49 protein-coding genes and 1 pseudogene (2 of these 50 cut by a window edge) are annotated in these 56788 nt (G+C 73.1%); 30 read left to right on the top strand and 20 right to left on the bottom strand.

The window, feature by feature from the left end; translation table 11 throughout:
* Nucleotides 1-47, bottom strand: the 5' end (the start) of a protein-coding gene (locus FXF51_RS45885) for a hypothetical protein (RefSeq protein ID WP_148441101.1). The gene continues 331 nt to the left of window position 1, outside the view; the window shows 47 of its 378 coding nt (coding positions 1-47); its start codon is at nt 45-47; the stop codon falls past the left edge of the window.
* A 94-nt stretch (nt 48-141) separates the two neighbouring features.
* Here FXF51_RS45885 and FXF51_RS45880 point away from each other — a divergent pair, with 94 nt between their 5' ends.
* Complete coding sequence (locus FXF51_RS45880) at nt 142-1068, top strand: LysR family transcriptional regulator (protein WP_262380277.1); 927 nt, start codon at nt 142-144, stop codon at nt 1066-1068.
* A gap of 377 nt (nt 1069-1445) precedes the next feature.
* Here FXF51_RS45880 and FXF51_RS45875 read toward each other — a convergent pair whose 3' ends face one another.
* Complete coding sequence (locus tag FXF51_RS45875; RefSeq protein ID WP_148441100.1) at nt 1446-2024, bottom strand: TetR/AcrR family transcriptional regulator; 579 nt, start codon at nt 2022-2024, stop codon at nt 1446-1448.
* Between the two features lie 96 nt (nt 2025-2120).
* On the opposite strand from FXF51_RS45875, the gene FXF51_RS45870 reads away from it, so the two are divergent.
* Nucleotides 2121-3011, top strand: a complete 891-nt coding sequence (locus tag FXF51_RS45870) for a TIGR03620 family F420-dependent LLM class oxidoreductase (protein ID WP_148441099.1) — start codon at nt 2121-2123, stop codon at nt 3009-3011.
* A gap of 13 nt (nt 3012-3024) precedes the next feature.
* Here the strand turns inward: FXF51_RS45870 and FXF51_RS45865 are convergent, their stop codons facing one another.
* Complete coding sequence (locus tag FXF51_RS45865; protein ID WP_148441098.1) at nt 3025-4449, bottom strand: pyridoxal phosphate-dependent decarboxylase family protein; 1425 nt, start codon at nt 4447-4449, stop codon at nt 3025-3027.
* A gap of 151 nt (nt 4450-4600) precedes the next feature.
* Between FXF51_RS45865 and FXF51_RS45860 the strand changes: the two genes are divergently transcribed.
* Nucleotides 4601-4984, top strand: coding sequence for a hypothetical protein (locus FXF51_RS45860; RefSeq protein ID WP_148441097.1), 384 nt, complete (start codon nt 4601-4603; stop codon nt 4982-4984).
* A 110-nt stretch (nt 4985-5094) separates the two neighbouring features.
* On the opposite strand, the gene sigJ is transcribed toward FXF51_RS45860, so the two are convergent.
* Both sigJ and FXF51_RS45850 read right to left on the bottom strand, forming a co-directional pair.
* On the bottom strand, nt 5095-6021 hold the full coding sequence (gene sigJ / locus FXF51_RS45855; RefSeq protein WP_148441096.1) for an RNA polymerase sigma factor SigJ: 927 nt from the start codon (nt 6019-6021) through the stop codon (nt 5095-5097).
* A 35-nt stretch (nt 6022-6056) separates the two neighbouring features.
* The gene (locus tag FXF51_RS45850) at nt 6057-6791 is read right to left on the bottom strand and encodes an SDR family NAD(P)-dependent oxidoreductase (protein WP_148441095.1); all 735 of its coding nucleotides are present in this window, start codon (nt 6789-6791) and stop codon (nt 6057-6059) included.
* Between the two features lie 270 nt (nt 6792-7061).
* Between FXF51_RS45850 and FXF51_RS45845 the strand changes: the two genes are divergently transcribed.
* Genes FXF51_RS45845 through FXF51_RS45835 form a run of 3 tightly spaced genes read left to right on the top strand, consistent with a single transcriptional unit; the run spans nt 7062 to nt 10593 of the window.
* The gene (locus tag FXF51_RS45845; RefSeq protein WP_148441094.1) at nt 7062-8042 is read left to right on the top strand and encodes an ABC transporter permease; all 981 of its coding nucleotides are present in this window, start codon (nt 7062-7064) and stop codon (nt 8040-8042) included.
* Entirely contained in the window at nt 8039-8926 is an 888-nt protein-coding gene (locus FXF51_RS45840) for a carbohydrate ABC transporter permease (protein WP_148441093.1), read from the top strand. Before FXF51_RS45845 ends, FXF51_RS45840 begins: the two co-directional genes overlap by 4 nt.
* Before the next feature lie 29 nt (nt 8927-8955).
* Entirely contained in the window at nt 8956-10593 is a 1638-nt protein-coding gene (locus FXF51_RS45835) for an extracellular solute-binding protein (protein ID WP_148441092.1), read from the top strand.
* Nucleotides 10594-10702: 109 nt separating this feature from the next.
* On the opposite strand, the pseudogene FXF51_RS45830 reads toward FXF51_RS45835, so the two are convergent.
* The 6 genes and pseudogenes from FXF51_RS45830 to FXF51_RS45805 form a co-directional block, all read right to left on the bottom strand.
* Nucleotides 10703-11107, bottom strand: a pseudogene (locus FXF51_RS45830) (ABC transporter ATP-binding protein); the annotation flags it as partial.
* A gap of 38 nt (nt 11108-11145) precedes the next feature.
* A complete protein-coding gene (locus FXF51_RS45825) occupies nt 11146-11343 on the bottom strand; it encodes a hypothetical protein (protein ID WP_148441091.1) in 198 nt (65 codons plus the stop codon).
* Between the two features lie 45 nt (nt 11344-11388).
* Nucleotides 11389-12615: an MFS transporter gene (locus FXF51_RS45820; RefSeq protein ID WP_148441090.1), complete on the bottom strand. Its 1227-nt coding sequence runs from the start codon at nt 12613-12615 to the stop codon at nt 11389-11391.
* Nucleotides 12612-13592, bottom strand: a complete 981-nt coding sequence (locus FXF51_RS45815) for an ABC transporter substrate-binding protein (RefSeq protein ID WP_262380276.1) — start codon at nt 13590-13592, stop codon at nt 12612-12614. The genes FXF51_RS45820 and FXF51_RS45815 overlap by 4 nt, the downstream gene beginning before the upstream one ends.
* Nucleotides 13589-14389: an ABC transporter ATP-binding protein gene (locus FXF51_RS45810; protein WP_148441088.1), complete on the bottom strand. Its 801-nt coding sequence runs from the start codon at nt 14387-14389 to the stop codon at nt 13589-13591. The genes FXF51_RS45815 and FXF51_RS45810 overlap by 4 nt, the downstream gene beginning before the upstream one ends.
* On the bottom strand, nt 14389-15411 hold the full coding sequence (locus tag FXF51_RS45805) for a FecCD family ABC transporter permease (RefSeq protein ID WP_148441120.1): 1023 nt from the start codon (nt 15409-15411) through the stop codon (nt 14389-14391). Before FXF51_RS45805 ends, FXF51_RS45810 begins: the two co-directional genes overlap by 1 nt.
* 191 nt (nt 15412-15602) lie before the next feature.
* Here FXF51_RS45805 and FXF51_RS61320 point away from each other — a divergent pair, with 191 nt between their 5' ends.
* On the top strand, nt 15603-15758 hold the full coding sequence (locus tag FXF51_RS61320) for a hypothetical protein (RefSeq protein WP_187414942.1): 156 nt from the start codon (nt 15603-15605) through the stop codon (nt 15756-15758).
* A 9-nt stretch (nt 15759-15767) separates the two neighbouring features.
* Here FXF51_RS61320 and FXF51_RS45800 read toward each other — a convergent pair whose 3' ends face one another.
* Nucleotides 15768-16391 (bottom strand): TetR/AcrR family transcriptional regulator, encoded by a 624-nt coding sequence (locus FXF51_RS45800; RefSeq protein WP_148441087.1) that lies wholly within the window; start codon nt 16389-16391, stop codon nt 15768-15770.
* 107 nt (nt 16392-16498) lie between these two features.
* Between FXF51_RS45800 and FXF51_RS45795 the strand changes: the two genes are divergently transcribed.
* The 5 genes from FXF51_RS45795 to FXF51_RS45775 all read left to right on the top strand — a co-directional run bounded on the left by FXF51_RS45795 (nt 16499) and on the right by FXF51_RS45775 (nt 24652).
* Nucleotides 16499-17239 (top strand): SDR family NAD(P)-dependent oxidoreductase, encoded by a 741-nt coding sequence (locus tag FXF51_RS45795; protein WP_148441086.1) that lies wholly within the window; start codon nt 16499-16501, stop codon nt 17237-17239.
* 73 nt (nt 17240-17312) lie between these two features.
* Entirely contained in the window at nt 17313-18980 is a 1668-nt protein-coding gene (locus tag FXF51_RS45790) for a serine/threonine-protein kinase (RefSeq protein WP_148441085.1), read from the top strand.
* 187 nt (nt 18981-19167) lie between these two features.
* Nucleotides 19168-20472 (top strand): FAD-binding oxidoreductase, encoded by a 1305-nt coding sequence (locus FXF51_RS45785; protein WP_148441084.1) that lies wholly within the window; start codon nt 19168-19170, stop codon nt 20470-20472.
* A gap of 27 nt (nt 20473-20499) precedes the next feature.
* A complete protein-coding gene (locus FXF51_RS45780; protein WP_148441083.1) occupies nt 20500-23385 on the top strand; it encodes a BTAD domain-containing putative transcriptional regulator in 2886 nt (961 codons plus the stop codon).
* A 70-nt stretch (nt 23386-23455) separates the two neighbouring features.
* Nucleotides 23456-24652 carry an FAD-dependent monooxygenase gene (locus tag FXF51_RS45775; RefSeq protein WP_148441082.1) on the top strand — a complete coding sequence of 399 codons (1197 nt, stop codon included), beginning with the start codon at nt 23456-23458 and terminating at the stop codon, nt 24650-24652.
* A gap of 10 nt (nt 24653-24662) precedes the next feature.
* On the opposite strand, the gene FXF51_RS45770 is transcribed toward FXF51_RS45775, so the two are convergent.
* Nucleotides 24663-25304 (bottom strand): class I SAM-dependent DNA methyltransferase, encoded by a 642-nt coding sequence (locus FXF51_RS45770; RefSeq protein ID WP_148441081.1) that lies wholly within the window; start codon nt 25302-25304, stop codon nt 24663-24665.
* A 142-nt stretch (nt 25305-25446) separates the two neighbouring features.
* Between FXF51_RS45770 and FXF51_RS45765 the strand changes: the two genes are divergently transcribed.
* Nucleotides 25447-26433 carry a patatin family protein gene (locus FXF51_RS45765; RefSeq protein ID WP_222871769.1) on the top strand — a complete coding sequence of 329 codons (987 nt, stop codon included), beginning with the start codon at nt 25447-25449 and terminating at the stop codon, nt 26431-26433.
* A 126-nt stretch (nt 26434-26559) separates the two neighbouring features.
* The gene (locus FXF51_RS45760) at nt 26560-26817 is read left to right on the top strand and encodes a hypothetical protein (protein WP_148441080.1); all 258 of its coding nucleotides are present in this window, start codon (nt 26560-26562) and stop codon (nt 26815-26817) included.
* Nucleotides 26818-26913: 96 nt separating this feature from the next.
* Here the strand turns inward: FXF51_RS45760 and FXF51_RS45755 are convergent, their stop codons facing one another.
* Nucleotides 26914-28800, bottom strand: a complete 1887-nt coding sequence (locus FXF51_RS45755) for an MFS transporter (protein ID WP_262380274.1) — start codon at nt 28798-28800, stop codon at nt 26914-26916.
* Between the two features lie 250 nt (nt 28801-29050).
* On the opposite strand from FXF51_RS45755, the gene rsgA reads away from it, so the two are divergent.
* The gene (rsgA, locus tag FXF51_RS45750) at nt 29051-30157 is read left to right on the top strand and encodes a ribosome small subunit-dependent GTPase A (protein WP_148441079.1); all 1107 of its coding nucleotides are present in this window, start codon (nt 29051-29053) and stop codon (nt 30155-30157) included.
* Nucleotides 30154-30690: a GNAT family N-acetyltransferase gene (locus FXF51_RS45745; protein ID WP_148441078.1), complete on the top strand. Its 537-nt coding sequence runs from the start codon at nt 30154-30156 to the stop codon at nt 30688-30690. The genes rsgA and FXF51_RS45745 overlap by 4 nt, the downstream gene beginning before the upstream one ends.
* Before the next feature lie 37 nt (nt 30691-30727).
* On the opposite strand, the gene FXF51_RS45740 is transcribed toward FXF51_RS45745, so the two are convergent.
* From FXF51_RS45740 to FXF51_RS45730, 3 genes are read right to left on the bottom strand one after another with little or no spacing between them, the layout of a single operon-like run.
* Nucleotides 30728-33226 carry an NACHT domain-containing protein gene (locus tag FXF51_RS45740; protein WP_148441077.1) on the bottom strand — a complete coding sequence of 833 codons (2499 nt, stop codon included), beginning with the start codon at nt 33224-33226 and terminating at the stop codon, nt 30728-30730.
* Nucleotides 33199-33888, bottom strand: coding sequence for a hypothetical protein (locus tag FXF51_RS45735; protein WP_148441076.1), 690 nt, complete (start codon nt 33886-33888; stop codon nt 33199-33201). Before FXF51_RS45735 ends, FXF51_RS45740 begins: the two co-directional genes overlap by 28 nt.
* A complete protein-coding gene (locus tag FXF51_RS45730) occupies nt 33879-37334 on the bottom strand; it encodes a WD40 repeat domain-containing protein (RefSeq protein ID WP_148441075.1) in 3456 nt (1151 codons plus the stop codon). Before FXF51_RS45730 ends, FXF51_RS45735 begins: the two co-directional genes overlap by 10 nt.
* A 110-nt stretch (nt 37335-37444) precedes the next feature.
* Here FXF51_RS45730 and FXF51_RS45725 point away from each other — a divergent pair, with 110 nt between their 5' ends.
* On the top strand, nt 37445-38896 hold the full coding sequence (locus FXF51_RS45725; RefSeq protein ID WP_148441074.1) for an ATP-binding protein: 1452 nt from the start codon (nt 37445-37447) through the stop codon (nt 38894-38896).
* 45 nt (nt 38897-38941) lie between these two features.
* Here FXF51_RS45725 and FXF51_RS45720 read toward each other — a convergent pair whose 3' ends face one another.
* Entirely contained in the window at nt 38942-39799 is an 858-nt protein-coding gene (locus tag FXF51_RS45720) for a siderophore-interacting protein (RefSeq protein ID WP_148441073.1), read from the bottom strand.
* Nucleotides 39800-40062: 263 nt separating this feature from the next.
* Here FXF51_RS45720 and FXF51_RS45715 point away from each other — a divergent pair, with 263 nt between their 5' ends.
* The 7 genes from FXF51_RS45715 (at nt 40063) to FXF51_RS45685 (ending at nt 49255) form a co-directional block, all read left to right on the top strand.
* Entirely contained in the window at nt 40063-43536 is a 3474-nt protein-coding gene (locus FXF51_RS45715; RefSeq protein ID WP_148441072.1) for a WD40 repeat domain-containing serine/threonine protein kinase, read from the top strand.
* A gap of 147 nt (nt 43537-43683) precedes the next feature.
* A complete protein-coding gene (locus FXF51_RS45710) occupies nt 43684-45006 on the top strand; it encodes a cellulase family glycosylhydrolase (RefSeq protein ID WP_148441071.1) in 1323 nt (440 codons plus the stop codon).
* Between the two features lie 22 nt (nt 45007-45028).
* The gene (locus FXF51_RS45705; protein ID WP_148441070.1) at nt 45029-45601 is read left to right on the top strand and encodes a dienelactone hydrolase family protein; all 573 of its coding nucleotides are present in this window, start codon (nt 45029-45031) and stop codon (nt 45599-45601) included.
* Nucleotides 45602-45694: 93 nt separating this feature from the next.
* Nucleotides 45695-46864 (top strand): NYN domain-containing protein, encoded by a 1170-nt coding sequence (locus FXF51_RS45700; protein ID WP_148441069.1) that lies wholly within the window; start codon nt 45695-45697, stop codon nt 46862-46864.
* Nucleotides 46865-46924: 60 nt separating this feature from the next.
* Nucleotides 46925-47872: a sensor histidine kinase gene (locus tag FXF51_RS45695; protein WP_148441068.1), complete on the top strand. Its 948-nt coding sequence runs from the start codon at nt 46925-46927 to the stop codon at nt 47870-47872.
* Nucleotides 47869-48498 carry a response regulator gene (locus tag FXF51_RS45690; RefSeq protein WP_148441067.1) on the top strand — a complete coding sequence of 210 codons (630 nt, stop codon included), beginning with the start codon at nt 47869-47871 and terminating at the stop codon, nt 48496-48498. The genes FXF51_RS45695 and FXF51_RS45690 overlap by 4 nt, the downstream gene beginning before the upstream one ends.
* 19 nt (nt 48499-48517) lie before the next feature.
* Nucleotides 48518-49255 carry an enoyl-CoA hydratase/isomerase family protein gene (locus FXF51_RS45685; RefSeq protein ID WP_148441066.1) on the top strand — a complete coding sequence of 246 codons (738 nt, stop codon included), beginning with the start codon at nt 48518-48520 and terminating at the stop codon, nt 49253-49255.
* 5 nt (nt 49256-49260) lie between these two features.
* Here FXF51_RS45685 and FXF51_RS45680 read toward each other — a convergent pair whose 3' ends face one another.
* Nucleotides 49261-50262: a hypothetical protein gene (locus FXF51_RS45680; RefSeq protein WP_148441065.1), complete on the bottom strand. Its 1002-nt coding sequence runs from the start codon at nt 50260-50262 to the stop codon at nt 49261-49263.
* A 33-nt stretch (nt 50263-50295) separates the two neighbouring features.
* On the bottom strand, nt 50296-51471 hold the full coding sequence (locus tag FXF51_RS45675; protein WP_222871768.1) for a lactonase family protein: 1176 nt from the start codon (nt 51469-51471) through the stop codon (nt 50296-50298).
* Between the two features lie 358 nt (nt 51472-51829).
* On the opposite strand from FXF51_RS45675, the gene FXF51_RS45670 reads away from it, so the two are divergent.
* Nucleotides 51830-52636: an ABC transporter ATP-binding protein gene (locus tag FXF51_RS45670; protein ID WP_148441064.1), complete on the top strand. Its 807-nt coding sequence runs from the start codon at nt 51830-51832 to the stop codon at nt 52634-52636.
* Between the two features lie 16 nt (nt 52637-52652).
* The gene (locus FXF51_RS45665; protein ID WP_148441063.1) at nt 52653-53294 is read left to right on the top strand and encodes a CoxG family protein; all 642 of its coding nucleotides are present in this window, start codon (nt 52653-52655) and stop codon (nt 53292-53294) included.
* Nucleotides 53278-54135: an HpcH/HpaI aldolase family protein gene (locus FXF51_RS45660; protein WP_148441062.1), complete on the top strand. Its 858-nt coding sequence runs from the start codon at nt 53278-53280 to the stop codon at nt 54133-54135. The genes FXF51_RS45665 and FXF51_RS45660 overlap by 17 nt, the downstream gene beginning before the upstream one ends.
* A complete protein-coding gene (locus FXF51_RS45655; RefSeq protein WP_148441061.1) occupies nt 54132-55148 on the top strand; it encodes an amidohydrolase family protein in 1017 nt (338 codons plus the stop codon). The genes FXF51_RS45660 and FXF51_RS45655 overlap by 4 nt, the downstream gene beginning before the upstream one ends.
* A complete protein-coding gene (locus FXF51_RS45650) occupies nt 55145-56788 on the top strand; it encodes a thiamine pyrophosphate-binding protein (protein WP_148441060.1) in 1644 nt (547 codons plus the stop codon). The genes FXF51_RS45655 and FXF51_RS45650 overlap by 4 nt, the downstream gene beginning before the upstream one ends.
* Nucleotide 56788: a 1-nt sliver of a hypothetical protein gene (locus tag FXF51_RS45645; RefSeq protein WP_148441059.1), read on the top strand. 890 nt of this gene lie beyond the right edge of the window; a 1-nt sliver of its 891-nt coding sequence is all that appears in the window; its start codon straddles the right edge of the window (only 1 of its three bases is visible, at nt 56788); the stop codon falls past the right edge of the window. Before FXF51_RS45650 ends, FXF51_RS45645 begins: the two co-directional genes overlap by 1 nt.

The following is a 56788-nucleotide window of genomic DNA, read 5'->3' as shown; positions in this document are numbered from 1 at the left end:
ACGACGTGCGCGCTGACAACAGCGCGCAACGCCCACCCCAGTCCCATGCCGACCTCCTCATTCACGAGCAGCACCGACGATATGTCTGGGGAGTTATCCTGTCTAAGATCAATATCGCTATGCCGTTATGTCCGGGGAGTCATGATGGACCTGAACACGCTCAGGCAGTTCGTGGTGGTGGCCCGCCTGGAGCACCTCAGCCGGGCGGCCGACGAGCTCCGCGTCGCCCAGCCGTCGCTGAGCCGCACCATCAACCGGCTGGAGAGCGAGCTGGGCGCCCCGCTGTTCGACCGCGCCGACCGGCTGCGGCTCAACGACACGGGCAGGCTGTTCCGCGAGTACGCCGAACGCGCACTCGGCGAGCTGGACGCGGGGCGGCGGGCGGTCGCCGAGGCCGTCAGCCAGGGCGTGGGCGGCGTGCGGCTGGCGTCGGAGACGTTCCTCACCCTGACGGGGCCGCTGGCGGCGTTCAAGCAGGCCCATCCCGCCGTCGAGGTCGGGCTGCACTGGACGCCCGCCGAGGAGATGGCCCGCCGCCTGCGGGCGCAGGACGTCGACCTGTGCGTCGCCTCGCAGCCGATCCACGCCGAAGGGCTGGCCTCGGCGCGACTGTTCGACGAGGCTGTCGGGGTGGGCACGCCGCCCGGCCATCCGCTGGCGGAGCGGGCCGCTGTCAGCATCGACGAGCTCGCCGGTCAGCCGATCATCACCGCCCGGCCCGGGCACTGGATCCGCCGGCTGCTCGACCGCCTCTTCGCCGCCCGCGGCCACACCCCGAGGATCATCTGTGAGAGCGACGAGCCCACCGCCATCGCGGCGCTGATCAGCGCGGGGCTCGGGATCGGGCTCGTCCCCGCCTTCGCCCGCCGCAGCCCAACGCGCGTGCCGGGCGCCTGGATCCCGGTCGACGACCCCGGCTGCCGTCGCACGGTCACCCTGTACTGGGGCGCCGACAGCCACCTGTCGCCGGCGGCCCGGCTGATGCGCGGCACGATCACCGGCTGGGACTGGACCGGCGGCGCCCTCCCGCCGTCGTCCGGCGACCTCGGCGGGCCGCTGACCTTGTAGCCGCCCGCGCTGCTCCCCATCCCCGCGTATGAGTCCCGGCATCCGCCACAGGATCGCCGTAACCCCCTCCCGAGATGGGATAGATCATGCGCAAATCAGCCCTGTTACCCCTCTTACTGGCCCTCACCTGCCTGTCAGCACCGGCCCCAGGCGCGCGCGGACGTCCCGCGCCATCGCCTACACCTTCGACAGCGGCGACGCGGGCAACGTCAACGTGGACGCCATCACGGTGGCGGCGCGCCCGGTGCTGGAGGCGGAAAGCGCCACCCTGCGCGGCGGCGCGGTGGCCGGCGCGGAACATCAGGGCCACACCGGTACGGGTTACGTCGGCGGCTACACGGCCGAGGGCGGGCCGCCCGCTCCGCACGGCGGGTGGCCTACCGCACGCTCAGCCCGTCGAACAGCAGGCCGAGCAGCCGGTCGAGGCCGGTGGTCCCCCGTCCCTGGTTCTGCTCATGCGCCCACGCCACCCCGAACACCAGCGTGGTCAGCTCCGCCACGGTCACGTCGGCGCGGATCTCGCCGCCACGCTGGGCCTCGGCCAGCAGCGCCTCCCCCGCCTCCCGCATGGCCGCGCACGAGGCGTGCAGGGCCGAGGACTCGTCCTGGAGCGTGGCCGACAGGGCGGTCGTCAGGCCACGGAAGGTGGTGCCCGCCTCGGCGAACCCGCGCGCCCAGGTTAGCAGGGCACCGCGGGGCGAGGGGTGGCCGAGCAGGTCGCGGGCCCCGGCGGCGAGCGCGTCGAACCGTTCCCTCAGCACCGCCTCCAGCAGCGCCTCACGGGTGGGGAAGTGCCGGTAGAGCGTGCCGATGCCGACGCCGGCGCGTGCGGCGACGTCCTCCAGCGAGGCGGCCACGCCTGCCCGGTCGAACGCGGCGCGGGCCTCGGCGATGAGCCGGTCGCGGTTGCGCCGGGCGTCGGCGCGCAGCGGGCGCGCGGTCGTCGCGCGGTCCATGGTGTTTCTCCTTCACCGTTGCCAACCGGAGCCTGCCTCCGTATCGTATCCCGCAGACAAGCGGAGGCAGCCTCCGAAACGCGAAGGAGAACGGCGATGGACCTCGGGGAGACCAGGGACAGGCTCGGCCGGTACGGCGTGTGGATCGCGCCCCAGACGCTGCTCGGCACGCCGGTGCCCGTGCAGCGCGAGCAGTTCGCGCGGATCGAGCGGCTGGGATACCGGTCGTTGTGGACGGGCGAGCCGCCCGCCGCCGCGCCGGCCGGTGGGCGGGAGATCTTCACGCAGCTCGCGGTCATGCTGGCCGCAACCGAGCGGCTGGTCGCGGGCTCAGGCATCGCCAACGTGGGCATCCGCCCTCCGTCGGTCACGCACACGGCGGCGGCCACGCTGGCCGAGGCCCACCCGGGACGGCTCGTGCTCGGGCTCGGCGGACATCCGGGCGAGCGCCCCATCAGCGGCCTGCGCGACTACCTCGACGCCATGGACGAGGCCGCCACCCGCCTGCTGCCCGGCATCGCCTACCCCCGCGTGCTGGCCGCGCTCGGCCCCAGGGCGCACCGGCTGGCCGCCGACCGGACGGACGGCGTGCACCCGTTCCTGCAACCGGTCGAGCACACCGAGGCCGCCCGCAAGGCGCTCGGGCCCGGCCCGCTGCTCATCCCGCACCAGGCGCTGGTCATCGAGTCCGACCCCGGCGCGGCCAGGGAGCGGATCCGCGCCGTCCTGCGGGTGGGGCAGCGCAACGTCGAGACCCCGTACACGGCGAACTACCGCAGGCTCGGCTACGGTGACGAGGATCTGGCGGACGACCGCAGCGACCGGCTCGTGGACGCCACCCTGGCCTGGGGCGACGAGGAGGCGGTCGCCCGCCGGCTGCGTGCGCACCTGGACGCGGGGGCCGACCACGTGCTGCTGCATCCGCTGGCCGCGGACCTGCCCTCCGCCGTCGACACCCTCGACCGGCTCGCGCCCCGCCTTCGATGACGGGGCGGCCCGGCTAGTAGCCGAGTTCCGCCCGCAGCTCCGCGCAGGTCTCAGAGACGATGTCCAGGACCTCCTCGACCCGGTCCCGGTGGGTGCGGTGGCTGACGACGCAGATCCGGATCATGTACCGGCCGCCGATCCGCGTGCTGGACAGCAGGGCGCGGCGGCGGGCCGTCACCCGGCTCAGCAGCTCGGCGTTGAACGCGTCGGCGTCGCCGTGCCCGGGCGCCCAGCGGAAGGCCACGGCGGTCAGGCTGGGCCGCCACGGCACCTCGAAGCCCTGCTCCAGCAGCCTCTCGCAGGCCAGCTCCGCCAGGTCCAGCTTCTCGTCCAGAGCCTCGCGGAAGGCGCCCAGCCCGTACAGTTTGATCGGCAGCCACAACCGCAGGCCGCGGAACTCGCGGGTCAGCTCCGGCGAGTACTCGGTGAAGTTGGGGATGTCCTCCTCCTCGCCGAGATCCTGCAAGTACTCGGCGCCCACGTGGTGGGCCTGGCGCAGCCGCGAGCCGTCGCGCACCAGCAGCGCCCCGGTCCCGTACGGCAGGAACATGGCCTTGTGCGGGTCGATCGTGATCGAGTCGGCCAGCTCGATGCCGCGCAGCCGCGACCGGCCGCGCTCGGTGAGCTGGAACGGGCCGCCGTAGGCGGCGTCCACGTGGAACCACGCCCCCGCGCCGCGGGCGGCGGCGGCCAGTTCGGGGAGCGGGTCGACGGCTCCGGTGTTCGTCGTGCCCGCGCTGCCGATCACGAGGAAGGGCCGCAGCCCGGCCCGCCGGTCGTCCTCGATCATCCCGGCCAGGGCCTGCGGGTCCATCGTCAGCTCCGGCCCGGCCGGCACGACGCGGACGTGCGCGCGCGGGATGCCGGCCAGCAGGGCGGCCTTGGCGCAGGAGGCGTGGGTCTGGGCGGTGACGTAGGCGGTGCCGCCGAGGAAGTCCTCGCCGAGCAGGGTGGTGCGGGCGGTGACGACGGCCGAGAAGTTGGCCATCGAGCCGCCGGAGGTGAGGATGCCGCGCGCCTGCCCGGGGTAGCCGAACAGGTCGCAGAGCCAGCGGATGGCGGTGGCCTCGATCTGGGCGCAGGCGGGGGCGAGCTGCCAGACGGTGACGTACTTGTTGAGGGCGGCGATGAGGAAGTCGGCGAGCGCGGACGCGTACAGGCCGCCGCCCGGCACGTAGGCGAGGTAGCCGGGCCCCGCGCTGATGGCACCGCTGCGGGCCGCCGCGTGCACGGTCTCCAGCAGATCCGGTAACGCGCCGCCGTGTTCGGGCGCGGGCTCGCGCAGCGCGGCGGCCAGCCCGGCGGCGCCGTCGAGGTCGAAGGCGGGCAGCTCGGGCAGCTCGTCCAGGAAGCGCTGGACCAGGGCCAGCACGGCCTCCCCCATCTCGCGCGTCTGCGCCGGGCCGGGTTCGAAGGGGTACTGCTTGGCATCGGACATGCTGCGTATCTTCGCAGCGCGCCGCCGCGAGGTGTGACTACTGTAGGTGTACGGGTGCGTACGCGTAGATATTGGACATGCCTTTACTCTGCTTTGAGACTGTCGATAAGGTGGCCTGTCAAGATCTGTTGGACTCTCCCGAGGTTGAGGTATGAACCCCAAGAAGCTCGCATCCGTCCTGCTCGGCTCCGCTGCCATCGCGGCGCTGTCTCTCACCCCGGCGACGGCCGCCTCCGCACAGACCGGCGCGGCCACGGCGGCGGTCGAGCGTGACAGCGTCCGGTGCTCCAAGCCCAGCGGCCAGTGGGCCAACTTCTCCTGGGGGCAGGGCAACACCAGCGCGACCATCTACTTCAACAACCACTGCAGCCACCGGCTCAGCGTCAGGATCACGTTCGTGCGCAAGGGCTCGGTCGGCGACAAGGCCGCCAAGTACCGGTGCATGACGGTCAACGCGAAGACCAAGGGCAAGAAGAAGTTCTACGCCGCCGTCTACGAGCCGGCCTCGGTGACCCGGGTGTCGAGCTGCGGCTGACGCGCCGCCCTGACCGTGCCCGGCTCGCCGTCCGAGCAGGCCGTGCGCCTGCTGCCGGTGATCGGGACGCGGCGCATGGACGTCCCGGCCTGAGCCGGCAGGGGGCAGGTTCACCTCTCGGGCAGGAGCCCCACGTCGGACACCGGCCCGAGATGGCCGAGCTTGTCGGGGTTGGCCACCGAGTGGATCGCCTGGATCACGCCGTCGGCGATCTCGAGCCCGACCACGCTGGCCACGCGCCCCTCCGCGTCGTACATGACGGCGCCCGGCCGGCCGTTGACCCAGGCCGGCCGGTAGGAGACGCCGAGCTTGGCGACCCGGCGCAGCCCGGCGACGAGCAGCCGCGCGACGCGCTGCGGGTCGGTCGCGGGGCGTCCGAGCGCCTGCGCCTTGCCGCCGCCGTCGCCGTGGAAGACCACGTCGGGCGAGAGCATGCCGAGCAGCGCGTCCATGTCACCGCCGGCGGCGGCGTCGAAGAAGCGGCGGGCGAGCTTCTCGCCGCGCGCCCGCCGCGCCGGCGCCGGGGTGCTGTCGTGCGCCTGCCCGCCGGCGGCGACGCGCTGCCTGGCGCGGGCGAAGATCTGCCGGCAGTTGACCTCGGTCTTGCCGGTGATCCTGGCCACGTCCTGGTAGTCGTAGCCGAACACCTCGCGCAGCATGAACACGGCCCGCTCCACCGGCGACAGCGACTCCAGCAGCACGAGGAACGCCATCGACAGCGAGTCGGCCAGCTCGGCGTGCTCGGCCGGCCCCGGCTCGCCCGCCGGCGCGACGACGGGTTCGGGCAGCCAGTCCCCCACGTACGTCTCCCTCCGCACCCGCGCCGACCTCAGATGGTCGATGCCCAGCCGCGTCACCGCCGTGGCCAGGTACGCCTTCTGGTCGGCGATCTCGGTGCCCGCCTGGCGGGCCTTGGTCAGGCCGAGGAACGCGTCCTGCACGAGGTCCTCGGCGTCGCCCACGGTTCCCGTCATCCCGTACGCGATGGAGAACAACAGCGGCCGGTACGTGCTCGCCGCCATCTCGTCCGCAGGCATCGGCGTCTCTCCCGTCAACGTGGCTTGTCAGCAGGTCACCAGGCTATGGGGCCGAGCCGGTCGACGAAGATGCCGGTCGGCCCGTCGGCGCCGAGGGTCGCGAGCCCGACGATCGAGTCGGTGCCCTCGGTGACGGTCAGCTCGCCGGTGTGGCCGTTCATGTCCGTGGCGGCGAACTTGCGGTTGGCGACCTCGCCGGGGGTGGCGAGGTTGAACTTGATGTGCGGCAGCGCCTGCGCGTACCTGACGGTGATCATGTTGAGGGCGGTCTTGGACGAGCTGTAGGCGAGCTCGTGGAACTTCGAGGCGGCCTGCCCCGGGTCGGTGACGACCGAGAAGGCGCCGACGGCGCTGGAGACCATCACCACGCGCGGGTTGCCGGCCGCCTCCAGCAGGGGCAGGAAGGCGTGGGTGACCCTGATGGGCCCGTACACGTTGGTGTCGTAGACGGCGTGGATCTCCTCGACCGTCGCCTCGGCGGGCGTGACGCCCCTGCCGGGCGCGCCCGCGTTGTTGATCAGCACGTCCAGGCTGCCGGTGTGCTCGCGGACGAGCCTCGCCGCGGCTTCGACCGACTCGTCCGAGGTCACGTCGAGCGGGACCATGATCACCCGCACGCCCTCGCCGGCCAGCTTGTCCGCCGCCGCCTGGCCGCGGCCTTCGTCGCGCGAGCCGAGGAAGACCGTCCAGCCGAGTTGCCCGAGCCGCCGCGCCGCCTCGAGACCGAGCCCCTTGTTGCCTCCGGTGATCAGCACCGTTGTGTTCGTCATGCCCTCTCAAGACGGGGTACCCGCCACTCCCGTGACACGGTGTGAGGGACGTCACAGCCTCGGAGGGGTGCATGACCGTGAAGACGTTCGCCTGGCGACCTGTGGAAACGCTTCCGTAGGACAACCTTCTCACTGGCATTATCATGCCTGCTCTTCTTCGAGAAGGCCAGGAAAGTCCGCAGCCTCACTCTTGACCGTGTCATGTAACCGTTTTATCTTCATGACCATTCTGTTTCGGCTCCGCACCGCAGAGAGGCGTAACACGTGAGCATGACGCGGGTCCGTGGCGGCACCGGGGCGACGACCGGTCCGCCGATCGAGAAGGCGCAGGCCCCGTCCCATCGCGGGAGCCCGCTGCGGCGCATCAGAGCCGATCGCGTGCTGCTCCTGATCGCGGTGCCCGGCCTGGTGTACTTCCTGGTCTTCCACTACGGCGCGCTGTTCGGCAACGCGCTGGCGTTCATGAACTACGTCCCGTTCCTCGGGATCCCGGGCAGCGAGTGGGTGGGGCTGGCGCACTTCGAGCGCATGCTCACCGACCCCGAGTTCTGGAACGCGGTGCGCAACACCCTGACGATCGCCGTCCTGCAACTCGTCTTCTTCTTCCCGGCCCCGCTGGCGCTGGCGCTGCTGCTGCACAGCATCGTCGGCGACACCGTCCGCAAGTTCGTGCAGAGCGTGGTCTACCTGCCGCACTTCCTGTCCTGGGTGATCGTGCTGGCGCTGTTCCAGCAGATGCTCGGCGGCGCGGGCGTGGTCAACGGCTGGCTGTCCGACCTGGGCGCGGGCTCGATCTCGATCATCGGCAATCCGGACGCGTACGGGCCGCTGGTCGTCGCCCAGCTCGTCTGGAAGGAGTGCGGCTGGGCCACGATCATCTTCCTGGCCGCGCTGTCGCAGGTGGACGAGCAGCAGTACGAGGCCGCCGCCATCGACGGGGCGAGCTGGGGACGGCGGCTGTGGCACGTCACCCTGCCCGCCATCCGCCCGGTCATCGTGCTGCTGCTGGTGCTGCGGCTCGGCGAGTTCCTGTCGATCGGCTTCGAGCAGTTCTTCCTGCAGCGCCAGTCCGTCGGCCCGGAGACCGGCGAGGTGCTGGAGACGTTCGTCTACGTCACCGCCTTCGCCGGCGGCGACTTCGGCTACGCCGCGGCGGTCGGCCTGTTCAAGGGCGTGATCGGCATCGTGCTCATCTACACCGCCAACAAGGTCGCGCACCGGCTCGGCGAGCAGGGGGTCTACAAGGCATGAGCACCACCCGAGCGCCCGCCTGGATGGGCCGCCCCAGCCTCGCCGTCCGCATGCTCAAAGCGGTCGCGCTGAGCGTCGTCGTGCTGCTGGTCGTCTTCCCGCTGTGGACGGTGCTGGCCACCAGCCTGGCCAGCCCGCAGAACGTCATCGACAACGGCGGCTGGGTCGTCTGGCCGACCCAGTTCTCCTTCGACGCCTACGCCGACATCCTGGCCGGCGGCATCATCACCCGCGCCCTGCTCATCAGCGCCGGCGTCACCCTGGTCGGCACCGCGCTCAGCCTGGCCTGCACGATCGCGCTGGCGTACACGCTGAGCAGGCCCAAGGTCTACGGCGGCAAGCCGATGCTGCTGCTGGTGCTGTTCACGTTCCTGTTCCCGCCGGGGATGGTGCCGCTGTTCCTGGTCGTGCAGAGCGCGGGGCTGGTCGACAGCTACGCGGCGCTGGTCCTGCCGTTCCTGGTCAACGTGTTCAACCTGGTCGTGATGCGCGGTTTCTTCCAGTCGATCCCGCAGGAGCTGATCGACGCCGCCCGCATGGACGGGGCCGGGGAGCTGGCGATCCTGCGCAAGGTCGTGCTGCCGCTGTCGAAGGCGGTCATCGCGGTGATCGGCCTGTTCTACGCGGTCTCGTACTGGAACCGGTTCTTCGAGGCGATCATCTACCTCAACGACCAGAGCATGTGGCCGATCGGCACCGTGCTGCGCCAGTACGTCACCGGCGGCGCGGCCCTGTCGGAGACGTCCGGCGAGCTGGCCATGAGCTCGCCGCAGTCGGTGCAGATGGCCGTGGTCATCCTGGCCACGCTGCCGATCGTGTGCGTCTACCCCTTCCTGCAGCGCTACTTCGCCAAGGGCGTGCTCACCGGCGCGCTCAAGGCCTGAACCACCCCCCACCAGAAGGAATCCTCGTCATGGACAACACCCTGGATCGCCGTGCCCTGTTCAGGGGCGCTCTCGGCGTGGCCGCCGCGTCGCTGCTGACCGCCTGTGGCGGCGGCGGGAGCCCGTCGGGCGGCGGCGTCTCCAACGCGGGCAAGCAGCTCGTGCCCTGGCCGGCGTACGTGCCGTTCGCCGGTCCGAAGCCGGACGCCCCCGGTGACGCCACCGGCGTCCAGCCCCTTTACCTGAAATATCCGGAAACGCTGGTGCAGTCGGTGAACGACACGGTCGGCGACGGCTCGAAGGTCACCGCGCTGGTCGTCACCTACGGCCCGCCGCCCACGCCCGTCACGCAGAACCGCTACTGGCAGGCCATCAACAAGGCGCTCAACGTCGACCTCCAGGTCACGGTCGTGCCCGACCCCGAGTACGGCCAGAAGATGACCACCCTGATGGCCTCGGGCAGCGACCTGCCGGACATCATCATGTTCACCAACCTCGCCCTGCCGCACTCCCTGGAGTTCATCCAGGCCAGGTGCGCCGACCTGTCGGAGTTCATCGGCGGCGACGCCGTCAAGGCCTACCCGAACCTGGCCAACATCCCCGCCTACGCCTGGAAGGGCATGGGCCGCATCAACGGCAAGCTCTACGGCGTCCCGCTGGAACGCCCCACCCCGGCCAACAGCCTGTTCGTCAACCGCACCGCCATGAACGAGGCGGGCATCCCCAAAACCTGGACCACCGAGCAGTACCTGGACGCGATGAAGGAGCTGAGCGGCGACCGCAAGTGGGGGCTCGGCTGGTACAAGACGCTCTTCGGCGGGCTCGGCGGCATCACCTACCACGCAGGCTCGCTCGGCGCGCCCAACACCTGGTCGCTGGCGGGCGGCCAGTTCACCTCCACGCTGGCCACCCCGCAGTTCGAGCAGGCCCTGGACGTGATGCGCAAGCTGGCCGAGGCCAAGTCGGTGCACCCGGACAGCCTCACCGTCAGCTCCACCGACATGCAGACCTACTTCCACAACGGCACCGTCGCCTCCGTCCAGGACGGCTTCGGCTCCATGTCGCCCACCACGTTGACCAAGATCAACAACCGGTTCGAGCTGGACCTCGGCTACCCCTACGGGCCGGACGCCACCCCTTGGCAGGGCCCCGGCATGTTCGGCTACGTCACGTTCAAGAAGGCCGCGCCCGAGCGGATCAAGATGCTGCTGCGCATCAGCGACTACCTCAGCGCCCCGTTCGGCACCAAGGAGTACGAGCTGGCCAACTACGGCGTCGAGGGCGTGCACTTCACCAAGGACGGCGACGGCATCAAGACCCTCGACCTGTTCCAGACCGAGAACAACAACACGCTGCCGTTCCGCTACATCGGCGCGGCGCCGTCCGTGCTCCACCTGCCCGGGCACCCGCGGACGGCGCAGGCCACCTACGACTGGCAGAAGGCGACGCTGCCCAGGAGCGTCGCCAACCCGGCCAACGGGCTGCGCTCGGCCACCTCGGTGAGCAAGGGGGCGGCGATGAGCCAGATCATGGGTGACGGCATCGCCGCGGTCGTCTTCGGGCGCAAGCCGCTGTCGGCGTGGAAGGACATCGTCACCCAGTGGCGGAACGCGGGCGGGGACCAGGTGGCGCGGGAGTTGGCCGAGGAGCACGCGGCCACGCAGTGAGGAGGGCGGTGTAACCGCTTCAACGGGCGTCGTGCTGGACGCGCTCGAGCTTGGTCCAGCCCGTCCAGCCTCGCTCCTCCAGCAGCTCGATGAGCCGGCGGGCCGGGGCGCGGCGGCTGCGCGGGTCGAGGCCGGTGGTCGGCTCGTCGAGGAAGATCAGCCGAGGGCGCGTCACCAGCGTCATCGCCAGGTCGAGCCGCCGCTTCATCCCGCCGGAGTACGTCCCGGCCCGCCGCCCGGCCGCCTCCGCCAGGCCGAACCTGTCCAGCAGCCCCTCCACCACCGCCTTCGCGCCGCGCCGGTCGAGGTGGCCGAGATCGGCCATCAGCCGCAGGTTCTCGCGGCCGGTCAGCAGCTCGTCCACGGCGGAGAACTGCCCGGTCACCCCGATCGCCGCCCGCACCCGGCCGGCCTCCCGGCGCACGTCGTGACCGGCGACCCTGGCGGTGCCGGCGTCGGCGGGGAGGAGGGTGGACAGGATCCTGACCGTGGTGGTCTTGCCTGCTCCGTCGGGTCATGGGGCCATGGTGCGGGGTTGACCCAGCGTCAGGGTCAACCGCTCCCCGGCCCTCCGCCGTCGTTCTTCTTCCGCGCGCTGTAGGCGGCGCCGAAGGCCACCCCCAGGGCCAGGCCCAGCGAGATCCCGATGGCGAGGTTGTCCAAGGCGAGCCCGAAGACGACGCCGAAGATCGTGCCGAGGCTGATCCCGAAGCCGAGCCCGGCGCCCGAAGAACTGTTCCTGTCCGTCATCGCATCTCTCCCAGAGGGACGTGAGCTGATGCCACTCACCGAACCTTACGCTGCCGGCGTGGCCGTGCGGCGGGAGAAGCCGCGGGTGCCCGGAACCAGGGCCGCGGCGGCGGGGGCGACGAAACACACCAGCGCGCACCCGGCCAGGACCGGCTTCCAGCCGAACGCGTCGATGGCCGGGGCGAGGAAGGCCAGGCCGACGGGGGCCAGGCCGTAGGAGATGAGGAAGTCGAGCGAGGAGACGCGGGCGAGCAGACGGGGCTCCACCTCGCGCTGGGTGGCGGTGAACCAGGGCACGTTGAACAGCTCGATGCCCAGCCCGGCCACCGCGTACGCGGCGAACACGGCGGCGGGGTGCACGGGCAGGAGGAGACTGAGGGGGGCGAAACCGTACAGGGCCAGGCCTGCCAGGGCGGTCCAGCCCTGGGCTCTGGGTTTCCAGCGGGCCACGAGCACCGCTCCGGCCAGGGCGCCGAGGGTGTAGGCGGTGAGGGCCGCCGCCAGTACGGCTTCTGTGCCGTAGCGGTCGCGGCTGACCAGCGGGAGGGCTACGCCGGTGGCTGAGTAGCCGGTGAAGATGACGGCGGCCAGTGCTGCCAGGCCGGCCAGGAACCAGGGGTGGCGGCGGGCCTCCCGCAAGCCTTCGCCGAACTCCGCCAGCAACCGCACCCGCCCAGAAGCAGGAGCGGGCGCAGGAGCGGGCGCAGGAGCGGGGAGGCCGGTGGGAGGGAGCAGGGCGGCGAGCAGCCACAGCAGGCCGGTGCCGATGAGCAGCGCCCAGGTGTCCAGGACGACCGCCAGCAGCGCGGTGCCGGCAGGCGCGACCAGGGTGGTGACGCGTACGGCGAACGTGATGGCCGCGTTGGCCTGCCGCCGCCGCCCGTCCTCCACCACCTCGGCCGTGAGCGCCTGGAACGCGGGCCGGCACGCCCCCTGCCCCGCCCCGACGACCACCGCCGCCACCGCCATGACCAGGACGGAACCGCCGAGGCCCAGCGCGATCCCCGGGGTGGCCACGGCGGCGGCCAGCCCCGCCCACAGCACCACGCCCCGCCGCGAGTACCGATCGGCCAGAACCCCGCTGACCGGCACCGCGGCGAGGAATCCGACGGTGCGGGCGGCCAGCACGACGCCCAGCTCGCCCGCCGTGAGCGTGCGGTCCAGGACGGCGAGCCCGAGCACGAACGGCAGCGCCCAGGTGGCCAGCCCCGAAGCGGTGGTGCCGCACCACAGCCGGACGAACCGCCGGTCACGCAGAACCGGCACGCTCACGCGTCCAGCTCGCGCAGGTACGCCGCGAACCCTTCCAGCCCGTCGACGTTGCGCGGCCCGCTGATCCCCTCGTTGTAGTCGAGCACATAGAACCGATCGTTGACCACGGCCGGCAACTTGGCAGTGGTGGGGAACTCCTTGAGGAACTTGATCTTCTCCTCGGCAGGCTTGTCACCGTAGTCCAGGATGATGATCACCTCGGGCTTGGCCTGAACGACGGCCTCCCAGGTCACCTCGCTCCACCGCGCGTCCAGCTCCCCGAAGATGTTGCGCCCGCCCGCGAACCGGATGATGTCGTTCGGCGGCACCTGACGGCCCGCGGTGAACGGCTTGTCGGTCCCCGAGTCGTACAGGAACACCGGCACCGGATCCCCCTGAGGAGCCTGAGCCCGCACGGCCTCGACGCGCTTGCGGTACCCCTCGACGAGAGTCCGCGCCCGCTCCTCCACGCCGAAGATCTGGCCGAGCCGTTCCAGGTCGGTGTAGAGGGCGTCGAAGGGCGTGACGCGTTCGGGATGACCGGGATAGTTGAAGCACGACTCGGTGTGCATGAAGCTCTGGATCTTCAGCCCGTCCAGGATGGCCGGGGTGATGCCGCGCTGGTCGCTGAAGCCGGAGCGCCAGCCGGCGACGACGAGGTCGGCCTTGGCGTCCACGACCAGCTCCCGGTTGAGCAGGTCGTCGCTGAGGAACTTGACCTTGGCGTACTCGCTCGCCCACGGCGACTCCGTGACGGGCGGGTTGGCGGGCGGCATGACGTAGCCGTGGACGTGCTCGGTGAGCCCGAGGGCGAACAGCTTGTCGGCGCTGCCGCCCTCGTAGGCGACGGCGCGCCGCGGGGTGGTGTACTCGACGTCCTGTCCGCACCGTTTGACGGTCACCGTGCGTGCGGCGGTGCCGCCGTCCTCCACCTGCGCGCCGCAGCCGGCGATCAGGAGCAGTCCCGCCAGGAGCGCGGCGGAGGTAGGTGTGTTCACGCGGATCTTCCTTCCGTGGTGGTGGCGGTGCCGAGGTCGTAGAGCACCTGCGGGACGCCGGTGAGGGGATGCGGGACGACGCTGGCCTCGACGCCGAACGCCTCACGCAGGAGCTGTTCGGTGAGGACGTCGGCGGGCGGCCCGGAGGCGACGAGCGTCCCGTGGGAGAGGACGGCGAGCCGGTCGCAGGCGGAGGCGGCGAGGTTGAGGTCGTGCAGGGTGACGAGCACGGCCGGCCCCGACTGCCTGAGCATGGACAGCAGCCGGATCTGGTGGTGCAGGTCGAGGTGGTTGGTGGGCTCGTCGAGCACCAGCAGCCGCGGCTCCTGGACGAGCGCCCTGGCCACCAGGACGCGCTGGCGTTCCCCGCCGGACAGCGACAGCACGCCGCGCCCCGCCAGGTGCAGCACCTCCATCCGGGCCATGGCCTGGTGGCACAGGTCGCGTTCGCGGGCGCTGAGCGCCTGGTTGCCGCGCAGGTGGGGGGCGCGGCCGAGGGCGACGACCTCCTCGACGGTGAAGTCGAGGTCGGCCCGTCCCTCCTGGGTGAGTGCGGCGATGACGCGGGCGCTGTCGCGCAGCGGCATCCGCGACAACTCCTGACCGTCGATCCAGACGGCGCCGCCCGAGGGCCGCAACGCCCGGTACACGCACCGCAGGGCCGTCGTCTTGCCCGAGCCGTTGGGCCCGATCAGACCGACGACCTGCCGTTCTGCCACGTCCAGTGCGAGATCACGGACGATGGCGGCGCCGTCGATGGTCACCGACAGCTCGTCCAGCACGAGCAGGCCGCCCATCAGCGTCCGCCGAACAGGTAGCCGCGGCGGCGCAGCAGCACGACGAAGACCGGCACGCCCACCAGCGCGGTGATCACGCCCAGCGGCAGCTCGCGCGGCGCCACCAGGGTCCTGGCCACCAGGTCGGCCCACACCATGAAGATGGCCCCGGCCAGCGGCGCGATGGTGAGCACGCGGACGTGCGCGGCGCCCGTCCACAACCGCACCAGGTGCGGCATGACCAGCCCGACGAACCCGATCGCGCCGCTGACCGCGACCATCGCGCCGGTCGCCAGCGACGTCAGGACGAACAGGCCGCGCCGCAGCCTGACCGTGTCCACGCCGAGGCTCACCGAGGTCTCGTCGCCGAGGGCGAGCACGTCCAGGCTGCGCGCGTGGCGGCGCAGCAGCACGACGGTGGCGGCGGTGACGGCCGCGACGACGGGCAGCGCGCCCCAGGTCGCCGCGCCGAAGCCGCCCATCGACCAGAACAGCACCGTGCTCGTCGACTCGCCGTCCGGGACGAAGTAGACGATGAGGCTCATCACGGCCTGGAAGCCGAACGCCATGGCCACCCCGGTGAGCACCAGCCGCAGCGGCGTCAGGCCGCCGGCGCCGCGCGAGGCCAGGTAAACCAGGGCGGACACGAGCAGCGCCCCCAGGAACGCGCCGGCCGAGACCGCGTAGACGCCCAGCGCGGTGAGTGTGCCCGTGACGCCGACCAGCACCGCCCCGGCCGACGCGCCCGACGACACGCCCAACACGTACGGGTCGGCCAGCGCGTTGCGCACCATGGCCTGGATCGCCACCCCGACCACGCTCAGCCCGGCCCCCACCAGGACAGCCAGGAGCACGCGCGGCGTGCGCACCTGCCAGATGATCTGGTACGCCGTGACCTCGTCGGCCGTGATGGAGCCGCCGGTCACGGCCGCCCAGAGGAAGCGCAGCGTCTCCCCCGGCGGCACGGCGGCGGCGCCCAGCCCGATCGCCAGCAGCACCGACACCGCGAGGACGCCGGTCAGCAGGGCGACGGTCACCGGCATGGCGAACGTCGCGGCGGGTGGGGATTTGGACTGCGATCTCAAGGACACTCCAGAAAACGAGAATCATTTTCGGAGCAAGACCGTACCACCACAAATCGCCACGATCTCCCTAGGGCGGCATGATGACCGTTATCGTTTGCATACCGGGTCCGGACGTCGGCGGGAGAGAACACTCGCGAAGACGAGCCGCGATGATCGTGCTGGCGGCCCTGTCCGGATGCGGCGGCCAGGATCCCGGCGGGCGGGAAGGCGTGACCCGGCTCGGCGACGTCCGCGCCGAGGGCGGCAAGGTGGTGCTCGAGCTGAAGGAGGGGGTGGCGCTCGCGGCGGACTCCCCGCGTACGTGAGGCCGTCTCTCAAGCCAGGGGCAGGCCGTCCGGCGGCGGGTGCGGCAGCTCGCGCCCGGTGTCGGCGGTGATCCCGTCGATGGCCAGCTCCAGGTAGCGCCGCCACGCCTGCGGTTCGGCGGCGAGCAGCGGCTCGGCCGTGTGCTGGACGCCACTCACCAGCAGCACCACGTCGATGCCGGTGATCCCGGGCCGGACCGCGCCCTGCGCGCGGGCCCGGGCGGTGAGCGCCTCCGCGACGCCGCACAGCCGATGGATCGCCTCACGCACCTCCGCGTGCTGCAAGGACGGCCGCCCCACGGTCTCGCAGAACGCGCGGTCACCGACGAAGGTCTCCACGCAGGTGGTCATGAACCGGCGCAGCGCCGGACCGGCGTCCTCGGCTTCGAGCAACGCGTTCCCGGCCTCGCTCAGCTCGCCGAGGATCCCCAGCATGATCGCCGCGAGCAGGTCGTCCTTGGACGGGAAGTGCCGGAAGACCGTGCCCTTCCCCACCCCGGCCCGCTGCGCGATCTCACCGATGGACACCTCCACGCCGCGCTCGGCGAACATCTCCGCCGCCGTGTCGAGCAGCAGCCGCCGGTTGCGCACCGCGTCCTTGCGCGGCGAGGCGGCGGACGTCGTCCCAGCCATGCGCCTCCTTTCCGCTCACCACCCTAGCGCAAGGTGACCCATCGGTCCGTTTCATCCGTTACAGTAAAAGTGACCGACCGGTCCGCTTAAGGAATTGGAGTGAACACATGAACACCACGCTGCACGGCAAGGTCGCCCTCGTCACCGGAGCGTCCTCGGGCATCGGCGAGGCCACCGCGCTGGCACTCTCCGCGGCCGGGGCGCGCGTCGCGGTCGGCGCGCGGCGCGCCGACAGGCTGAAGGCCCTGGCGGGCCAGGCGCCCGGCGAGACGCTGCCCCTCGACCTCGACGTGACCGACCAGGAGTCGGTACGGGCGGCGGTCGCCGCCACCATTGAGCGGTTCGGCGGCCTGGACATCCTGGTGAACAACGCCGGGGTGATGCTCAGCGGCCCCATCGCGGGCGCGGACACCCGGCAGTGGACGCGCATGGTCGAGACCAACCTGCTCGGCTCGATGTTCACGGTCCACGCGGCCCTGCCGCACCTGCTGGCGCGCAAGGGCGTCGTCGTGCAGGTCTCCTCCACCTCGGGCCGCACCGCGTCGGCCTTCAGCGCCGTCTACGCCGCCACCAAGTTCGGGGTCACGGCCTTCTCCGAGGCGCTGCGGCAGGAGGTCACCGAGCAGGACGTGCGCGTGGTGGTCGTGGAGCCCGGCTTCGTCGCCACCGAGCTGGCCGGCCACATCACCGACCCCGCGATCAGGGCCGCCGCCCAGGAGATGGCCGGCTCCATGCGCACCCTGCGGCCGGAGGACATCGCCGCCGCCGTCCTGTACGCGGTGACGCAGCCGGAGCACGTCGCGGTCAACGAGCTCCTCATCCGCCCGACGGACCAGGCCAGGGCGTGAGCTGGTGATCTTCCTGGCGGCTCACCGACCTGACTATTGTTGATCTCCACACGGCGGAGGGGGATCATCACCGATGGTGCGGGGCGGGGCCGAGTCCCTGGGCAGCGGGTACGTGCTGCTGGACGAGATCGGCGGCGGCGCGATGGGCACGGTCTGGCGGGCACGGCAGCGGGACACCGGGGAGCTTGTGGCGGTCAAGCTGCTGCGTGACGGCCTGGCCGGCGACAGTGACCTCGTCCTGCGGTTCGTGCAGGAACGCAACGTGATGCGCGCCCTGCGCCATCCCCACATCGTCGCCGTCCGCGACTTCGTCATCGAGGGCGACCGCCTCGCCCTGATCATGGACCTGGTGGAGGGCGGCGATCTGCGCGGGCTGCTCCGGCAGCGCGGCACCCTGCCTCCGGCGGAGGCGGCCCGGCTGATGGCCCAGGTCGCCGACGCGCTGGCGGTCGCGCACGCCGTCGGCGTCGTGCACCGGGACGTCAAACCGGGCAACGTCCTGATCGACGCGGCCACCGGGCAGGTGCGGCTGACGGACTTCGGGGTGGCCCGCATCGTGCACGGCCCCGGCCTCACCCAGACCAGCGCGGTCATCGGCACGCCCGCCTACCTGGCTCCTGAGGTGGCCGACGGCGCCGCTCCCAGCGCGGCCGTGGACGTCTACGCCCTCGGCCTCATCCTGTACGAGCTGCTCGCCGGGCGTCCCCCGTTCGTGGGCGACCATCCGATGGCGCTGCTCCGCCAGCACGCCACGGCCGCGCCGCGCAGGCTGCCCGGCATGCCCGGCCCGCTGTGGGCGCTCGTCCAGGCCTGCGTCCTGAAGGACCCGGCCGGGCGTCCCAGCGCTCTGGCGGTGGCGGCGGCGCTGAAGGAGGCGGGGCCGTCGCTGACCGGGCTGCCCGCCCTGCCGCCGGTGCCCAGGGACGAGGCCGTCTCCACGACGTCCGAGCCCCTCCCGGCCGCTCCAGCGCCGCCGCCCGGCCGGACACCGCCGGTTCCTGGAGAGAACACGGTGACGTCGGAAGGGCGCGGCCGGCCCCGTCAGCGCCTGGTGATCGCCGCGTCCGCCGCAGCGGCGCTGGTCCTGGCCGGCGCGGCGGTGGCCGTCGCCGCCCCGTGGCGGGCACCGAAGGCGAGCGCGGCTCCCTCGACTTCCCCGACCGGCGAGGCGGCGAACCCATCGGTCGTGACACCCAGCCCGGAAGTCCCCACGCCGTCGCCGAAGAACCTCAAAAAGCGCAGGGAGCCTGAGGACGAGCCGAAGCAGGAAACCGTCTCGGCCCCCACGACCCCGCCGCCCTCGACGAAACCGCCCACGCGCCGCGTCCGCACGCCGAAGCCCGCACAGACGTCCCCCGAGGTGGAGCCGGAGGAGCAGCCGCCGTCACAACCCCCCGCGCCGGTGTGGAAGTGCCGTTCGTGGCTGGCCGTCGGCAGCGGCGCGGAGATGTCGCCCTGCATGGCCGTCGTCGGCGACACCATCCACCTGAAGGGCCAGATCAGAGGCTCCGCACGCTCCGACGTCCACGTGCAGCTCTACGACACCGACGCCGACGCGAACCTCTCCCAGCCGTTCATCTGCGTCGGCCTCACCCCGCCGGACGGCGGCGTCGCGGCGTGCGGCCCGTTCACTCTGCGGGCCCCGCGCACCGGCGCCAAGGTGGACGTGCGCCAGCGGTGGCGGGCGGCGGGCACCACGACCTGGGGCGGTGGCGCGGAGAGCCCCTGGGCCCGCTGGTGATCCGCGCAGCGTGACAGGACGCGGCAGAGCGCGTCGCGCGGCGCGCGGGTGAGCACGGCGCGGCGGCTACCGGGGCCGGCCAGCTCCAGGTGCAGGTCACTGCCGAGCCGCTCCGCCAGATTGACCCACGAATCTGCCACGAGAATGCACCATATATCGGGTCTTTTCCGGCCGTAGCGTTGGGTGCATGAACACGATGAACGCCTTGCGCACCGTCGTCCGCGGCCCGGTCCTGCTGCCGGGAGACCCCGGCTTCGACGCCGCGCACCGCCCCTGGAACCTGGCCGTCGGACAACCGGTGGCGGCCGTGGTCGAGGCGGCCGACGCCGACGACGTCGCCGCGCTCGTCCGTCACGCCCGGTCGGCCGGGCTGAGCGTCGCCGTCCAGCCGAACGGGCACGGCGCGTCCGGCAGCGCCGCGGGCACGATCCTGCTGCGCACCGGCCGGTTGGACACCTTGGAGATCGACCCGGTGGCCCGCCGTGCCCGGATCGGTGCGGGCGTGGCGTCCGGCCGCCTCCAGGCCGCCGCCGCCCGGTACGGCCTGACGGGGCTGCCGGGCAGCTCCCCCGTCGTCAGCGTGGCGGGCGTGGCGCTCGGCGGGGGGCTGAGCTGGTTCGGCCGCGCGCACGGGTGGGTCGCGGACGCGGTCACCGCCTTGGACGTGGTGGACGCGGAAGGCCGGGCCCGGCGCGTCACCGCGGACTCCGACCCCGACCTGTTCTGGGCGTTGCGCGGCGGAGGCGGGGACTTCGCCGTCGTCACCGCGCTGGAGCTGGCCCTGCACCCGGCGCCGCACCTGTTCGGCGGGCGGGTCCTGTGGGCGGGCTCCCACGCGGAGGAGGTACTGGACGCCTACCGGCGGATCACCGCCGGCGCGCCGGACGAGCTGACGGTCTGGCTGGACCTGCTGCACTTCCCCGGCTCCGCGCCCATGGTCGCCGTGGACGCCACGTACCTCGGCCGGCCGGACGCCGCCCGTGACCTGCTGGCGCCGCTCGACCGCCTGGCCCGGCCGCTGTCCGACACCCGCGGGGTCATGCCGGTGTCCGAGCTCGGCGGCATCACCGCCGAACCCACCGACCCCGGGCCCGGTCTCTCCCGCGCGGAACTGCTCACCGTCCTGGACGACGCGGCGGCCAAGTCGCTGCTCGCCGACCCGATCGCGCCGCTGCTCAGCGTCCAGGTCCGGCACCTGGGCGGCGCGTTCACCCGCCCGTCCGACACGCCGCAGGGGGCGCTGACCGAGCCGTACGCGCTCTACATGTTCGGCATCCCCGCTGACGCGGAGACGGCCGCGGCCGTCGCCGCCCGGCAGCGCGACCTCGCCTCGGCGCTGCCCGTCAGCGGGCGCAAGCCGTACACCTTCCTCGGGCCTGACGAGAGCGCCGCCGACGCCTTCTCCCCCGGCGCCCTGGCCCGGCTCCGCCGGATCAAGCGGCACCACGACCCGCACGGCGTCTTGCGCGCCAACTTCCCCGTCGGACGCTGATCCGGCGCACCGGGGATAATCACCGGCATGCGGTTCGGGATCCTCGGTGACACCAGGGCGTGGCGCGACGACGGGGCCGAGGTGCCGCTGGGCGGGCCCGCCCGCCGGGCCCTCCTGGCGCTGCTGCTGGTGCGGCCGGGGGCGGTCGTGCCCGCCGAACGGCTCGCGGCCGAACTCGGGCCTGCCGGGGTGCCGTCGGCGCATGCGCTGCATTCACAGGTGTCCCGGCTGCGGGCCTGCTTGGGGGCGGAGGCTCCGATCGAGCGGGCCGGCGCCGGGTACCGGCTGCTGGCCGCCGACGAGGACGTGGACGCCTGCCGGTTCGAACGGCTCGCCGCCGAGGGGCGGGCCGCGCTGGGCTCTGGTGAGGTCCGGCGGGCTGTGACGGCGCTGACGGCGGCGCTGGCGTTGTGGCGGGGGGCCGCGCTGGCCGGGCTGCCGGACAGTGAGCGGGCGCGGGCCGCGGCTGTGCGGCTGGAGGAGTCGCGGATCGGCGCGCTGGAGGACCGGATCGAGGCGGAACTGCTCCTCGGCGAGCACCGCGCGGTCGTGCCTGAGCTGCGGGAGCTGGTCGAACGGCATCCGCTGCGGGAACGCCCGGCGGGGCTGCTCATGCGGGCGCTGTCGGCGGGCGGCGAGCGGGCCGAGGCTCTGGTGGTCTTCGAGGAGACCAGGCGGCGGCTGGCCGGGGAACTGGGCGCCGACCCATCGGCCGAACTGGCGGAGCTGCACCTGGAACTGCTGAGCGCCGGCCCGTCACCGGCGCCCACCCCGCCTCCCGCCCAGCTCACCTCGTTCGTGGGCCGCGACGACGAAATGGCGGAGATCACCGAACTCCTGCGGGTGACCCGGCTGGTCACGCTGACCGGGCCGGGCGGCGTCGGCAAGACCCGCCTGTCCGTCGAGCTCGCCGCCACGGCGGACGGCGAGGTGTGCTTCGCGGAGCTGGCGCCCCTGCGTGACGGCACCGGCCTCGCACAGACACTTCTGAACGCGCTCGGCCTCCGCCAGAACGGGCTGCAACTCGCCGACGGCCCCCGGACACCGGTCGAACGCCTCGTCTCAGCGTTGTCGGACCGGCCGCTCCTCCTCGTCCTCGACAACTGCGAGCACCTCGTGGACGACGTCGCCGCCCTGGTGGCCCGCCTGCTGGCGACCGGCCCACGACTGCGTGTCCTGGCCACCAGCCGCGAACCGCTCGGCATCATCGGCGAGAACATCCGGCAGGTCCGCCCGCTGAACGGCGAGGCAGCGGCCCGGCTGTTCACCGACCGGGCCCGCGCCGCCCGGCGCGGCTTCGTGCCCGACCCCACGCTCGTCCGGCGGATCTGCGCGGCCCTCGACGACCTCCCGCTGGCCGTCGAACTGGCGGCGGCCAGACTGCGCACCCTCGACCTCGACGACCTGGCCGGCCGTCTGGACGACCTGCTCGGCGTCGCCGCCCGCGGCAACCGCACCCCCGACCAGCGGCACCGGACGCTGCGGTCGGTGGTGGCCTGGAGCTGGGCGCTGCTGTCGGCCGGGGAGCAACGGGCCGCCCGCCGCTTCACGGTCTTCGCGGGCGGCGCCACGGCCGGTGCGGCGGTGGCGGTGTGCGGCACCGATGAGGAGACGTTGGAGTCGCTGGTGGACAAGTCGCTGCTGGAGGCGGTGGGTGGCGGGCGGCTGCGCATGCTGGAGACGATCCGCGCGTACGGCGCCGAACGACTGAACGCGGCAGGCGAGCGTGAGGCCGCCCGGCGTGCCCATGCCCGGTACTACCTCGACCTGGCGCGGACCGCCGACCCGTGGCTGCGGCGGGCCGAGCAACTCGACTGGCTGCCGGCCCTCGCCGCCGAGCACGACAACCTGATGGCGGCGCTGCGCCGGTCAGTGGCGGCGCGGGACGTTGAGACGGCGCTGCGCCTGATCGGGGCGATCTCGACGTACCTGTGGATCCGCGGCGTGTCAGCCTCGGCGGCGCCGCACGCCATCACGCTGCTCGGCACGATCGGCGACACGCCCCCGCCCGGCCTGGGCGAGGAGTACGCGACGTGCGTGCTCGTCGCCGCCTCCACCACCGCCGGACGCCCGGCCTGGCGGCGGCACCGCGCGGCGGCGGGCGAGGCGCTGGCCGCCGCATGGCCCGGCGATCGGTCCGGCAGGCATCCGGCCGCGCTGCTGCTGTGGATCATGCACAACGCGAGCGAGGCGGAGCCGCACGACGCGTACGAGCTGGTCGCCGCCCAGCGCGACAACCCGGACCCGTGGGCGCGCGCGACCTCCCTGTACGTGACAGGCTTCGGCCACCTCGGCGGCAAGGAGCCAGACCCGGCCGAACACGCCTTCCACCTGGCCGCCGACGGGTACCGCGCGCTCGGCGACCGCTGGGGGACCGCGCTGGCCCTCGACGTCCTGGCGGGCCTGGCGGCCGGGCGCGGCGACCGTGCGCGGGCCGTCGAGCTGACCGACGAGGCCCTCGCGCTCACCGACGAGCTCGGCGCCCTGGAGGACAGCGCCGACCTGCTGGTCAACCGGGGCGATCACCTCGCCGCCGAGGATCCTGAGGCCGCGGGCGCCGACTACGCCAGGGCGGCCGGTCTGGCCCGTCGTGCCGGGAGCCCTGCCGGGCTGTCCGCCGCTCTGCGCGGGCTCGGTGACCTCGCTCTCGCGCGGGGCGAGCTGGGGGAGGCCGAGCGGTTGTACACCGACGCGCTGGAACGCATCGACCCGCACTGGGTCAAGAGCGTCGGCAACCGGGTTCGTACGCTGGCCGGGCTGGGCCGGGTCGCCGAGGCGCGGGGGGATCAGGTCACGGCCCGCGACCGGTACCGGCAGAGCGCCGCGTCCGCGTCCGCGATCGGCGCTTCCGTCCCCGACGCGCTGCGCCTGCTCGGCCTGCCGGAACCGCTCGTGGCGGCAGTCCTCTCGTAGAGGCCGTGGACGCAAGGGCGGTGAGCGCGCGGTGAGGCCGCGGTGAGCGCCCCCCGCCAAGCTCCGTCCCATGACGACCCGCACCATCCTGATCTCCGGCGCCTCCGTGGCCGGCCCCGCCCTCGCCTACTGGCTGCACCGCTACGGCTTCCGCCCCACGATCGTCGAACGCGCCCCCGCCCTCCGCGACGGCGGTTACGCCGTCGACTTCCGCGGCCAGGCGCACCTGACGGTGCTGCGCCGCATGGGCATCCTGTCCGCCGTGGAGCGCGCCCGCACCGGCACCGGCTCGACCTGGTACGTCAACAGCGCGGGCAAGCCCCAGGCCGAACTCCCGGCCGACCTGTTCGCCGGGGACGTCGAGATCCTCCGCGGCGACCTGTCCCGCATCCTCTACGACGCCACCAGGCAAGACACCGAGTACGTGTTCGGCGACTCCATCACCTCACTCGCCGAGGACGCCGACGGCGTGCACGTCACCTTCGAACGCTCCGCGCCCCGCCGCTTCGACCTGGTCATCGGCGCCGACGGGCTGCACTCCAACACCCGCCGCCTGGCGTTCGGCCCCGAGGACCGGTACGTCAGGCACCTCGGCGTCTACTGCGCGATCTTCACCACCGCGAACCATCTCGGCCTCGACCGCACCGGCCACGCCTACCGCACCGGCGGCAAGCTCGTCGCGATGTACAGCGCCCGCGGCAACACCGAGGCCAGGGCCGCCTTCTACTTCGGCTCGCCGCTGCTGGACCTGGATCGCCGCGACGCGGCCCGCCAGCAGGACATCCTCGCCGAGCAGTTCACCGGCAACGGCTGGGAGAGCGACCGGCTGCTGCGCGAGATGCGGCACGCGCCCGACTTCTACTTCGACTCGGTCGGCCAGGTCGCCATGGACTCCTGGACGCGTGGCCGGGTCGCGCTGCTCGGCGACGCCGCGTACTGTCCCTCGTCGCTGTCGGGGATGGGGACGGGGCTGGCGGTGGTGGGCGCGTACGTGCTGGCGGGCGAGCTGGCCGCGGCCGGCGGCGACCACCGCGCCGCCTTCGCCCGCTACGAGGAGGAGATGCGGGAGTACGCGGCGGGCTGCCGGAAGATGGGCGACGGGGTGGCCAAGCTGATGATCCCGCAGAGCCGGTTCGTGGCGGGGTTCCTCAACCGGTACTACCGGCTGCTGCCGTACCTGCCGGGCAAGAACCTGGCGGCGAACATGGCGCGCAGGACCGCCGAGAACATCACGCTGCGCGACTATCGGCAGCTCACCGGCAGGTGACGCGGCCCGGTCAGGTCTTCCGCGCGAAGAGGACGGCGCCGGGGGCGCGCTCGTCGAGGCCGAGCAGCCACTGCGCCTCCACCGTGAACCCGGCCTCGCCCAGCCACGCCGCCACCTGTTCGGGCCGGCGACGGTGGACGTGCACCCGCATGGGGTGGCCGCCGTACCCCTGCGTCTTCAGGACGGACTCGTCGCCGGTGTGGAAGCCGACCAGCAGCGGCCCGCCCGGCCGCAGCACCCTGTGGAAGTGGCCGAGGACGGCGGGGATCGCGTCGTCGGGGACGTGGATCAGCGACCAGAACGCCAGCAGGGCGGCGGCGGAGGCGTCCGGGAGGTCGAGGTCGGTCATCGAGCCCACCTGGAAGCGCAGGTGGGGGTGGTCGCGGCGGGCCACGTCGATCATCGCGGGGGACAGGTCGACGCCGAAGGCGTCCAGGCCCAGGTCGTGCAGGTGGGCCGTGACGTGGCCCGGCCCGCATCCCACGTCCGCGACCGGTCCTTCGCCGGTGGCGCGGACCAGGTCGGCGAACAGGGTCAGGGCCGCCCGGAGGTAGGGGCGTGCGCCCAGCGCTTCGCGTAGCTGGTCGGCGTAGCTGACGGCGACTGTGTCGTAGGAGGTCCGGGTGTCCTCCAGCCAGGTGTCCGCGTTCATGGGCCGACACCCTAGTGCCGATGCGAGCCTCGCGGCAGGTCACGTGGTCGCTCCCGGGTGCGCCGCACCCCCGCGCGAGCGCGGACCGGCCGCGGCGTAATCTGTCGTGGTCCCGTTGATCCCATGCCTTGAGGAGACCGTTGTGGAGGACGTCACGAGCCGGCACCGGATACTGGCCGTGCTCGCGCGCCGGGCCGCCGGGGCGAGCCGTCCGGGAGACAGGAACGACGGCCACCGGGTGGCGCTGGCCATCGAGGGCGGCGGGATGCGCGGCACCGTGTCGGCGGGCATGGCGCTGGCGATCCAGCAGCTCGGCCTGCTGCCGCTGTTCGACGCCGTCTACGGCGCCTCGGCCGGGGCGATCTCGGGTGCGTGGCTGCTGAGCACCCGCCCTGAGGGGCTGCGGGGCTGGACGGATCCGGTGTTCGCCAGGGCGTTGATCCGCCGCGGCAACGTGTTGCGCGCCCGTCCCGTGGTGGACGTGCGGGGCCTGATCGAGACGGTCTACGTCCGTGAGTTCCCGCTGGACTTCGCCTCGGTGCTGGCCGCCCCGATCGAGTTCCACCCGCTGGCCACCGACGTGCTGACGGGCGAGTCGGTGGATCTGCACGCGGCGCTGACCGACGAGCGCGCCCTCCGGCTCGCGCTGCGGGCGAGCGCCGCGTTGCCGCTGCTGGCCGGCCCGCCGGTGGCGATCGGCGACCGGTTGCTGTACGACGCGGGTGTGGCCGAGTCGATCCCGTTCCGGCAGGCGCTGCGGGACGGCGCCACACATGTGCTCGTGCTGCGTTCCCGCCGATCGATCGACAGGGCTGCCGTGCGTACGTCGCCGTCGCTGGGGGCGCGTCTCCTCACGGGCGTCGGCCTGCGCCGTCACACCCCGGCGTTGCGGACGGCGTTCCTGTCGCGGGACGCCCGGCTGGCGGCCGACGACCGGCTCCTGGCCGAGCACGACCTGGACGGGCCGTCGCTGAGCGGCGGTCCGGCGGTCCTGTCGATCCGGCCGCCGGACGCCTCGCCGGCGATCAGCCGCCTGGAGAGCGACGCGGCGCTGCTGCACACCGCCTTCGAGGTGGGTCACGCCGCCGCGGCGGCGGTGCTGAAGAACGTTCCCGCCCGTCGCGACTGAAGAAATTCTTCAGCGACATGCTCTGCCATGAGCGCGAATAATTGTCGCCGAGCCGGTAATTCTACATAGAGCGGAATTTACGACCTTCCTATGGTGAGTAGCAATCTCACGAGAAAGGAAGGAATCATGCGGAAGCTTCTCGCAGGCGGCGTACTGGCCGCCTCGTTGGCCCTTAGCGGTCTCGCCACCGCGGCTCCTGCCCAGGCCAGCGTGGCCACCGACACCACGACGGCCAGCGCGTCCGTCAAGTGCCCGAGCGGCTACTACTGGCACAAGCACTGGTACAAGAAGTACTACAAGCCGGGCCACTGGTGGAAGGGGCACTACCACAAGAAGGGCCACTACCACTACTCCTACAAGTGGCACTGCCACAAGAAGAAGTGATCAATGAAAAGGCCCGCCGGCATTCCCGTCGGCGGGCCTTTTCGCGTTCATGAAAAACCAGGGATCGTGGGAGGCGGGCGGCCGGGCCGGGCCGCCTCACGGCGTGCGGTCGTCGGCCAGGTGCTGGACCCAGGTGGACAGGCCCTGCATGAGGACGTCGAGCTCCTTGCGCAGGGCCTCGTTCTCCTCGCGCAGCTCAATGTTCTCCTCGCGCAGTGCGGTGTTGTCGGCGCGCAGCTCGGCGTTCTCCATGTGGAGCGCGGCGAGCTGGGGGTCGGGGAGCTGGGCGCGGGGGATGGTGGTCTCGGCTTCCGGCGCGGGGGCCGCGGGGTGCGGGTGCTGGTCCGCCGCGCGGCTGTCCCAGGCGGGGGTGGACGGGCGGAACGCGTCCCGCCACGGGCCCAGCTCCTCGTGCCCGATCCGGACGGGAGCGGGCGGCCAGACCTGCGTCACAGGCGGCTCATCGACCGGCACAGGCATGGCGAGCGGCTCCGGGGCGGGCCCAGCCGCAGGCACGGAGACGGGCCTTGTCGCAGGCACAGGAGCGGGCTCAGGGGCGGACTCAGGGGCGGGCTCTGTCGCGGGCTCGGGGGCGCGCCTCGGCTTGGGCAGGGTGAGTGTCACCAGCGCCGCCACCACGGCGACCCCGCACCCCACCAGCAACGCCGTCCGGAACCCCCACTCCGACGGCAACGCCCGCCCGCCCAGCGTCACCGTCATCTGCGACAGAACGACACCCACCACGGCCGCCGACACAGACGTCCCGATGGACCGCATCAAGGTGTTGAAGCTGTTGGCCGACGCGGTCTCGCTCCGCGGCACGGCCCCCATGATGAGCGCGGGCATGGCCCCGTACGCCAGCCCGACCCCGATGCTCCCGACGCTGCTGGCGACCATGAGCCCCCAGGCCCACCCCATCAGCCCGACCGCGGCCCCGTACCCCAGAGCGATGATCAGCGCGCCGGCGAACAGGCTCGTCCTGGGCCCGCGGGCGGCCGACAGGCGGGCGCCCAGGGAGGAGACGGCCATCATCATCAGCCCCGACGGCGCCAGCCACAGCCCCGCCGCGAGCATCGACTGGCCGAGGCCGTAGCCGGTCGCCTCGGGCAGCTGGAGGAGCTGGATGACGACGAGCGACTGCGCGTACATGGCGAAGCCGACGAGGACGGAGGCGACGTTGGTGAGCAGGACCTGGGGGCGGGCGGTGGTGCGCAGGTCCACCAGCGGGTCGCGGGCGCGCAGCTCCCACAGGCCCCACAGCAGCGCCACCACGACGGCCGCGCCGAGCAGCCCGAGCGTGGTGCCGCTCCCCCAGCCCCAGCCGGCTCCCTTGGAGACGCCCAGCAGCAGGCAGACGAGGGCGATGCCGAGGCCGATGGCGCCGACGACGTCGAGGCGGCCGTGGCCGCGGGCGGGGGTGGCCGGGACGAGCAGCCAGATGAGCACGGCGACCAGGACGCTCAGCGCGCCGGAGCCCCAGAAGAGCATCCGCCAGTCGGCGTACTCGGCGACGGCGGCGGAGATCGGCAGGCCGAGTGCGCCGCCGATGCCCATGGACGAGCTCATCAGCGCGATGGCGGAGCCGACGCGTTGCGGGGGCAGGAGGTCGCGCAGCGCGCTGACGCCGAGGGGGATCATGCCGACGCCCAGCCCCTGGAGGCCGCGGCCGACGATCATCGGGAGCAGCGATCCGGCCAGGGCGCACACCACCGATCCGGCGATCAGCGGCACCGAGCAGGCGAGCATCATGCGGCGCTTGCCGTACAGGTCGCCGAGCTTGCCGACCACCGGGGTGGCGACGGCGCCGACCAGCAGGGTCACGGTGATCACCCAGGAGGTGTCGGCGGCACTGGCGTCGAGCAGCCGGGGCAGCTCGCCGACCAGCGGCACCACCAGGGTCTGCATGAGGGAGCCGACGATGCCGGCGACGGCGAGCACGCTGACGATGCCGCCGCCAGAACGCGAGGTAGGCGCGGAGTGCACGTTATGTCCCCTTATTGCCCGTTAAGTCCGTTTGGACTATACAAGCGTGTGCACAGTGCACATCTCCGGGGTGCCGATGGCGTGCTAAGCTGCCGCTCGTTCGGTGTTGGATCTCGGATGAGAGGGAGGTGAGGTTTGATGACCGCGGTGAAGACCGCTGCCGTGCGCAGCGCCCGGACATTCCTCACGTCCCTGGCCCCGGTCTGACCCTTCGCGTCTCGTCGGGGCCCTTCCCGCAAGGTGTCTCACGTTGTCCGACCATTTCACGCGTCCTTCCGATGCCGGGTTGTCCCGGTACGGCTGGACGGAATCACTCGACCACGCCTTCGCCGAACATCGCGACGCCGGGCTCGTGCCCGCCCGGATCGCCCGGGTCGATCGCGGCCTGTGCGACGCGATCACCGGGTCAGGCCCGGTGCGGGCCGCGCTCGCGGTGCCGCACACGTCCGACCCGATCCTGATGCCCTGCACGGGCGACTGGGCGGCGCTGCGCCCAGGCCGCGAGCCGCGGCTGGTGACACTGCTGCCCCGGCACAGCACGATCGTGCGCTCGTCGGCGTCGCGCACCTCCCACGGGCAGGTGCTCGCCGCCAACGTCGACACCGTCGTCATCGCCGTCTCCCTGGCCGCTCCGCTCGACCCGGCCCGGCTGGAGCGGCTGCTGGCCATCGCCTGGGACAGCGGCGCCCAGCCGCTCATCGTCCTGACCAAGGCCGACCTTGCCACCGACGCCGCCACCGACGCCGCCACCGACGCCGACGCCGTGCACGCGGAGGCGAGCGAGCTGGCGCCGGGCGTGGACGTCCTGGTCACCAGCGTCACCACCGGCCAGAACGTCGACGTCCTGACGGCGCTGCTGAGCGGCACCACCGTCCTGCTCGGGTCCTCGGGCGCGGGCAAGTCCAGCCTCGGCAACGCGCTGCTCGGGGACGAGCGGCTGGCCACCGGCGAGGTACGCGCCCAGGACGGCAAGGGCCGCCACACCACCGTCCGGCGTGAGCTGGTGCCCCTGCCCGGCGGGGGCGTGCTCATCGACACGCCCGGATTGCGCGGCATCAGCCTGTACGACGCCGCCGACGGCCTGGAGCAGGTCTTCGCCGAGATCGAGGACCTGGCGGAGCAGTGCCGGTTCGGCGACTGCGCGCACGGCACCGAGCCGGGCTGCGCCGTCCAGGCCGCCATCCAGGCGGGTGAGCTGGCCGAACGCCGTCTCGCCAGCTACCGCAAGCTGCTGCGCGAGAACGCGTGGGCGGCGGCGCGCACGGACGCGCGGGTGCGCGGCGAGCGCACCGAACACCAGAAGGCCATCACGCGCCACCTGCGCGCGACCTACCGATTCAGGGACAGGCAATCATGACGACGACCAACACCGGCACCGGCACCGGCTCCTGGATCACCCGTCCCGAGACGCCGGCCGACCTCGCCGCCATCCGCGAGGTCAACCTGGCGGCCTTCCCCACCGCACTGGAGGCCGACCTGGTCGAGGCGCTGCGCGCCGACCCGGCGGCGTGGCTGCCCGGAATGTCATGGGTGGCGCAGCGGCCCGGCGGCCCGGTCGCCGGGTTCGCGCTGTTCACGCGGTGCCACGTGGACGGGGCTCCGGCTCTCGCGCTGGGGCCGTGCGCCGTTCTGCCCGAGGCGCAGCGGCACGGGGCGGGCTCCGCGGCCATCCGCGCCGGGCTGGAGGCGGCCAGGCGGCAGGGCGAGAACCTCGTCCTGGTGCTGGGGCACGCCACCTACTATCCGCGCTTCGGGTTCGTGCCGGCCTCGCGTCACGGGATCCGGGCGCCGTTCGAGGTCGAGGACCCGTACATGATGGCCCTCGTCTTCGACGGCGCGCGGCCGGTGCCGTCGGGGACCATCCGCTACCCGGCGGCGTTCGGCGTCTGACCCGTGAGGTGAGGGCGCCCTGCCTGGCAGGGCGCCCTCACCGCTCGTCGCGGAAGTCCTGCGGGCCGGAGGTGAGGAAGTCCTGCAGCTCGCGGTGGCGGAACTGGTAGGTGGCGCCGCTGACGCGCAGCAGCCGGGCCTCGCACGCCCAGTCGAGGAACGTCCACAACCGCAGCGGCAGCAGCCCGCGCGTGGCGGCGACCGCCAGGCCGATCATGGTGCGGGTCCAGGCGACGGCGCCGAAGGCCAGGCCGAAGGTGACGCCGCCGATGAGCGCGCACACCAGCGACTCCAGCACGTCCTGGTTCATCACGAACACCAGGAAGGCGGCGACCCCGCCGGTGAGGCCGAACGCCAACCCGATCGTCGGGTTGCGGTGCAGCGCCTCGCGCGGGTGGGCCAGCTCGGCGTCCATGCTCCACCCGCCGGTCGCGATCTTGAAGGCGATCCCGAGCGCGACGGCCAGGACGAACGCCGCGCTCACCCCCGCGACCAGCGCGACGGGGCCGGCATGGGCCAGCCGCAGCGGCGCCAGCCCGGTGAGGGCACCGCAGAGCCCGAAGCCGAGCAGCGTGACGGGCTCGGCGCGGACCGCCTCGGAGACGGTCATGCGCTCGGCGCCGACCCGGCCGGCGGCGGTGAGCCCGATGACCGCGCCGAGCGTCAGCCCGCCCGTCCCGCCCGCGACGACGGCGAAGCCGGGCCCGAAGATCCTGCCCCCGGTCATGGCGAGCCCGGCCAGGCCGCCGAGCACCCCCACGGGAACGCCCGCCATCGCGCCGAGCAGCGCGCCCGCGAGCCGCCGCCGGGGAGGGACGTTGGCCCGCCCACCGGCCGCCGCCGGCCACGACGACAGTGAAAGGCCGGTCGCGATGCCCACCCAGGACGCCATGAGCGCCAGGGTCAGCATCTGCTCCGGGTGCAGCCCTGGGCCGAGGTCGCCGGGGCCGTCGACCGCTGAGCCCGTCCAGAAGGCCAGCATGGCGGTGATCGCCAGGAGCGCGCAGCACAGGCAGTGCAGCGCCCGCACCAGCCGCCACCCGCCGACCGGCCACAACAGGTGCGGGACGAGGTCGATCGCCGTCAGCCCCGGCGGCGGGCGTCCCGTCCCGCTGGTGCGGGCGGCCTGCCACCGCAGGTGGGCCGCCAGGTGCACGAGCCAGGAACGCACCTGGTCCGGCTGGTACGGGGTGCCGTGGGCGGCGCGGGGCGCCAGGCGGGTCGCGGCCGGGACATAGGCCTCCAGCAGCCGCCTGGCGATCCGCTCCGCCCCGTCGTGCGGGTCGGCGTCCGGGTCCGCGCGCAGCAGCTCGCCGGGGTCGGCGCCCGACTCGACGGCGGTGACGGTCAGCAGCAGCCGCCACGGCGTGGCGAGCGCGGCGTGCACGGCCTTGCCCGCCGAACCCGACAGCGCCGCGCGGATCGTGTCGCGGTGGACGGCGCGGGGGTGGCCGTCCGGCCAGCGGGCGCGCAGGTAGGCGGCGATCTGGTCGTTGGTCAGGTCGTGCAGGTGGATCAGGGCGGCGTTGCCGAGCCCCGCCCCCGCGTCGCGCAGCTCGGCGTGGCGGTCGGCCCGGCAGGTCACGACGACGGCGCCCGGACGGCGGCCGGACAGGTCGCTGTAGCGGTTGAGCTCCTCCAGCAGGCCGATCGCGCGGCGCGGGGTGCCGGGCGATGGGTCGGGGTCCAGCTCGTCGAGCCCGTCCATCACCGGGAGGACGCGGCGGTCGCGCACCAGGCGCCGCGCGTCCTGGGACAGGAGCCCGTAGTCCTGGACGAGCTGGTCGGCCAGCCACGGCTCGAAGGGGCTGCCCAGCGTCCATCGGGCCGCGTTGAGGCGGACCGGGACCATGCGGGGGTGGCCGGGTTGTTCGAGGAGTTGCAGGACCAGCTCGATGGCGAGGACCGTCTTGCCCGCGCCCGACTCGCCGACGACCATCAGTCGCTGGGGGCGCAGGGTGCCGAAGAAGCGGCCGATCGTCTGGAGGTCGTCCCCGTCCTGGTGCTCTGGGCCGTGCGGGCCGAACGACACGGGCGCGATGTCGTAGCCGCCGAGCAGCCCCTTGCGCGCCCTGTCCTCCTCCCGCACCACGCGCCGGACCAGCAGCTCGATCGCGGGGTCCGGATCATGGCGGGCGGTCTCCTCCTCGGCGCCGGGCGGGGGCGCGGCGGGCGCGGCCAGGCTCGTCCGCGCCGCCCGCCACCGTTCGAGCTCCCCGGGGATCAGCTCCGCCGGATGGTCGCAGGACCGCAGGCAGGCCGTCACGAACGCCCTGACGAACTCCCACCTCGGCAGCCGGTCGTTCTGCCGCAGCACGTGCGAGGTGGTGCTCTTCGGCAGCGCGTCCACCATGGCCCCGTCCGAGGCGGCCATCTGCCCGCCGAGGGTTCGCAGCCTGCTCAGGGACGGCTCCCCCGCCCACTGCCGCAGCCTGACCAGCGCCTCGACGAACTCGGCCGCGTCGCCGGCCTCCTCGGGGCCGGGAGGGCGGGAACGCTCCGCGTCCGTCACCGGCCCGCCCTCACCAGCGCCCACGTGAACCTCCCCCGGCCGCGCCGCAGCCGGCCTCCCTGGAGGCACACGCCCTCCAGCGTCTGCACGTGGCGGGACTCCATCAGGAAGTTGCGCGCCTCGTCGGCCTCCACCAGGTCCCTGCCGACCGCGATGGGCACGAACCCGTGCCGGGGAATGTAGACCCACCGGCCCCGGTCCCAGTCGTAGGGGTCGAACCAGCGGTGCCGCACCGTGCCGGACACCCGCACCTCCCGCCCGTCCCTGGTCAGCACGAAGGAGCCCTGCGAGCGCAGCAGGCTCATCCGGCTCACGTAGAACAGTTCGGTGCCGATGAACGCGTTGATCCGGGCGTCCCAGTAGTCGTGCAGCCAGGCCGAGTCGTGCTCGCCCAGCAGCGCGGCGCGCCGCACGAGTTGCCTTTCGAAGCGGCGCTGGTTCTTGCGCTCGGCCTTCCTGATCACCTTGAACGAGCGCAGCCAGCGCAGCGACATCGTCCTGGACGCGCCGGCGCCGTCCATGAAGTGCTCCAGGAAGTCGGAGGCGATCGGGTGGAAGTCGCGGCCGCCGTCGACGATCGAGCGGAACAGGCCGACCAGCTCCGGGACCGGCCTGCCCGTCCGGCGCCGGAGGCCTCGCAGGAACATGCTGGCTCTCCCCGTGGTGAGGTCGAGGGTCACGGACACGTCGGGCGGTACTCCTCCTGGCTGATGAGGCTCTCCCATTCCTGGCGGGTGAGTGAGCGGCCCGCGTTGGCGCAGGCGGCGCCCACGAGGTCGGCGGGCGTGCCGGCGTTCCACAGCCGGGCGGTGCCGTCGCCGGCCACGGTGGCGACGGCGGCGCCGTCGCGCCGGTAGGCGATCGCGTTCACCCCGCTGGTGTGGCCGGTCATCGGGGTGCCGAGCGGCCGGTAGGTGCGCAGGTCCCACAGCAGCACGTCGCCGCGCGCGGTGCCGGTGGCGAGGATCTCGCCGTCCGGGCTGAAGGCGAGCGCGACGGACGCGTCGTCCTCGGCGATCAGGGCGATGCCGGCCGGGCGGTGGTTCGGCACGTCCCACAGCCGCACGGCGTCGTCGGCGGCGGTGAACGCGAGCGTCCCCCCGTCGGGGCTGAAGGCCAGGTCGTTGACGAGCCCGCCGGCGACGGCGGGCGGGGTGCCCGCCGACTGGCGGCCGGTGGCCACGTCGAACAGCCGCACCCGCGCGTCGAAGCCCGCGCTGGCCACGACACGGCCGTCGGGGCTGATCGCCATCCCCGTGATGACGTCGGTGTGATCGGCGAGCACGATGTGCGGCCCGAACCGGCGGCGGGTCGCCACGTCCCAGAACACGATGCCCTTCTCGTGCTGCACGGCGACGAACCTGCCGTCCGGGCTGAGCTCGCACACCCCCGACAGGGCGGCGTCGTGCGCGAGCACCCGGCGGCCCGCGACGTCCCACAGCCACATGCCTTCGAGGCTGGAGGACAGGAGGGTACGCCCGTCGGGCAGGAACGCGAGCTGGGCCACGCCCCGGCGGGCGCCCTTGGGGGTGAGCGGGGGGCCGAGGGGTTGCTGGGTGGCCACGTCCCAGAGCTGGACGCCGGGGCTGCCGGGGACGCCGGTGGCCAGGACGCGGCCGTCGCGGCTGAGCGCGACGGCGGACTCGGCGGGCATCGGCCGGCCGATCTGCAGGTGGGTCCGCGGGTCGGCGAGCCGGACCACACCGTCGTCGCCGGCCGCGGCCAGCAGGTTCCCGTCCGGGCTGAACGCGACCTGCTCGACGCCCATGCCGTTGTCGGCCAGGGCGACCACCTGCCGCCTGCTGGCCGTGTCCCACAGGACGGTGCGGCCGGTGCGCCCGGCGGTGGCGATGCGGGTGCCGTCGGGGCTGAAGGCGACGCTGTTGAAGCCGGTGTTCCTGTCCCTGATCACGGCCGTCCGCTTGCCCGTGGACATGCTCCACAGGCGCAGGGCGTTGTCGTGGCTCAAGGTCGTGAGCGTGCCGCCGTCCGGGCTGAGGGCGAGGTCCAGGACGGTCTCCCGCTGCGTGGCGATCGGGGCGCCGCGCGGGCGGGACGTGGCCGTGTCCCACAGGCGCACGGCCTTGCCGGCGGCGACGGCCAGGGTGCCGCCGTCCCGGGTGAACACCACGTCGTTGACGATGCTCCTCAGGTTCCTGTCGTGGTCGGGGCGGCCCATGGCGGGCCCGCGGAGGCGGCGCGTGGCCGTGTCCCACTGCCGGACGACGCCTCTGAAGTCGCCGGTCACGATGGTCCTGCCGTCCGGGGCGTACACGAGCGCCGACACGACCGCCTCGTGCTCCAGCGGGGCGCCCATCTCGCGGCGGCTGGCCACGTCGTAGAAGCGGACGGTGCTCAGGCACGCGGTGGCCAGCGTGCGGCCGTCGGGGCTGAGGGCGAGCTCGACGCTCGAACAGTCGAAGCGGGCGCGGGTGATCGGGGCGCCGAGCTGCCGCCGCGTCGCCGCGTCCCACAGGCGCGCCGTCCCGTCGTCGCCGCCCGTCGCGATGGTCGAGCCGTCGGCGCTGAACGCCAGCGCCATGACGCCCTTGGTGTGCCCGGTGAGGCTGCCCCGTCCGGTACGGGTGGCCGCCGACAGCACCCGGTTGCGGGCCTCGTCCGTCTCCGCGATCTTCCAGGCCGCCACGGCCAGCAGCGACGACAGCGGCACGTCGCCGGCGACCTCGCTCTGCGCCGCGAGCTGGCGGGAGGTCGCCAGCCTGCGCTGCTGGGCGGCCTCGCCGGCCGCGTTGACGGCGGTGGCGGCGCCGATGACGGCCAGCACCGAGAGCATCGCCAGGCCGGTGACGGCGAGCCTGCGGCGGCGGCCGGCCCGCCTGGCCTCCCTGACGGAGGCGGCCAGGAAGGCCTCCACGGTGGGGCCGGGCGGCGGGAAGCTGTCGGGGTCGCGGTCCCAGCGGGGGCGGCTGTCCTGGACGGCGAGCAGGCGGCCGCCCCGGTAGAGGAAGGCCTGGTCGCGGTGGTTGTCGGACCACTGGGCGGCGGCGTCGAGGAGGCGGTCGTAGACGGACTGGGCGGCCAGGTCCGGTTCGAGCCACTGGCGGAGGGTCGGCCAGGCGGTCAGCAGGGCGTCGTGGGCGATCTCGACGGTGTCCTCGTGCAGGGTGAGCAGGCGGCGGCCGGCGAACGCGGACAGCAGGCCCTCCGCCGGGGAGGAGGCCGCGGCGTGGATCTCCGTCAGGCGTGCGGCGCGCCGCGCCACCTGGCCGCCCGCCGTGATCAGGGTCAGCCTGCGGAAGATCCGCAGCGCGGCCTTGCGGTCCTGCGGCGGCAGCCGGTCGAGCACCTCGTCGGCCGTGCGCCGCACCGAGTCGCGCACCCGGCCCGACTCCTCGTACCCGTGGACGGTGAGCATCCCGTCCACGCGCCGCTCCCACGTGTTGCGCAGCGCCTGGGAGAGCAGCGGCAGGGCGCCCGCCTGGAACCGGCCGCCCGCGTCCCGGCCGGCGCGCAGCTCGCCCAGGATGATCTCCACCAGGCCCGGCTCAAGGGTGAGCCCGGCAGCGGCGGCGGGCCCGGTGATGGCCAGCCGCAGGTCCGGCTCCGTCATCGGCTCGACGATCACCTGGCCGTCCTGGATGGCCTCGGCGAACTGCGGGTAGGCGGCGCAGCGGTCCCAGTAGTCCGCGCGCACCCCGATCACCACCGCGGCGCCGTCCGGGCCGTCGGCCATCGCGTGCAGGGCCGCCACGAACGCCTGCCGCTCCCGCTCGCCGGGCACCAGCGTGAACAGCTCCTCGAACTGGTCGACCACCAGGAGCACGCGCTCGCCCGGCCGTCGCGGATCGTTCCCGTCCAGCGCCTGGGTGAGTGCGCGCGACGGGTCCGCCGTGGGGGTGATGAGCAGGCAGCGCCACTCCCGCGCCCCCGTCAGCGTCCCCCGCGCCACCTCGGGGAGCAGGCCGGCGCGTAACAGCGACGACTTGCCGACGCCCGAGGCGCCCGAGACGAGCAGGATCGTGCCCTGCCCGGCCAGGCGCTTGGCCAGGCGGTCGAGGAGGTCGCGCGTGGCGCGCGTGCGGCCGAAGAACAGCTCGGCCTCGCCCGTCTCGAACGGCGCCAGGCCTTGGTAGGGGCACACCTCCTCCGGATGGTCCCCCCGTTCGCCCATGGCGGTCATTCTGACAAACGCGGCTTTCCCCATCAAACGAGTACCGTCCGATTTCGTCCAATGTCGTCCCGTCAGTGGCTGGAACGGCGCGAACGCGGTTCTGATGGACCTTGCTGTCAGTTGATCGCCGGTTGCGCGGGGGCGGGCCGGGGATCCTCAACGGGGGATGTCGGGGAGACACTTTGCACTCAGCACGACCTGCTCTGCCCGGCCCCGGGCGGAGCGCAGTCGGGGAACCCACGTCGGGGGCGTTGCTGCGGGGATGGCGGAAACGGGCGTTGCTGACGCAGGAGCAGCTCGCCGAGCGGGCGGGGCTGAACGTCAGGACCGTGCGGAGGCTGGAGAGCGGCGGGCTCCGGCAGCCCCGCACCACGTCGGTCCTGCTCCTGGCGCAGGCGCTGGAGCTGGACGGGGAGGAGCGGGCGCTGCTGGCCGCCGTCGCGCGCGGCGTGACGGCCGACGACGGGAACGGCGAGCGGGCCGGGGAAGGTCCGCCGCGTGCGGCGGCGATCGTCCCCCGCCAGCTGCCCGCCGACGTCACGGCTCTGGTCGGCCGGGCGCGCGAGCTGGCGATCCTGGAGGGGGACGGCGCGGGCACTTCCACGATGGACGGCCTGGCGGGCACTTCCACGATGGACGGCCTGGCGGGCACGGCGGGGGTCGGCAGGACGGCGACCGTGGACGGCATGGCGGGGGTCGGCAAGACGGCGCTGGCCGTGCACGCCGCCCACCGGCTCGCGCACCGCTTCCCCGACGGGCAGCTCTTCGTGGACCTGCGCGCCCACTCCCCCGGCGCGGCCCCGGTCGAGCCGGGCGAGGCGCTGGCCCGCATGCTGCGCGCGCTCGGCGTTCCCGGCGACAGGATCCCCTGCCACCTCGACGACCGCACCGCGCTGTACCGGAGCGTGCTGGCCGAGCGCCGGGTCCTCGTCGTCCTGGACGACGCCGCCGACGACCACCAGGTGCACCCGCTGCTGCCCGCCGGGCCCGGCTGCCGGGTGATCGTGACGAGCCGGCGGCGCCTGACTTGCCTGGGAGAGAGCCTGTCGCTGGACGTGCCGCCGGTGGCGGAGGCCGTGGCGCTGTTCATCAGGACGGCGGGGGTGGGGCGGGCGGCAGACGCGCCGCTGGACGTCCTGCGCGAGGTCGTGGAGCGGTGCGGGCGGCTGCCGCTGGCCGTGTGCGTGGCGGGGGCGCGGCTGCGTGCGCACGCCACCTGGAGCGCGCGGCACCTGCTCGGCCTGCTGGCGGCCGATCGGCTGGGCGAGTTGCGGGCCGGACGGCACGACGTGGCCGCCGCCCTGGACCTGTCCTACGCCGGGCTCGCTCCTGAGGAGCGGCGCGCGTACCGGATGCTGGACTGCTTCGGCGCCGTCTTCGAGGTCCACGAAGCCGCCGCCTCGCTGGGGACCACCTCCGCGCGTGCGGCGCGGCTACTGGAAGGGCTCCTGGACGTGCACCTCCTGCGCGAGATCGCACCCGGCCGCTACCGCCCCCACGACCTGGTACGAGACCACGCCGCCCGGACCTCGTCAGCGTCGGCGGCGGCGGCCGGGAGGTGACCGCCCAGGCCGCCGGAGGAGTGCGGCCGGACGGTCACCGGCTCATCACGCGGGCGAGTCGCTCAGCACCTTCGCCTCTTCCTCCTCGATCTGCTGGTTCCACTCCCGCTTGGAGGACTGCCAGCCGTCCTCGTCGCGCCCCAGCCGCCAGTAGCCGGAGATCGAGAGCTGCTCCATCGGCACGGCCCGCTCCACCCGCAGGTAGCGCCGCAGCTCCTTGACGAACGTCGCCTCGCCGTGCACGAACGCGTGCACCGTGCCGTCCAGGAACTTGGCCTCCCGCACGGCCCGCACCAGCGCCTCGCCGACCTGGCCGCCCTCGCGGTGCAGCCACACGACCTCGGCCGCGCAGTCCGTCGGCAGCTCCTGCTCCTCGGCGGGGTCCTCCACCTCGACGAAGACCTTGGCGGGCGCGCCGGCGGGCACCCGCTCCAGCGCGGCGCCGATGGCCGGCAGGGCGCTCTCGTCGCCTGCCAGCAGGTGCCAGTCGGCCTCGGCGCTGGGCGCGTAGCCGCCGCCGGGGCCCATGAAGCGCATCACGTCGCCCGGCTCGGCCTGCATCGCCCACGGCCCGGCCAGGCCCTGCGCGCCGTGGCAGACGAAGTCGATGGCCAGCTCCCGCGCCTGCGGGTCCCAGGAGCGGACGGTGTAGGTCCGCGTCGTGGGCCACTGCTCGCGGGGCAGCTCGGCGCGGATCACCCCCATGTCGAACGGCTCCGGATACTCCACGCCGGGCACCGGGAACAGCAGTTTCACGTAGTGGTCGGTGAACTCACCCGCTTTGAACCCGGCGAGCCCCTCGCCGCCGAGCACCACGCGGATCATGTGGGGGGTCAGCTGCTCGGTGCGCAGCACCACAGAGGTGGTGCACCGGGGGGCACGCCGGGTCGATTCCGTCGCCATGGGACTCCTCCTCGCTAGATTAGGTAAGCCTAACTTAGCCATCGACCTTGACGTGCCCGGCCAGGTGGGCAGACGCACCGCGCGCGGAAGGGGCGCACATGCGGGCGCTCAGACACCCGAAGCGTTCCGCGAGCTTGCGGATCTCCTCCTGCCGCCGCCTCGCGTCCATCGGCTCCTGGATCATGCCTTCGCGCCTGAGCCGCTCGGTGACAGCCGTTGATCATGAGGAGAACCTCCGCCGGACGGGCGGCGTCTAACCCGCCGTGGATCCATTGCTGGCGGGCGACCCGCCTCGTATCGGCGGTTACTGGCTGGCAGGCCGGCTGGGCGCGGGCGGCCAGGGCGTCGTCTACGAGGCCTACGACGCGGCGGGGACCCGCGTCGCCGTGAAGGTGCTGCGCGCCGAGGCGCGTGATCGTTTCGCGAAGGAGGCGGAGGCGGCGCGCCGGGTGGCGTCGTTCTGCACGACCAAGGTGCTGGACGTCGAGCTGGGCGGGGACGCGCCGTACATCGTCAGCGAGTTCGTGCCGGGGCAGAGCCTGCGCAGGGCCGTACAGGGCGGGCGCAGGTTCACCGGCGACGACCTGCACAGGCTCGCGACGGCCGTGGCGACGGCGCTGACCGCCATCCACGACGCGGGCGTGATCCACCGCGACCTGAAGCCGGACAACGTCCTGCTCGGCCCCGACGGGCCACGGGTGATCGACTTCGGCATCGCGCGGACCACCGACATGTCGCTGACCGCGACCGGAGAGGTGGCGGGCACGCCCAGCTACATGGCGCCCGAGGTGTTCACCGGGCAGCGGGCGGGCACCGCGGCGGACGTGTTCGCGTGGGGCGCGGTGCTGGTGTTCGCGGCGACGGGCGAGGACCCGTTCCGCGCCGACAACCTGGGCGGCGTCATGCACCGGGTGCTGTCGGCGCAGCCCGACCTGAGCATGCTGCCGGACCGGCTGGCCACGCTCGCCGCCGCGGCGCTGGAGAAGGACCCCGCCGCCCGCCCGTCCGCGCGTGACCTGCTGCTGGCGCTGGTGTCGGGCGACGGCGGCGACGTGCGCGGGCTGCTGGCGGCGGGCAGCCGGTCCGCCGCGGGCATGTACGTGCCGCAGACGGCCGACCCGGAGCTGGGCGCCATCGCCGAGGACGTCTACGCCTCCCTCCCGGCCGAGGAGCGCGACCTGGCGGCCGAGGTGTTCCTGCGCCTGGTGACCGTCACCGAGGACGGGCACGAGACGGTCCGCTGGGCGGCCGTCGAGGAGCTGACCGACGGCCGTCCCGAGATCCAGCGCATCCTGGAGCGCTTCGCCTACCTGCTGACCCGGCGGGACGGCGCGGTCGCGCTGTCGCGCCCCGCGCTGCTGCGCGCCTGGCTGCGGCTGCGCCTGTGGGTGGACGCCGACCGCGCGGGCCTGGCCACGCTCGCCCAGCTCTCGGCCGCCACCCGCCACTGGATCGAGCACGGCCGCAAGGACGGCGACCTGCTGCAGGGCAGCCGCCTGGAGCAGGTGCTCACCTGGGCCGCGGCGGGACGCACGCACGTCCGGCTGACCGGCGCGGAGCGCTCCTTCCTGCACGCGGCGACCGCCCTGACCCGCAGGCGCACCAGGCGGCGGCGCACGGTCACGGTGGCGCTGGCCGGGCTGCTGGTGGTCTCGGTGGTGGCCGCTGGGGTGGCCTTCGTCCAGGCCCGGCGCGCCTCCGAGCAGAGCGAGGCCGTCGCCCAGCAGCGCGACCTGGCCGTCGGCCGCCAGGTCGCGGCCGAGGCGGACCGGCTGCGCACCACCGATCCGGTCGCGGCGATGCTGCTCAGCGTGACCGGCTGGCGGCTCGCGCCGGGCCCCGACACGCGGCGGAGCCTGATGGGCTCGCTGACCATGCCGGAGCGCGCGGCCTTTCGCGACCCCGCCATCAAGGGCGTGACGGCGGCGGCCTCGGCCGTCTCCGGCCGGATCAGGGCCGTGGCCGGCGATGACGGGGTGCGCGTCTACGACGTGACCGCCAGGCGGCAGCGCGCGTACTGGAAGTGGCCGGCCGGGTTCGCCGCGCTGCCGGGGACGGCGGCGCTCAGCCCGAGCGGCGCGACCCTGGTCGTGCTCAGCGAGAACACCATGTCCGCCTGGGACACGATGACCGGCAGGAAGCTGCGCGAGCAGGCGGTGGCCGAGGGCACGCCGCGCCCCGACCTGGCGTTCGGCGACAACGAGGACCTGGTGAGCGTGACCCGGATGGGCTCGGTGGAGCTGCTCTGGAACGTCAGGACGGGCCGCGCCTTCCGGCCGGACATGGAGGCGGGCGTGTCGCCGGCCATCTCGGCGTCCGGCGAGTTCGTCGCGGGCATGGGGCTGAACGAGGGGATGAAGGTCATCCGCCTGTCCGACCTGTCGGTGGTGTCGTGGTCGCCGAAGACGTGCCACGCGATCGCGTTCTCCCCCGACAGCTCCCGCATGTACTGCGCGAACGGCGACGTCAAGGCCTGGAACACGCGCACCGGCCGCCGGATCCCCGACGGCGACGAGCCGTTCTGGGACGTGTTCGAGACCGGCGCCCGCCTGTGGGCGTCGGCGGACGGGACGCGGCTGCTGGGCCTGTACCAGAACACGATCCGGGTGTGGAACGCGAGCAGCGGCGACGAGCTGTTCACCTACCACGCGGAGGGCGAGCCGGAGCAGGCCTGGATCGAGGGCGGCGGCTCCGTGCGGTACCTGCTCGGCAACTCGACCGTCACGCTCGGCACCGGCTCGCGCGGCCTGGCGGGCACGCTCCCCGGCCGCGCCAGGCTGATCAGCCTCGGCGACGGCCCTGTGCTGGTCGCGGCCGAGCCGGACGACCGGCTGCGCGTGTGGGACGGCCACCGGCTCGGCGCGCCCCTGCCGGACTCGGCGGAGTCGGCCGCCCACGAGGTCGATCCGCAGGGCAGGCGGCTGGTGGGGGTGACGGACGACACCAGGACCATGCGGGCGTGGGACGTCGCCACCGGGCGGACGTCGTGGACCTGGCCGGTCCCGGCGATGCAGAGCGTGGTCGCCACGGCGTTCACCCCGGACGGCGCCAGGCTGGTGCTCTCGCTGGCCGAGACCAGCCAGCGCGACGCCCGCAACGAGCTGCTCGTGCTGGACGCCGCCACCGGCAAGGTGCTCAAGCGGCACCACCTCGACACGGGCACCGGCGACCTGGCCGTGGTGCACTCCGGCGACGCCGTGGTGACCACTGCCGGCAGGATGCTGGACCTGGACACCGGGCAGCTCACCGGATCCGGCTTCAACAGCGGGGAGAGCGTCGCCATCGCCGCCGCCCGCACCGAGCCGCTGGTCGCGTTCGGCTCGTCCGCCGTGCAGCTCTGGGACCACGCGGAGGGCACCGAGCTGTCGCCGCTGCTGCGCCCGGCGGGCGCCACCGCGGTCTCCGACATCGCCTTCAGCTCCGACGGCGCGCTCGTCGCCGCCGTCAGCAGCACGCGGCAGGAGGAGTACTTCGTGCACGTCTGGGACGTCGCCACCCGGCAGGAGGTGGCCGCCGTGCCGATCGGGTTCGGCGACGAGCTGCGCTTCAGCGCCGACGACAGCCTGCTGTACGCCGGGGTGCGCGGCTACCGGACCGTCACGACGATCCCCGTCGGCGGCGACGCGGTGGCGGCGCTCGTGTGCGAGAACGCGGGGCGGACGCTGTCCGAGCGGGAGTGGTCCCGGCACCTGGGCGGCGTCCCCTACCGCGACCCCTGCGCGCAGCCGCACCCATGAAACTTCCAGACCCCGTCGAGCCGGGTCTCCGCAGGTGAAGGCCGCTCTCGCCTGCTGGAGGGCAGGACGCTGTGAGCGTTAACAACGTCACTTTCCCCGCCGCCTTTGTAGCCTTCAGGCCGCTTAGACCACGGAGGTAGGCAGGTCATGAGAAGACCGTTCCTCGCTCTCGCCGCCGCCCTGCTCGCGGCCGTCGCGGCCGTCCTGGTGTCCGTCCAGCCGTCGTCGGCGGCCACCGGCCTGCACGTCAGCGGGACGAAGATCCTCGAAGCGGGCGGCCAGGAGCTCATCATGCGGGGCGTCAACCACCCCCACGTCTGGTACACCGGCCAGACCCGCTCCTTCGCCGACATCAAGGCGCTCGGCGCCAACACGGTGCGCGTGGTGCTGGGCACCGGCAAGCGGTGGGGCCCGTCAGGCGACGTCGCCAGCGTGATCTCGCTGTGCAAGCAGAACCGGCTGATCTGCGTCCTGGAGGTGCACGACACCACCGGGTACGGCGAGGAGGGCGCCGCCGCCTCCCTCGACGAGGCCGCCGACTACTGGATCAGCCAGAAGAGCGTCCTGACCGGCGAGGAGAGCTACGTCGTCATCAACCTCGGCAACGAGCCCATCGGCAACGTCAACGCGAGCCAGTGGATCGACGCCACCGCCGGCGCGATCAGGAAGCTGCGCGCCAACGGCTTCGAGCACCTGCTCATGGCCGACGCCCCCAACTGGGGCCAGGACTGGCAGTACGTCATGCGCGACAACGCCCAGACGATCCTGGACGCCGACAGCCGGCGCAACACCGTGCTGTCGATCCACATGTACAGCGTCTTCAACACCGCCGCCGCCATCACCTCCTACCTCGACCGGTTCCAGGCCAACGGCTGGCCGCTGGTCATCGGCGAGTTCGGCTGGCGCTTCAACTCCGGCGAGGTGGACGACGAGACGATCGTGGCGGAGGCCCGTACGCGCGGGCTCGGCTACCTCGCCTGGTCGTGGAGCGGCAACACCGACCCGATCCTGGACATGACGGTCGGCTTCGACCCGAACCAGCTCACCACCTGGGGCCAGCGCATCTTCAACGGCGTCAACGGCATCAAGGCCACCTCCAAGGAAGCCGCCGTCTACGGCGGCGGCGGAACCACCAGCCCCACCCCGACCGTCTCCCCCACCCCGCAGCCGGGCGGCTGCTCCGCCACCTACAAGGTGACCGGCCAGTGGGGCGGCGGCTTCCAGGGCGAGGTCAAGGTGACCGCCGGCAGCTCGGCGATCAGAGGCTGGACGGTGACGTGGACCTACGCCGACGGCCAGACCGTCACCAACGCCTGGAACGCCACCGTCACCGGCAGCGGAGCCGCCGTGACGGCCCGCAACATGAGCTACAACGGCAGTCTCGCCGCGGGCGCCGCCACCACGTTCGGCTTCCTCGGCTCCTGGAACGGCGCCAACAGCGCCCCGGCCCCGGCCTGCACCCCCGCGTGACCTCACTGGCTAAGCTGCGCGCATGGCACGTGTTCTGCTCTTGCACTCGATGTACGGCCTGCGTCCCGCCGTCCACCAGGCGGCCGACAGGCTGCGGGCGGCCGGTCACGAGGTGCACGTCCCCGACCTGTACGACGGCCGGGTCGTGGACACCCCCGAGGAGGGGATCGCGATCAAGGACGAGATCGGCCGGGACGAGCTGCTGAAGCGGGCCGTGGCCGCCGCGGCCCCGCTGTCCGACGAGCGCCTAGTCTACGCGGGTTTCTCGCTCGGCGCGGCCATCGCGCAGAACCTGGCCCTGGGCGACGAACGGTCCCTGGGCCTGCTGCTCATGCACGGCACGTCCGACATGGCCGACGGCGTCTCCGCCGACGACCTGCCCGTCCAGCTGCACGTCGCCGACCCCGACACCTACGAGCCCGCGGACTGGCTGAACAGCTGGTACCTGGGCATGCGCCGGGCGCGGGCCGACGTGGAGGTCTTCCGCTACCCCGGCGTGGGCCACCTGTTCACCGACCCGGACCTGGCCGACTACGACGCCGGGGCGGCCGGGCGCGCCTGGGCCATCGCCGAGGACTTCCTCGCCGGCCTGTAGTCCGCCCTTCGGCGGGGTCGCGGCCGGTCGTCCAGGGCGAGATCTGCCGAACGGCGGATGGGCGCCGTCGCCGGGCCGCTCCAGGCTTGAGCCATGAGAAGAATCATGGCGTCCTGGCCCCGGTGGGCCGGGTACGCGGCGGCCGGGTGGTCGCTCGGTTACGGGGCGCTCGGGCTGTTCTGGGCGCTCGGCGGCGCCGGGTTCCCCTTCGGCAGGAGCGACCCCGACTGGGAGCCGGGGCTGTCGGTGCTGGGGGACGCGAGCGGGGAGGTGGCGGCGCCGCTGATCGCCGTGCTCGGTCTGCTGGGGGGCGTCGCGGGGGTGGCGAGCGCGCGGGGGGTGCGGTGGGGGCGGCCGGTGCTGCTCGGGTTCTCGTGGGTGGCGGCGGCCGTTCTCACCGTGGTCGTCCCGGACAACCGGGTGCTGATGGTGGTGGCTTACGCGCCGCTGCTGGTGGTGTTCCTCTTCACGGGGGTGCCGGGCGGGCAGCCGATGGCTGAGCTGGTGCCGTGGTCGCGGATCAACCTGTTCGTCGTGCTGGCAGGCGGGCTGCTGTGGGCGCTGGCCGCGCTGGCCTACCAGCGGCGGACGGCGGGGCGGTGCGCGGCCTGCGGGCGCGGCTCGCACGGTACGGCGGGCAGCGGGGGCGCGCGCCGTACGGCGAGATGGGGCGGGAGCTCGCACGGCGCGGCGGGCCGCGGGGGCCCGCGCCGTGCGGCGGGGTGGGCGACGCCGCAGGCGGCGCGGCGGTGGGGGGTGTGGGCGGTGGTGGTCGCGGCGGCCATCCCCGCCGGGTACGACGCCAGCCGCTTCGCCTGGGCGGCGGGCCTCCCGCTGGGGATCACCGAGGAGTTCTGGCAGTGGCTGGACGAGTCGGGGCTGCGCTGGGCCGGGCTGTTCCTCAGCCTGATGGGGCTGGGCGGGGCGATCCTCACGCTCGGGCTGGCGCAGCGCTGGGGCGAGGTGTACCCGCGGTGGATCTGGTTCAGAGCGGGCCGGCCGGTGCCGCCCATGCTGGCCGTCGTGCCCGCCTCCGTCGTGTCGGTGATCGTGTTCTCGGGCGGGCTGACGTTCTGGCGGCTGCGCATGGTGCACGACTACGGGTGGGACATGTGGGCGACGTGGGCGCCGTCGCTGCTGTGGCCGTTGTGGGGGGTGGCACTGGCCGCCGCCACCCTCGCCTACCACCTGCGCCGCCGGGGCGCGTGCCGGGCGTGCGGGCTCGGCGGCCCGCCGGCCGCGCAACCGGCGGGGCGCGCATGACCATGGCCGGTGATCGCGTGTGGGTGGGACAGGCGGCCGTGCGTGGTTAGGCTCGCGATCGTGAAACGGGACGGCAGGACGGCGGCCTTGGTGGCCGGGGGCGCGGGGGCGGTGTCGCTGGCCGTCACGCTGGCGCATCCGCTGGCCGGTCTGGCGGGCGTGAACATCGTGGCGCTGGTGGCCGAGGTGGCGGTGCTCCTGCTCCTCACCGTCCGCACCATCCGCCGCTCCCCCGCCCGCCGAGCAGCCGTCTCGGCCACCCTGAGCTGCGCGGCGGTGGCGCTCATCCTGCTGCGCGCCGTGTGGCCGGGCCCGCCCCAACTGGCCCTGGGCGCGTGCTCGGCCTGGTCCCTGGGCGCGGTGGCGGCCACCGGGATCGGGCTCTACCTGCGCAGACTGGACGACAACCGGCGCCGCGCGGTCGAGGAGGCCACCCGCACGCAACGGCTGGGCCTGGCCCGCGACCTGCACGACTTCGTCGCCCACGACGTCAACGGCATGCTGGTGCAGGCGCAGGCCGCGCAGGTGGTGGCGGGCGCGCTGCCGGAGCCGGTCGCGGACGCGCTGCGGCGCATCGAGGACGCCGGGCAGCGGGCGCTGGCCTCGCTGGACCATACGGTGCACGCGCTGGGTGAGCGGGGGCCGGGCATCGAGGGGCTGGCGCGGCTGGCGGACGCGTTCTCGCCGGGCGTGCGGGTGGAGCTGACGGTGGAGGCGGCGCCGCGGCAGGAGGTGTCGTCCCTGGCCTACCGTGTGGTGACGGAGGCGCTCACCAACGTGCGCCGGCACGCGCCGCGCGCCACGGCCGTGGTGGTGGAGGTTCGTGAGGAGGGCAGGGTGGTGCGGGTGCGGGTGGCGGACGACGGAGGCGGCAGCTCGCCGGGCACCAGGATCGGCGGGGGTTTCGGGCTGGCCGGCCTGCGCGACCTGCTGGAGGCGCGCGGCGGCAGGCTGGTGGCGGGGCCGCACGATCGTGGCTGGCAGGTCGTCGCGGAGATCCCGGCATGACGACACGGATCCTGCTCGCCGACGACCAGGAGGACGTGCGGATCGGCTTCCGGCTGATCCTCAACGCCCAGCCGGACATGACCGTGGTGGGCGAGGCGTCCGACGGCACGCGAGCGATCGAACTGGCCCGCCATCTGGCCCCCGACGTGCTCCTCGCGGACATCCGCATGCCGGGCGGCGTGGACGGCCTGGAGGTCACCAGACGCCTGGCCGCCGAGACCCGGGTGATCGTCGTGACGACGTTCGACCTGGACGAGTACGTCCACACGGCCCTGAGGCACGGCGCCTGCGGCTTCCTGCTGAAACGTTCGGGCCCCGCCCTCCTGGTGGAGGCCGTCCGGGCGGCGATGGCGGGCGACACGCTGATCAGCCCGCAGGTGACCGTACGCCTGCTCAAGGCCCTGAACCACCGCACCCCGCCCCCGCTGGACGACCCGCTCACCACCCGCGAGCTGGAGATCGCCCGGCTGGTGGCGCAGGGGCACACCAACGCCCGCATCGCGACCGAGCTGACCATCAGCCCGGGCACCGTGAAGACGCACGTCGCCCACATCCAGCGCAAGGTGGGGGCCGCCAACCGGGTGGGCATCGCCGCCTGGGCCTGGAGCAGCGGCCAGGTGACCTGACGAGGGAGAGGACCTGAAGATGATCGAGACAGCCGACCACGGCGGCATCGCCGTGCTGACCCTGGCCAACGGCCCGGTGAACGTCCTGGACCTGGAGCTGCTGAGCGCCGTTCCCGAGGTGCTGGCCGCCGTGGCCGACGCCCGCGCGGTGGTGGTGACGGGCGGCGGCCGGGCGTTCTCGGCGGGCGTGGACCTGAAGCGGATCGTGGAGGGCGGTCCCGGTTACGTCGAGAAGTTCCTGCCGGCGCTGAGCGAGGCGGTGCTGGCGCTGTTCGGGCATCCGAAGCCGGTGGTGGCCGCCGTGAACGGGCACGCGCTGGCGGGCGGGTGCGTGCTGGCGGCGGCGTGCGACGTGCGGCTGATGTCGGGCGGCACGATCGGGCTGACGGAGCTGGCGGCGGGGGTGCCGTTCCCGACGGTTCCGCTGGAGGTGATGCGGCACGCCGTCGGCCCGGCGCTGGACACGATGGTGCTCGGAGCGGGGCGGCTGCCCGCCGGCCGGGCGGTGGAGATCGGGCTGGTGCACGAGGTCGTGCAGCCCGACCGGCTGGTGGCGGAGGCGCTGCGGCGCGCGCAGGAGCTGTGCGCGGCGCCGCCCGACGTGTACGCCTTCGCCAAGCGCCAGCTCCACACGCCCGCCCTCGAACGGGTCCGCGCCTTCCAGGCGTCGGACGATCCCGAGGTGCTGAGGATGTGGAGCTCGGAGCGTACGATGGCGACCCTGCGCGGCTACCTGGCCTCCCTGCGCCGCCCCTGACGGGCTCAGTACGTGATGAACCCGTACAGCGCCAGGTGGTTCGACTTGGTGCCGCTCACCGTGTGGCCGACGCTCGACGGCCGCACGGCGCCCTTGACGAACAGGTAGTCGATCTTCTTGGCGCCCATGGTCGCCTTCGTCCCGTAGCCGGTCATGCCGAAGCCGCCGAGCGTGGCGGGGGCGATGTTCGTGCGGTTGGCGTCGACGCCGATGACGCGGATCGCCGAGGCGTTCATCAGGCTGGTGGCGTCGGCTCCGACGTGGATGCCCGAGCCGCCGATGCCGGTGTCGCCGTCGCCCGCGCAGGCGCTGGCGCCGTTCTGCTCGGGCAGGTGCATGGTGGCGGCGAAGACGGACGTGCCCGTCGCCTTGATGGTGAAGCGCGCCGCGATGGCGCTGGTGCGCTTCCACTTGTGGGTGTTGGCGGCGCCGGCGTCGTTGCTCGGCGGCTTGTACAGGGTGCAGCCGGCGCCCCCGTCGTAGGCGGTGCCGGGCTTGAGCCAGCCCGCGCTCCAGTACTTGGAGGTGTCGCCGAGGCTGAGCGTCCTGGTGTTGTAGAGGATGGCGTTGGTCTGCTTCTTCTTCAGGTCGCCGAGGTCCTGCTGGCTGCAGTGGTGGCTGCCGCCCCACGGCTCGGGGTCGTCCCAGGCGACGATCGCCTTGAACGTGCCTGCCGCGTAGCCGAACTTGGCGGAGAGCTGGTCGGCGTAGGCGGTGGCCTGGCCCGTGCCGCGTACCTGCTGGACGATGAGCAGGTCGGGAGCCTGCACGCCGGACGTGCCGGTCACGCCGTTGTCGTCGACCAGCATGGAGCGCAGGTGGTCGGGGCCCGAGACGCGGGTGCAGGTGCCGTCGGCGTTGTTGCGCACCAGGTTCTCGAGGTTGTTGCTGTAGACCCGTAAGACGCGGTCGGCGGCGGCCGCGGGCGCCGCCGGCGCGAGAGCGGTGGTGGCGAGCGCGGCGGCGGTCACGGCCGCCGCGCCGGATGATCGGAGACTCAGTGGCATGCTGGCAGGGTAGCGATCACCCTGCGGCGCGTCCTACGCGAACGTGACGCAGTCCGGGTTCGGCACGGCCATGGACGTCTCCGTGCTGGTCAGCCTGCCGGAGCGGGGGTCGAGCCTGAACAGGTTGACGGTGCTGCTGACCTGGTTCGCCACGAACATCCACCGGTTGCTCCGGTGGATGGTGAAGCTCCACGGCGACGTCCCGCCGCAGGGCACGCGCTGGACGAGCGTGAGCCGGCCGGTCCTGCGGTCGGCGGCGAACACGACGATCGTGTGCTCGCCCCGGTTGGAGGTGTAGACGAAGCGGCCGTCGCGGCTCATGCCCATCTCGGCCCCGCTCCTGGTGCCGGTGTACTCGGGCGAGTCGGTGGACAGGCTCTGGACCGGCGTGATCTCCCCGTTCCTGGGGTTCCAGCCGAGGACCTGGAGGTCGGCGGTCAGCTCGTTCAGCAGGTAGAGGGTGCGGCCGTTGGGGTGGAAGCACAGGCGGCGCGGGCCGGAGCCGGGGTTGACCGCGTAGGCGACCGGGCCGGGGGTCAGGACGCGGGTGGCGCGGTCGAAGCGGTAGGCGAACACGCGGTCGGCGCCGAAGTCGGCGACCAGCGCGTACCTGCCGGTCGGGTCCACGACCACGTGGTGCGGGTGCGGGCCCGCCTGGCGCGGGTGCGGGCCGGATCCGGTGTCGACCACGATGGACGCCGGGGAGCCGAGCCCGCCGTCGCGCCGGATCGGCAGGGCGGCGGTCAGCCCGGCGGCGAAGTTCGCCGCCAGGACGGTGCCCGAGGGCCGGTCGACGCCGAGGTACGACAGGCCGCCCGCGGTGCCCGCGCTGTCCGTCGTCACCTTGCCGATGAGGGCGAGCGCGCCGCTGGTCCTGTCGATGGTGAACGCGGAGACGGTGCCGCCGGCGTCGCCGCTGCCGACGTACAGGACGGGCTTGGACGGGTGCTTGGCCTGCCAGCTCGAGTTGACCTGCGCGACGACGCCGAGCGATGTCAGGGTGGCGTCGCCCGCGTCGAAGCGGGCGCCGTTCACCTGGGTGCCACGCCAGGTGCCGATGTAGAGCAGCTCCGGCCGGGAGCCGGTCTGGGCGCTCGCACCGCGCGCGCCGGTGAGCGTCGCCGCGACGGTGGACGCCGCCAGCGCGCCCAGCACCCTCCTCCGGGAGGGCCGCGAGGTGCCGGTCTCAGGGTGTTCAAGGTCCCACATGGTGCGATGGCCTCTCTGTCCGCGAGGAACACGGTCATGAGAGCGCCGGACACCAACCACGTAGTGCCACAGTCTGAGGCCGCCCGGGGCTGATCGTCCAGTACCGAAAGAGATTGTTGGACAATCAGTATTCTCACAGGATGCGGAGTCTTGCGGTTATGAGTCGCCGCTGTTACGTTTCGTTCATCGCTTGTCGGACAATCCTTCAGTCACGAAGCAGGCGAGCGGATCGGCGTGGGAACGCCAGACGCACCAACCACGAACCAACGCATCAGCGACTGTGCGCACGGGTGTCGCCACCACCCGGACATACGCACACAAACTTCCCTACCGCCGCTTCCGGCGGTCAAGGAGGCACATGTTGTCCAACGACCATCTCGCCCCCCAACCGGACGCGCTTCGTTTCGAGCACGTGACCCTGGAGTTCCCCGGAGCTCACCGGCCCGCCATCGAGGACGTGTCGTTCCAGGTCGGGCGCGGCAAGTTCGTCGCGGTGATCGGGCCCAGCGGGTGCGGCAAGAGCACCATCCTGAACCTGGCCGCGGGGCTGCTCTTCCCGACGCAGGGGGACGTGCACTTCGACGGCGAGCGGGTCACCGGGGTGAACTCCGAGGCCGCGTACGTCACCCAGCAGGCCAACCTGCTCCCCTGGCTCAGCGTGAAGGCCAACATCGGCCTGGCGCTGAAGTTCCGCAAGGTCCCCAAGGAGGAGCGCGACGCGCGGATCGACCACTGGATCAAGGTGGTCGGGCTCACCGGGTTCGAGAACCACTTCCCGCGCGAGCTGTCCGGCGGCATGCAGAAACGCGTCGCCATCGCGCGGGCGCTGATCTACGACCCGTCGATCGTGCTGATGGACGAGCCGTTCGGCCCGCTGGACGCCATCACCCGGCTCCGGCTCCAGCAGGACCTGCTCAACCTGTGGGAGGAGCAGAACGGCACGCTCGTCTTCGTCACCCACGACCTCAACGAGGCCATCTACCTGGCCGACGAGGTGGTCGTGATGTCGGAGGGGCCCGGACGGATCCGCCGCGTGCTGCCCGTCCCGTTCGAACGGCCGCGCAAGATCAGCTCGCTCGTCGACTCGCGCGAGTTCGCCGAGCTCTACAACGACCTCTGGAGCCTGTTCAGCTCCGAGCCGCAGACCTCGGACGCGACGGCGTGAAGCGGGGGCTGGAGCGTTGATATCGATCACGGAAGAGATCGCCGTTCCGAGCGCCCGGGCCCGGGTCTGGGAGGTCATCTCGGATCCGGCGCAGGTCGTGTCCTGCATCGGCGGCGCCGAGTTGGGGGCGGCCCACGAGGACGGCTCGTTCGACGGGACGCTGGTCGTCAAGTTCGGCGCGGTGCGGGTGAAGTTCGCCGCCCGGGTGACGCTGGAGCTGGCCCCTGACGAGTTCGAGGGGCGGCTGTCGGCGCGCGGGCGGGACGGGCAGCGGGCCACCCGGTTCACCGCGGACGCCACGTTCCGGGTGGTGGAGGCGCCCGATGGGGCGCGGGTGGCGGTGAGCGGGGAGATCGGCATCAACGGCAAGCTCGCCGGGCTGGTCGAGTCGGGGGCGGGCGCCGTGGTCACGCGGATGACCAAGGAGTTCTCCGAGCGGCTCATCCAGCACTGCGCCACCCCGGCCACCGCCGACGCGGCCGATGCGGCCGATGAGGTCGTCGCGCCCGCCGTGGCAGGCAGGGCAGCACCGGTGACCACTGGACTGTTCGGCCGGTTGCGTGCCTGGTGGGCGCGCCTGAGACAGCGGCGCGACCCGGCGCCCATGACCATCCACCAGTCGAAGGAGGCGGGCACAGGCAATGCCCAGGCTCAATAGGGTGATCGACGGCCTGGCGGCGGGACGGCACGTCTTCGCGTCCTTCGCCGCCGCCGACCCGTCGGTGGCCGTCGAGTTCAGCACGGCCGGCTACGACGGCCTGATCTTCGAGGCCGAGCACAAGCCGTGGGACGTCATCGCGCTGCGCGACAGCCTGCAGTACCTGCTGAACCGCCGCCAGATCTTCCAGTCCGACAGCCTGGCGGCCGGTGTCACGCCGCTCGTGCGCATCCCGGCCAACGGCGGCGAGAAGGCGCAGTGGCATGCCAAGCAGGCGCTGGACCTGGGTGCGTACGGCATCGTGTGGCCGCACGTCACCTCGGTGGAGGAGGCGTACAACGCGGTGGCGGCCTGCCGCTACCCGCGGCTGCCCGGCACCGACCGCTACGAGCCCGCGGGCGTGCGCGGCGACAGCCCGGGCGCGGCGGTCCGCTACTGGGGTGTGTCGAACCAGGAGTACTACGCCAGGAGCGACGTCTGGCCGCTCGACCCGGACGGCGAGATCCTCGTCGGTCTGATGATCGAGAGCCGGCGTGGCGTGCAGAACCTGCCGGACATCCTCGACCAGGTTCCCGGCATCGGCCTGGTGCTGCCCGGCGAGGGCGACCTGAGCCAGGAGCTGGGCGTCCCCCGCCAGTACGACCATCCGCTCGTGATGGAGGCCAAGCGCCGCATCCTCGACGTCTGCGGCGAGCGGGGCGTCGCCGTCGGCCATCCGCACGTCACCGCCGACAACGTCAAGCAGGTGCTGGACGACGGCTACCGGTTCCTGATGTCGGCCCCGGTGCGCTCGTACCCGGGCCTGGACCTGGGCCGGACCCTCACCAGGAGTGATTCATGATCATCGACTGTCACGGTCATTTCACCACCGCGCCGCCCGCGCTCGGCCGGTGGCGGCAGCGGCAGATCGAGGCGTTCGAGTCGACGGGGGCGCGCGTCTCCCCCGGCGAGCTGAGCATCGGCGACGACGAGATCCGCGCCGCCATCGAGAACGGCCAGCTCAAGCTGCAGCGCGAGCGCGGCACCGACGTGACGATCTTCTCCCCCGGCGCGGGCAAGATGGCCCACCACTACGGCGACGAGCGGACCAGCCTGGACTGGTCGCGGGTCAGCAACGACCTGATCGCCCGGGTGTGCGGGCTGTTCCCCGGCCGGTTCGTCGGGGCGTGCCAGCTCCCGCAGTCGCCGGGCGACGCCCTGCCCGCCTCGATCGGCAACAGCGTCGCCGAGCTGGAGCGCTGTGTCGAGGAGCTGGGGTTCGTCGGCTGCCTGCTCAACCCCGACCCCTCCGACGGCCACTGGCAGGCGCCGCCCCTGACCGACCGGGTCTACTACCCGCTCTACGAGAAGCTGGTCGAGCTGGACGTGCCCGCGATGATCCACGTCGCGATGTCGCGCAACCCCGCCTTGCAGGGAACCTGCGCCCACTACCTGAACGGCGACACCGCGGTCTTCATGCAGCTGTGCATGTCCGATCTGTTCGTCGACTTCCCCACCCTGAAGCTGATCATCCCGCACGGCGGCGGGGCGGTGCCGTACCACTGGGGCCGCTACCGCGGGTTCATGATCGACCAGGGTCGGCCGCCGCTGGAGGAGGCGGTGCTGAACAACGTCTTCTTCGACACCTGCGTCTACCACCGGCGCGGCATGGAGCTGCTGCTGGACGTCATCCCGCAGCGGAACATCCTGTTCGCCTCGGAGATGATCGGCGCCGTCCGCGCCGTGGACCCGGAGACCGGACGGCGGTTCGACGACACCAAGTACGTGCTGGACTCCATCGGCACGGCGACCGAGGCGATCTACGGCGGCAACGCGCTGCGCGTGTTCGGACGGCTTGAAGGAGCTCTGAAGTGAAGGTCTACGAGGCTCTGGCCGAGGCGTTCGTCGCGGAGGGCACCAGCGACGTGTTCGGCATGATGGGCGACGCCAACATGCACTGGATGAACGCCCTGGCCCAGCGGGGCGTGCGGCTGTTCGAGGTGCGGCACGAGGGCTCCGGCCTGGGCATGGCCGACGGGTGGGCGCGGGCGAAGGGGCAGCCGGGCGTCGTGACGACGACCAGCGGGCCCGGGGTCGCGCAGCTCGCCACGTCGATGATCGTGGCCAGCCGGGCGCGTACGCCGCTGGTGGCCTTCTGCGGCGAGACGCCGTGGGGCGACCAGGGCGCCGTGCAGTACCTGGACCAGCGGCGCTTCGCCGCCGCGATCGAGTGCGGGTTCGTGCACGTGTCGCGGGCCGACCTCGCGGCGGAAGCCGTGCAGAAGGCGTTCTACCTGGCCAGGACCGAGTCCCGGCCGATCATGATCAGCGCGCCGATCGACGTGCAGAAGCAGGCGTGCGAGGAGCTCGACGACTACGTGCCCTCCACCGCCCTCATCCCGCATGTGCGCTCGCTGCCCGACCCGGCCGCCGTCGAGCAGGCCCGCGACATCATCCGGTCGAGCAAGCGCGTGGTCATCATCGCGGGCCGCGGCGCCCGGCGCGCGAACGCGGGCGAGCAGGTGCTGCGCCTTCAGCAGCAGACCGGCGCCCTGCTGGCCACCACCCTCCAGGCCAAGAACTGGCTGTGCGGCGACAGCGACTACCACGTGGGCATCGCCGGCCTGTACGGCAACAAGGTCGCGATGGAGCTGCTGCAGGAGGCCGACTGTGTGATCGCGGTGGGCGCCAGCCTGAACCACTACACGATCGAGCACGGCTACCTGTTCCCCGACGCCCGCTACGTCCAGATCGACACGGCTCCGCACCTGGTCATGGGCAACGGCGCGGTGGCCGACGCCTACATCAGGGCCGATGCGGTCACCGGCCTCACCCGGCTGAGCCAGACGCTGGACGGCCGGACCGAGGGCTACCACACCGCCGAGGTGCTGCACCGGCTGACCGCCCCGCTGGTCGCGCCCGCGGAGTTCCGCGGCGAGCCGGGCCGCATGGACCCGCGCGAGGTGATCCACGTCCTGGACGAGGAGATCCCCGGCGAGATCGGCCTGGTCCTGGGCAGCGGGCACCAGACGGACTTCGGCACCATGCTCTTCCAGCGCTCCCGCGACGTGCTGTCGAACTACGGCATGTTCGGCGCCATCGGCCAGGCCCCGCTGCTGACCATCGGGTCGATCGTGGCCAACGGCAACAGGCCGGCCTTCGTGGTCGAGGGCGACGCCAGCTTCCTGATGCACCTGCCGGAGTTCGAGACGGCCTGCCGGTACGGCATCCCGATCCTGGTCGTCGTCATGAACGACGAGGGGCTGGGCGCCGAGTTCCACAAGGCGGCGGCGGCCGGCCTCGACCCGGAGCTGGCGCTGATCCCGACGCCCGAGCTGGGCCCGGTCGCGGTGGCGCTGGGCGGCGGCGGGGCCACGGTCAGGACGGCGGGCGAGCTGCGCGCCGCCCTCGCCGAGTACGTGCGCGCGCCCCGCCCGACCGTGATCGACGTGCGCATCAGCCGCGGCGTGATGAGCGTCCCCTACCGCCGCCTCCTGCACGGCGAGGACGTGTGA

This window comes from Nonomuraea sp. PA05, from assembly GCF_008086045.1.
Classification (GTDB): Bacteria; Actinomycetota; Actinomycetes; order Streptosporangiales; family Streptosporangiaceae; genus Nonomuraea; species Nonomuraea monospora.
The sequence above is the reverse complement of the archived record's forward strand: the minus strand, read 5'-3'. Positions and strand labels throughout refer to the sequence as shown.

Excerpts from the sequence above, each read along its gene's own strand:
- FXF51_RS45685 (WP_148441066.1), top strand. The coding sequence starts at position 48,518 with ATGATCGAGACAGCCGACCACGGCGGCATCGCCGTGCTGACCCTGGCC.
- FXF51_RS45845 (WP_148441094.1), top strand. The coding sequence starts at position 7,062 with ATGACGCGGGTCCGTGGCGGCACCGGGGCGACGACCGGTCCGCCGATC.
- FXF51_RS45825 (WP_148441091.1), bottom strand. The coding sequence starts at position 11,343 with ATGACGGACAGGAACAGTTCTTCGGGCGCCGGGCTCGGCTTCGGGATC.
- FXF51_RS45660 (WP_148441062.1), top strand. The coding sequence starts at position 53,278 with ATGCCCAGGCTCAATAGGGTGATCGACGGCCTGGCGGCGGGACGGCAC.
- FXF51_RS61320 (WP_187414942.1), top strand. The coding sequence starts at position 15,603 with ATGATCGTGCTGGCGGCCCTGTCCGGATGCGGCGGCCAGGATCCCGGC.
- FXF51_RS45670 (WP_148441064.1), top strand. The coding sequence starts at position 51,830 with ATGTTGTCCAACGACCATCTCGCCCCCCAACCGGACGCGCTTCGTTTC.
- FXF51_RS45655 (WP_148441061.1), top strand. The coding sequence starts at position 54,132 with ATGATCATCGACTGTCACGGTCATTTCACCACCGCGCCGCCCGCGCTC.
- FXF51_RS45785 (WP_148441084.1), top strand. The coding sequence starts at position 19,168 with ATGAACACGATGAACGCCTTGCGCACCGTCGTCCGCGGCCCGGTCCTG.
- FXF51_RS45780 (WP_148441083.1), top strand. The coding sequence starts at position 20,500 with ATGCGGTTCGGGATCCTCGGTGACACCAGGGCGTGGCGCGACGACGGG.
- FXF51_RS45795 (WP_148441086.1), top strand. The coding sequence starts at position 16,499 with ATGAACACCACGCTGCACGGCAAGGTCGCCCTCGTCACCGGAGCGTCC.
- FXF51_RS45680 (WP_148441065.1), bottom strand. The coding sequence starts at position 50,262 with ATGCCACTGAGTCTCCGATCATCCGGCGCGGCGGCCGTGACCGCCGCC.
- FXF51_RS45700 (WP_148441069.1), top strand. The coding sequence starts at position 45,695 with ATGAGAAGAATCATGGCGTCCTGGCCCCGGTGGGCCGGGTACGCGGCG.
- FXF51_RS45745 (WP_148441078.1), top strand. The coding sequence starts at position 30,154 with ATGACGACGACCAACACCGGCACCGGCACCGGCTCCTGGATCACCCGT.
- FXF51_RS45865 (WP_148441098.1), bottom strand. The coding sequence starts at position 4,449 with ATGTCCGATGCCAAGCAGTACCCCTTCGAACCCGGCCCGGCGCAGACG.
- FXF51_RS45710 (WP_148441071.1), top strand. The coding sequence starts at position 43,684 with ATGAGAAGACCGTTCCTCGCTCTCGCCGCCGCCCTGCTCGCGGCCGTC.
- FXF51_RS45775 (WP_148441082.1), top strand. The coding sequence starts at position 23,456 with ATGACGACCCGCACCATCCTGATCTCCGGCGCCTCCGTGGCCGGCCCC.
- sigJ (WP_148441096.1), bottom strand. The coding sequence starts at position 6,021 with ATGCCTGCGGACGAGATGGCGGCGAGCACGTACCGGCCGCTGTTGTTC.
- FXF51_RS45800 (WP_148441087.1), bottom strand. The coding sequence starts at position 16,391 with ATGGCTGGGACGACGTCCGCCGCCTCGCCGCGCAAGGACGCGGTGCGC.
- FXF51_RS45810 (WP_148441088.1), bottom strand. The coding sequence starts at position 14,389 with ATGGGCGGCCTGCTCGTGCTGGACGAGCTGTCGGTGACCATCGACGGC.
- FXF51_RS45840 (WP_148441093.1), top strand. The coding sequence starts at position 8,039 with ATGAGCACCACCCGAGCGCCCGCCTGGATGGGCCGCCCCAGCCTCGCC.
- FXF51_RS45880 (WP_262380277.1), top strand. The coding sequence starts at position 142 with ATGATGGACCTGAACACGCTCAGGCAGTTCGTGGTGGTGGCCCGCCTG.
- FXF51_RS45675 (WP_222871768.1), bottom strand. The coding sequence starts at position 51,471 with ATGTGGGACCTTGAACACCCTGAGACCGGCACCTCGCGGCCCTCCCGG.
- FXF51_RS45875 (WP_148441100.1), bottom strand. The coding sequence starts at position 2,024 with ATGGACCGCGCGACGACCGCGCGCCCGCTGCGCGCCGACGCCCGGCGC.
- FXF51_RS45850 (WP_148441095.1), bottom strand. The coding sequence starts at position 6,791 with ATGACGAACACAACGGTGCTGATCACCGGAGGCAACAAGGGGCTCGGT.
- FXF51_RS45705 (WP_148441070.1), top strand. The coding sequence starts at position 45,029 with ATGGCACGTGTTCTGCTCTTGCACTCGATGTACGGCCTGCGTCCCGCC.
- FXF51_RS45835 (WP_148441092.1), top strand. The coding sequence starts at position 8,956 with ATGGACAACACCCTGGATCGCCGTGCCCTGTTCAGGGGCGCTCTCGGC.
- FXF51_RS45860 (WP_148441097.1), top strand. The coding sequence starts at position 4,601 with ATGAACCCCAAGAAGCTCGCATCCGTCCTGCTCGGCTCCGCTGCCATC.
- FXF51_RS45690 (WP_148441067.1), top strand. The coding sequence starts at position 47,869 with ATGACGACACGGATCCTGCTCGCCGACGACCAGGAGGACGTGCGGATC.
- FXF51_RS45770 (WP_148441081.1), bottom strand. The coding sequence starts at position 25,304 with ATGAACGCGGACACCTGGCTGGAGGACACCCGGACCTCCTACGACACA.
- FXF51_RS45760 (WP_148441080.1), top strand. The coding sequence starts at position 26,560 with ATGCGGAAGCTTCTCGCAGGCGGCGTACTGGCCGCCTCGTTGGCCCTT.
- FXF51_RS45720 (WP_148441073.1), bottom strand. The coding sequence starts at position 39,799 with ATGGCGACGGAATCGACCCGGCGTGCCCCCCGGTGCACCACCTCTGTG.
- FXF51_RS45805 (WP_148441120.1), bottom strand. The coding sequence starts at position 15,411 with ATGCCGGTGACCGTCGCCCTGCTGACCGGCGTCCTCGCGGTGTCGGTG.
- FXF51_RS45730 (WP_148441075.1), bottom strand. The coding sequence starts at position 37,334 with ATGGGCGAACGGGGGGACCATCCGGAGGAGGTGTGCCCCTACCAAGGC.
- FXF51_RS45790 (WP_148441085.1), top strand. The coding sequence starts at position 17,313 with ATGGTGCGGGGCGGGGCCGAGTCCCTGGGCAGCGGGTACGTGCTGCTG.
- FXF51_RS45870 (WP_148441099.1), top strand. The coding sequence starts at position 2,121 with ATGGACCTCGGGGAGACCAGGGACAGGCTCGGCCGGTACGGCGTGTGG.